We start from the raw sequence: 56,255 nt of genomic DNA, 5'->3' as shown, positions 1-56,255 counted from the left end.
CCGCATATTACGTAAACGTAATTCAAGCCACACGGGAGTTTAGGTCTATGGATGAACTTATCGCACGCATTACCGCCAATGTTGGCACTGATCCAGAGACGGCAAAAAAGGCCGTTGGCCTGATTCTGGCATTCCTGGAAAAGGAAGGTCCTGCCAAGGCATCCGAGCTGATCGCCAGCATTCCGGGCGCGGAAGCAGCCATTGCCGAAGCCAAGTCCGGCGGCGGTTTTTTGTCCGGCCTGATGCCCGGCGTCATGGGCCTCGGTTCCAAGCTGATGGGCGCTGGTCTCGGCATGAGCGAAATCTCTGGCATTTCCAAGGAAACGATTGCATTTGCTCGTGAAAAGGCTGGTAGCGAAGCGGTTGACGAAGTCGTCAACTCCATTCCAGGCCTCAGCCAGTTCGTCTAAGCCCATGGCTTATTCAGGCCAAAACCTGACAACAAGCGCGCGCCCTTTGGCGCGCGTTTTTGTTTGTGCCCTCAGTATAAGTTTGCTGATCGCTGGTCCGGCGCTGGCGGAAGTGCGTCTGGGCAAGAACGTCCGCATTTTTGGCCATGACTTTTCCCACCGCACCTACAAGCGCATGGAAATCGAGACAACCCACGAACGCCCGCCCTGGTATGGCTGCCGGATATTCAAGCGGGGTTCGGTGTATCAGGGACAAAAAATCCGCGAGCGCACGGAAATTTGTAATTTGAAGCCGGTGGCAAAGGGGAAGCGCAGTTAAGACAATAGTGTCGCAAGCCCATGGTGCGTGGTTCGACAAGCTCACCATGAGGGTGAGTGAGGATTGCAGGGAGTCATATTTTGCACCCTTGGTGAGTAGCTTTGCAGCCAACTTCTCTCCCTCATGGTGAGCTTGTCGAACCACGCACAATCGAAATGCAGGATAGATAACATTACCCTCAAGCCGGGCTCGAGGGTAATATTTCAGAGCTTTCAAGCTGCCTTTCTTGCCGGTACAGTCACAACATTCACCAGCGTCGCCACGATAATATTCGCAGCCAGTGCCAGCAGCCCGATATAGACCGTGAACGGTGCCCCGCCGAGGCTGATTGCCTGCAACGGTTTAAGACCATTGCTCCACACGAGATAGGTCCCGCCAAAGAAACCGACCAGCCAACCGGCAAGCAGGCCCGGCGCGCGGAACCACTGCGAATAGAGTCCGAACACCAGTGCCGGAAGCGTCTGCAAAATCCAGATACCGCCAAGCAATTGCAGGTCGAGCGCGAACTGCGTCGGCAGGAATGCTATGACCAACAGAGCGCCGATTTTGATGATCAGCGATGTGACCTTGGCGACCTTGGCCTCCCCCCGCATCCGTCACCGCTGGATTGACATAGGCCTTCCAGAAATTGCGGGTGAAAAGGTTGGACGCGCCAATGCTCATCACGGCCGCAGGCACCAGCGCGCCAATAGCAATGGCGGCAAACGCAAACCCGGCAAACCAGCTCGGGAACAATGTCTGGAACAGCGCAGGCACCACCTGATTGGGGCTGGAGACATTGAGATGCGCCGCATGGCCCATATAACCGAGCAGCGCCAAAAGCCCGAGCAGCAACGTATAGGCGGGCAGCATCACCGCATTCTTGCGGATGGTGTTGCCGCTATTGGAAGCAAAAATACCGGTTAGCGTATGCGGATACATGAAAGCAGCCAATGCTGAACCCAGCGCCAGCGTGGCATAGGCCACATACTGGTTGCCACCCAGCAGCAGATCACCGGAACCTTTCGCCTTGAACGCCGCATCGGCCGAAGCGAAGACATTGGCATAGCCACCAAGCTTTGACGGGATCAATGCCACCGCAGCGATCACCGCGATGTAGATCATGATGTCTTTCACGAACGCGATCAGCGCTGGCGCGCGCAAACCCGCCGAATAGGTATAGAGCGCAAGGATGATGAAAGCGACGGCCAGTGGCAGCTCGCCAGTCAATCCCAGTGCCTGCAGAACGGCAGCCATACCCACCAGCTGCAGCGCGATATAGGGCATGGTGGCAATCACGCCAGTTAGCGCCACCGCAAGCTCCAGCCCGCGCGAACCATATTGTCCGAACACCACGTCACCAGCCGTCACGTAGCCATTGTCCTTGGCGCGCTTCCACAGAAGCGGCATCACCATGAAGACAAAGGGATAGACAATGATCGTATAGGGCAATGCGAAGAAACCGTAGGCACCGACCGCATAGACCAGCGCCGGAACCGCGATCACCGTGTAGGCCGTGTAAAAATCTCCGCCGACAAGAAACCAGGTGATCCACGTGCCGAAATTGCGGCCGCCAAGACCCCACTCATCAATATGTTCCATATTTTTTGGCGCACGCCAGCGCGAGGCGACAAAACCAAGAACTGTGACGAGAGCGAAGAAGAAAATGAAGACTGACAGTGCGACCGGATCAATATTAGTCGTCATAGCGCGTGCTCCGGTAAACAATCCACGTAATCAAGGCAGTCAATGGCACGAAAGCCAGCTGATACCAGTAAAAGAAGGGAAAGCCGAACAGTTCAGGTTCGCGGAAATTGTAGAAAGGAACCCAGAGCAGTCCGATGTAAGGAATCGCAAGCAGCCACAATATGGCCTTTCTTGAACCTTTTTCCATGGATATGTCCTCATGAAATTTGCTTGGAGGCAAGATGAAACCAAAGAGTTTCATTAGTATGCTGCATTCTCATTTGCGCAAGCCGGGATTGATCCCGGCAGCAGGTGAGGATAGGTTCAGCGGCATATTATCAACAACGTTCTTTTCCGGTCTGTGGCAATTTGTGATCGGAAAGAGCACGATCCATAAAGAAATTAGTAACCAAGATTCTTCATGCTTCAAACCAGCCGGCAATTGACGCCAGACACGCGAGTTCCGTGCTTGATGGTTGAGTATTGACCGTGACGATCCCCATGAGGGTAAGTCGCAGGTTTGAGTAAGCGTTTGGAAAAAGAGTACGATGGCGTTCGCGACCGATACATTCAGTCAGTCCCGTCCCTTTGGTGGATTTGATTTTCGTCTGGCCAAGCCGCGCGGCACGCTTGTCAGCGCCTTGGCGATTGGCGTCGGCATTGCTGCAACCGTGTGGATGCTGACCACCATCAGCACGACGCAGAAAATGGTCGTGTCCCTTGCATCGGGTCCGGGCGTGGTGCGACAAGGCACCCATGCGTTTGAGAACATCGCGCTTGTCAATCCGCGCGATCCTGTGGTTCGCAGATCGAACACCGCTTCGTTGGCACTGTCCAATCCCGATCTGAAGGCCCGCATTGCAGGCCGGGCCAGACTGGTGCCCAAAGATCCTGATTTAATGGCCTCCGCCAACACATCGGGTCGTGTTGTTGTGTCACACGATGATGCGTTTGCTGAACCGGCTTCCGCCCTTGTGCTGATAGAACGTTCACCGCTGTCGGAATCTGCAGTCACGGCGCTTCTCAACACACCATCAGCGCCCATGGATGCGGAGTCGCGGCAGTCAATCCAGTCGGCTTTGGCCAATCGCGCATCGGCACTCGCCGCTACCACGGATGGAGTCGCCGCTCCCGATAGCAAACCGGCTGGCGCTATTCCCTTGCCTGAAGATGCGCCCGTGCGCAAAAGCCTTGAGGTTGCCGCGGCGGATGCTGCGATGAATTCCGCGTCGAGCAACCCGTTCAGCGCCCAGCCTGATCTGGTGGACGTGCGGCGGCACGAACCTGTCATCCCGATCCTTGCCAGTTATGCGCCTTCCGCCACCGAGAGCAATCCAATGATCGGGCCGCTCGCACCGGATCTCGAAACCGTGGAAACGGTGCCGGGCCCGGAAAATGCGCCCGACAGAAAGAACGCCAGTGTCGAGCCGGATGATGCGGACGATGCGCCGGATGCAATCGAAATTCCCCTGCCCCTGCGACGGCCGAAACTGGCTGCGGAGAGTTTCCCGCCAGCACCGTCCGCACCGGAGAGCCAGCGCCCGCAGGTGCGGCTTGCCTCCGTACGTCCGAATAACCCCGCCGTCGAAAGCATGCCGGGCAACAGAAGCTCCGCACCGTTGCCCAATGCCAAGACCCGCGTCGCGATCTACGATATTTCGGCGGGCACCGTATATCTGCCCAACGGTGAAAAGCTTGAAGCGCATTCGGGGATGGGCCACATGCTGGACAATCCCCGCTATACCAAGGTGTCCAATCGGGGCCCTACACCGCCGCATACCTATGATCTGACCATGCGCGAGGCTTTGTTCCACGGCGTCGCCGCGATCCGTCTGACGCCGATTGACGGCCGCAACGCCTTTGGCCGCAATGGCCTGCTAGCCCACACCTATATGCTTGGACCACGTGGCGATTCAAATGGCTGTGTGGTTTTCAAGGATTACCGCCGGTTCCTGAAAGCCTATCAGCGCGGCGAAGTCACACGCCTCGTTGTGGTGGAACATATGCCGTCCACCTCGTTCTGGAATTTTGCATCGCGCTGAGACGTTGACGGGCTTATAGGCCGGTAATCAGCTTTTTGAGCAAACCGTCGAGCATCTGCTGCTCGGCGGTTGTGAGCACTGCCAGCAGCTTTTCTTCGTTCGCCACGTGACGCGTCAGCGTTTCATCAGTGAGACGCCTCCCCTCGTCCGTCAGTGCGATGAGCTTGCCGCGCCGGTCACTCGGGTCGGGGCGCCGCTCAATCAAACCGGCACGCTCAAGCCGGTCGAGGCGATTGGTCATGCCGCCGGATGATATCATCACAGCTTCATAAAGTTTTGTTGGCGACAGCATATAAGGTTCGCCTGAACGCCGCAGCGTCGCCAGCACATCGAACTCGCCCGGTTGCAGTCCTGCATCCGCGAACAATGGATTGAGATGATCACGCATGATACGTTCGGCGGCATCCGACAGGCGGCCAAGCACAGCCATCGGCAGGGAGGGTAAATCCGGGCGCTCGCGGGCCCATTGTTGTACGGCAACCTCTGCACGATCCATCGCAAATTTCTCTCGACACAATGTATCTTGACATTAAGATACATTTCATTTACTTACATTGCAGCGAGATAATAACGCAGCTCGCAGCTTTTGAAAAGGAGGATCAAATGCCCAAGATGATTTTTGTGAATCTGCCCGTCCGCAATTTGGCGGCTTCCGGTGATTTTTACGTTGCCCTCGGCGGTACAGTAAACCCGCAATTTTCCGACGAACAGGCGACTTCGGTCATGCTATCGGACGCGATCGGGATTATGCTGTTGACCCACGGACGCTACAGCGATTTCACCAAACGCCCCATCGGTGATGCACGGCGTGAAAGCCAGACGCTGATCGCCCTCAGCGTCGATACCAAGGACGCCGTAGACGCCACCCTCACCCGCGCGGTGGCTGCAGGCGGCATCGCCGACCCGAACCCGCCGCAGGACCATGGCTTCATGTTCAGCCGCAGCGTCGAGGACCCAGATGGTTATGTCTGGGAAATCATGTGGATGGATATGAGCGCGTTTCCCGGAAATTGAACCGCGTAACATTGTCATAATAAACAGAGCGTCCCGATCTCGTCAGGATGCTCTGTTTATCTGCATAACAAATAGTACAATTATTACAGTTACATCCGCAAACCGCTCACTCTTCTCACAGGCAAGGACATATTTATCTTTGTTTCCAGGTTTTTCTCTCATACTCTTGTTGCATAGCGCCGATAATCTTCACAGCGACATGATCTGAAGGAGAGAATATGAGCCCCAGCGATTTCGGATTTTCCTCGGCTGCCAGAGCCGGAATGATGCAGGAAGCCTACCGGCAGCAGGACGAATATAATCGCCAGCGGGCCGAGGTTCAGAACTATGCCTCCTCGATTGACAAGAAACGGACAGACTGGAATCTGATTGATGCCAAGGAGCTCGGCGTCTCAATCAGTACCCCGGTGGCCAAACTCGGCATCAGCCTTGGGCACATCACGATTCCCATGCGCAACCGGAAAACCGGCGAGCAGATAACGTTCACGGGCGGCGGTCTCGGTGGCACGCTTGGCATTACCTTTGGCTTGAGTGTCCTGACGGTGAAGGTCAAGGATTTCAAAGTTAAAGGGTTGAACGAGGCCGCGAAATTGGCTTCGACAGGCGAAGATATCGGCCCGGCGCCGGGAACGCCGGTTATTGACGGTGAAATCGGCGTACCGATTTTCAAGGGCCCGTACTGGAAAGAGTCAGAAGGCTCGGATCAGTTCAGAGGCGCCGTCGGCATTTCAACCGGAACACTCAATCTGGTTTCCAACCTGTTCAAGGATCCGAAAACGCTTATCCCAAAGACGCACAATCTGACGGCCCTGACCTTCTACAACTGGAAGGCCGTGCCGTTCCTGCTCAATCCGACCATGTCGACCATGGCACTGCCCTATATCGAGGCGATTGCGTTGTGTACCAAGGAAGGCCATGGCGGCAACCTTGCGGGCATCCAGGGCAAGCAGGCCTATTTCATGGTCTCACGCGCTTAGGTCGTAAACTGATAATCTGACTGGATTGGTGGGTGGAATGGCTCGGCCGATTCGGATCAGTTTCTCTTTGCGTTACCCGAGCAGCACTACCCCTTGTCTCGCTCATACCGCGCCTTGGTTTCCGCATTCATCGGATAAAGCCCCGGCAATGGAACACCGGACTCGACCTCGTCCATAATCCAGGCCTCCATGCGTTCCTGCTCGGGCGCTTCCTTGAGCACGTCGTCAAGATAAGCAGCAGGAATAAGCACCGCGCCATCATCATCCACCACGACAATATCATTGGGAAACACCGCTACACCGCCACAAGCTATCGGTTGCTGCCATGCAACGAAGGTCAGGCCAGCCACGGATGGCGGCGCGGCGATGCCATTGCACCAGACGGAGAACCCCGTTCCAAGTACGCCAGCCGCATCGCGCATCACGCCATCGGTAACAAGTCCCGCAACCCCGCGTTTAACCATGCGCGCGCAGAGAATATCACCAAAAATGCCCGCATCGGTGACACCCATCGCGTCCGCTACCACCACGACGCCTTCCGGCATGGCTTCGATGGCCGCACGGGTGGAGATTGGCGAAGCCCAACTTGCCGGGGTGGCCAAGTCCTCGCGTGCCGGGACGAAACGCAGCGTGAATGCAGGCCCGACAGTGCGGGGCTGACCCGATTTGATCGGCTTTGTTCCGCGCATCCAGACATTGCGCAGCCCCTTCTTCAGCAAAATCGTCGTCAACGTTGCGGTCGAGACGCTTTTGAGAAGCTCGATTGTCTTCTTATCGAGCGCAACAGGAATGGTATCCTCGGATATGGGCAATTGGCTCTCCATCGCTATGGTTTCACGGACCATGAATGTGTGCACCCGCCTGCCTGTCTGGCAAGACTTCTCAACGTTCTGCAGGATCATTTTAAGTTGCGCGGCGCTCTACCGGCTTTGCATCCACCGGAATATTGCAACCGGCCGCAGGCAATGATATTGGAGCTTTAGCTCAATTCAGGAAAGGAGGGCTGCGCATGAATACGTTCTTTCGGCACCATCGCCAGCGTGGCCCCGTCAACGCCCTGCAAATCCGTTTGCAGGGCTGACCGGAAACACACTTTTCCAAACCCCTTCCAGGTCTGCCCTTCGTGGTAATGCAACGTCAATCTTGACCGTCTGCATAGCGTTACAACACACCGAGCATCGTGACCCAAGCAACCCGCCCATGAGGCATCTTGGTCACCCGCATCAGCCCGATGAATCAATCCACATCGCGCTCATGCCTGCCCGGCAGACCAGAGAATAATCATGACTTTGATCAATATAAGAAATCTCGGCGTCACTCTCGGTGCATCGCTGTTTTCCAGCCTCAACCTTGTCGTCAGCGCTGGCGACCGTCTCGGTATCATCGCCGCCAATGGCCGTGGCAAATCCACATTGCTGCGTTGCCTGACGGGTGAATTCGACCCGACCATCGGCGACATCACCCGTACGCGCGGCCTGCGCATCGGTTATGTCGAGCAGATCGTGCCCGATAGACTGATGAACACATCGTTTTACGATGTGGTGCGCCAGGCGCTGCCTGCGGACCAGATCGACAGCGAGAGTTGGCGGGCCGATATCGTGCTCGACTCGCTCGATGTGCCGGAAGAGTTGCGCCAGCGTTTCCTTGCCCAGCTCAGTGGCGGCTGGCAAAGGCTTGCCCTGCTTGCGCGCGTCTGGGTGACCGATCCGGATGTGTTGCTGCTGGATGAACCGACCAACCATCTCGATCTTGCCAAAATCGCACAGCTGGAAGACTGGCTCAACAATCTGCCGCGCGATGTGCCTGTTATCATCTGCAGCCACGACCGGGCATTTCTCGATACCACCACCAACCGGACATTGTTTCTGCGGCCGGAAAATTCGCAGATGTTCTCCTTGCCCTATTCGCGGGCACGGGTGGCACTCGATGAGATCGATGCCTCCGAAGCGCGCCGCTATCAGCGGGATATGAAGGTGGCGCAACAGTTGCGCCAGCAGGCGGCAAAGCTCAACAATCTCGGCATCAATTCCGGCAGTGACCTTCTGACCGTGAAGACCAAACAGCTCAAGCAAAGGGCAGAACGTCTGGAGGATGCGGCAAAACCTGCCCATATGGAGAGGTCATCCGGCGCAATAAGGCTGACCAATAGCGGCACCCATGCCAAAGTTCTGGTGACACTCGACAATGCGTCAGTGGAAACACCGGATGGAACATTGCTGTTCAAGACAGGCCAGCGCTGGATTTGTCAGGGTGACCGCATTGTTCTGCTCGGGCTGAATGGTACGGGCAAAACCCGCCTCGTCAACATGATCCGGAAGGCAATCATTGATCCGGCGAATTCACCCGAAACAGTCAAGGCAACGCCGTCACTGGTGCTCGGTTACGGCGATCAGGCGCTGTCGGAACTGCCGGAAAGCGATACACCTTTCAACACGATCAGCCGGCGTTTCGATATTGGCGATCAGCGTGTCCGCACACTGCTGGCAGGGGCCGGTCTTGGCATTGATATCCAGAGCAAACCGAACAGCGTTTTGTCCGGCGGGCAGAAGGCCCGTCTCGGGATGCTGGTGCTGCGCCTGATAAATCCGAACTTCTATCTGCTGGATGAGCCGACCAACCATCTAGACATCGATGGGCAGGAAGCGCTGGAAACCGAACTGATGGCGCATGAAGCAAGCTGCCTGCTCGTCTCGCATGACCGCAGTTTCGTGCGCGCCGTCGGCAATCGCTTCTGGCTCATCGACAATAGGCGTCTGGTCGAAGTCGAAGGCCCGGAAGAGTTTTTTGCTGCGATTGCCGGAAGATAGGGGCCTAAAGCGTCGGACGCACACGAGCCTCAGACATACCTTTTGCCGCTTATCACAAAGCTTCTCTCTCCGTCATCCTCGGGTCATCCTCGGGTTTAACCCGAGGATGACGGAGTTATATGAAGCGGCCCGTCACCCCGCATGAGCCGCTTGTGCGTGGGCATTGATGATCGCGTCGGCTTCCTTGCCGTAAAGTTCCTCGAAATGATCAAACGCCTTGGAAAAGTGGCCAATGCCCTGCGTTGCCGCCCTCAGTGACCGCGCCAGATCATCCAGCGCAGCGCCCGGTATAATCGCCCGGAAAATATCCCAGCCCTTAGCGGTTTCATCCCGGTCAAAGCCCAGCACCTGCCCCTTGAACGACGAAACAATCGGCACAAGGCTGCCCGAGAACATCGAGGGTATGTGGATTTCTACCCTGAACACCGGCTGCATCAGCACAGCAGCAGCTTCCGCCAGCGCCTGCCGCACGCCCATCTTCGCCGCCGCCCGGAATGCGAATTCCGAACTATCAACCGAATGATGCTGACCGTCGGTCAGGGTCACGCCAACATCGATCACATGCAGGCCAAGCGGACCCTTTTCCATGGCTTCACGCGCGCCTGCCTCAACAGCAGGGATAAAATTGCGCGGCACTGCACCGCCTTTCACCACTTCACCAAAGGAAAAGCCATCGCCGCGCCCATTTGGGTGCACGCTGAGCTTCACGTCGGCAAACTGCCCGGCACCGCCAGTCTGCTTGCGGTGACGGTAATGCACATCGGCGGATTTCGAGATCGTCTCGCGGTAAACCGGGCTCGGAGGCCTGTCAGTGACATTGACATGGAAGACCTCGGCCAGCGTCTTACACAGGTCGCGCAAATGCACCGGTCCTTGCGCGCGGACCAGTTGTGCGCCCGTCCCCTCCTCCTGCATGACGGTCAACCCGCGATCCGTCTCCACAAGCTTGGTCAGCGTTTCCGACAATTTTGTTTCGTCGCGCTCGCTTTCCGGCACCAGAATACGTTCCAGCATCGGCGTCGGTGGCGCAGTCCATTCCGGCGCCGCCTTGGCAGCATCGGCAGTGAGCAGCGAAGGCACCGGAAGATGGTCGGATTTAACTGTGCTGAAAACATCGCCGGGCACCGGTATGCCTGACGCGGTCGGCTTGCCGGTTCCTGGTTCCTGCACCGGTCCCAGCCGCCCGCCGCCCAGCAGTGCGCCCTGTTTCAGCCCATCTTTCAGCGCTCGGACAAGCACTGTCTTGCCAATATTCTGGCGGTGATAGGCGTGAAAACTGACTGCAGCCAAGGCATTTTCCGGCACCTTTGCGCTGGCAGCAAGGCGCTTCAGAAGCACGTCCACCGGTGGCGCCTCATGGCGTAGCGCCTTCATCAACCGCAATATACCGTTGCTGTGGCTCGCCGCACCGAGCAGCACCGGGATCACCTTGTTCTCCCGCAACACCCGCGAAGAAATGGCAAAGACCGCATCACTCGGCGGGTCACGATCCTCGATCAGTTCTTCCAGCAGCCAGTCATCAAATTCGGAAAGCTGCTCCAAAAGTTCGGCGCGTGCCTCGTGTTCGCGCTCCAGCTCACTTTCAGGTATCGCAATCAACGCTGATGTCTGACCTTCGCGGTAACGCCATGCCCGCTCCGAAATCAGGTCGCATGTCCCGACAACCTTGTCGCCCTCGCGGATCGGCACTTGCCGCAGCACCAGCGAATGGCTCGAATATCCCTGCAACGCGGAAATCACGTCGCGCACCCGCCCTCGCGGTTCATCGATGCGGTTGACGAACAAAATGCACGGCGTGCCCGACGCCTCGATCACTTTGAGATAGGGTGCCGCAAGCACCGCATCTTCCGGCGCTGGTGAGACGCACAGGATGCAGGCATCGCTGGCAAGAAGTGCGTCCTGCGCATGCGCCAGCGATTCATTGGCGCCGGGTGCATCCAGTGCACACCACACCTCTTTACCGAAAGTGAATTCGGTGACGCCAAGTCCATAGGGTGAAACAGATTTTTTTGGCGCGCCTTCCAGCGCGCCCAGTTTTTCCACGAGTGTGGATTTTCCGGTCTGCGAAGGTCCAAGTACCGTAAAGCAGCGCATACGCGTCCTCCCCTGCTACGACAAAAGTCTCCGCTTACAAGATGCCTTAACGCGGCCCGAAGCGCCAGAGTGAGGATGTTTTTCTTGTATCTGCCCTATTCTCACGTCGAGGCCGCTTGCAAACACGTCTAGACAAAAAACAGGCCAGACTTTCGTCTGGCCTGCAAAAATAGTTTATTCAGCGGCTATCGCCACCTGAAACTAATCTGATGAGGCTTAAGCAGCGCTCAGCTGGTCAGCGGACATCTTGCCCGACTTCTTGTCGCGCACGAGTTCGTAGTTGATCTTCTGACCGTCATTGAGATCGCGCAAACCTGCGCGTTCAACTGCAGAGATGTGTACGAATACATCCGCACCGCCGTCTTCAGGCTGAATGAAGCCGAAACCCTTTGTAGAATTGAACCATTTAACTGTGCCTGTGGCCATAATGAACCTCCGTCTGGCAGATGTATCGAGTGTCGCGCGAACCGCACAACGGTCCCTTGTAGCGAATTTTGGTGGGAGGCGTAAAGCCTATATGCAAGAAAGTGTTAACGCGTCTTAGAATTGTCTTAAATCGCGCGTCGGGAATGGACCATTGGACCTTGCGCTTGCTGGCCGCACGGGCCAAGAGTGGACCGGAATGGTTCAGGCAATAATCAGGCATATGCAGAGCAAACAGATCGCAATCATCGGTGGCGGACCGGCGGGTCTCATGGCGGCAGAAGTGCTTTCCCTCTCGGGTCATGCAGTGACGGTTTACGACGCCATGCCCACCGTCAGCCGCAAATTCCTGCTCGCCGGAAAATCTGGCCTGAACATCACCCATTCCGAAGAATATACCAGCTTCTCCAGCCGTTTCGGTGCATCGTCGGATCGCTTGCGCCCCGCGCTTGATGCCTTTACGCCAAACGATGTCAGGATCTGGGCGGCTGAACTCGGGACGGAAACTTTTACCGGTTCGTCGGGCCGGGTCTTTCCAAATGTCATGAAAGCCTCGCCCCTGCTGCGCGCGTGGCTGCGGCGGTTGGAGTCACAGGGCGTTGTGCTCAAGACCCGCCACCGCTGGATTGGTTTTGCGGGTAGCGGCCTTGTCTTTCAGACACCCGATGGCGAAAAAATCATCCAATGCGATGCCGCTGTTCTGGCGCTCGGCGGTGCCAGTTGGCCAAAGCTCGGCTCTGATGCGACCTGGGTTGCAGGACTTAAAGACAAAGGTGTCGCGATCAGTCCATTGCGCCCTGCCAATTGCGGCTTTGACGTGGATTGGGACGACCTATTCAAACAGCGTTTCGCTGGCGAGCCGGTCAAATCTGTCACCGCAACATCGGATGCGGGCACATTTCCCGGCGAATTCGTGATTTCACAGAACGGCATCGAAGGCAGCCTTGTCTATGCACACGCCGCCAGTTTGCGCGACCAGCTGGAGCATGACGGCACCGCAATCATGACGGTTGATCTCGCGCCGGGGCGAACGATTGACCGGCTGGCAAAGGACCTCGCACGGCAGGATAGCAAAACGAGCTTTTCCAATCGCCTGCGAAAAGCAGCGGGGCTGGAAGGTGTCAAGGCGGCGTTGGTTCGCCGGTTCGGAACCGCCCGTGATCTTTCCAATGCTGAAGGGCTCGCCAGACTGATCAAGGCACTGCCGCTCGCCGTCTTGCGGCCCCGTCCGATTGAGGAAGCCATTTCATCCGCCGGCGGCGTCAGTTGGAATGCGATCGATGCGAATTATATGCTGAAAGCAATCCCCGGCACGTTCGTTGCCGGTGAAATGCTCGATTGGGAAGCGCCAACGGGAGGCTACTTGCTCACCGCCTGCTTTGCCACAGGCCGCGCAGCTGCGCGCGGCTTTGAAGCGTGGCTGAACCGATAGTCAGCCTCTCACATCTCTAACAGTAACCGGCAGAACCCGGTTCAGATGGTCGCGCCAGACCGCAAGCGCCAGTTCGGCCAGCCCGCAAACGAGCACCAGAAGCAGCAGGCCGTTCTTGCCGGTATGAACCAGCATCCACCCGCCGAGGACCGGGAAGCCGAAGACGCCGATAAAATATGACAAGGCAAACCACGTCATCGCCGCTTGGCGGTGTTCCATCGCCGCATCATTGACTGCCTGCGTCTGAATGATGGAATAAACCAGCCCATAGCCGATACCCAGGAGCACGGCACCAAGCGCCTGAAAGACCACGCTGACCGGCACCCCGAACATGGACACAATGCCAAGCGTCATGATCACCAGCAGAATTTGCGCGCTGGTTTCCCTGCGTACCCGGTTCAGCAAAGGTGCTAGAAGCCAGCGAGACGTCACCACCGTGACCGCATAGATGGCAAAAAACGTGCTGGCGTTTGCCGATGTACCCGCCACTAGCGATGTCTGGAACGTCAACAGACCGGAGAACACACAGGCACCCAATGCGACCATGACAATCGGATAAATAGCTGCTGTGCGGCTGATCGCCGGAAAATGGCGCAGCCATTGGCGTGTATCGCTGACCGGCCGTTGAACAACGGCCGCCCGCTCGAATGTCCACAACAGAAGCGCGGCAATAACGGAGATGCCACCAACATACAGAAATACCGTTGCGGTCGGCAGCCGCAGTGAATGGACGGCCAAATCGGCAAGGATAGGACTTCCGCCGATACCTGCCATCTGGAAAGCACCGAAGCGGGTGAACCACAAACCGCGATCAGCGTCGCTGGTGCGCTCGACCACAGCCATCGGTGCAGCAAGGTAAAATGCGCCCCATCCGAGACCGATGAGGAAGCCGCCTATGGCGAAAAACGGCGTAATGGCGGTCAGCGACGCAAACAGCGAGAACCCGGCAGCGATGCTCAGCGCACCGGCGGCCGCCATATTTGCCGCCCCTATCCGGCCCGAAAACCAGCCAACCAGTGGTACTCCGACGAATGTGCCGACCATCGCGGCTGCCAGTGTAAAGCCGGTATCCAGCTCATTACCGCCAAGCGACAGGAAATACGCGTTGAGCAGGAAGGTGGCGCCATATCCGGCAGAGGTGAGCAAAGTGCCCAAGAAGAGAAACATCGCAGTGGTGATTCGCATTGTGCAAACTCGCAAAAGGTGAGATAAGTGGCTTTATAAAACTCCTTATTTTACAAAAAACCAGATCCACTTTATCGCCCTCGCATGAGCCACTTTGGAGGCATAATGCCAATTCACCGACAGCCGCGCCGCCGCGAAAGCCCCGTGCATTCATTTCAGCCCGTGCTGGATCGCACCTCGCCGTCCCCGGCTGCCCGCCAGATTTATTTGTCCATCCGCACAGCGATTCTCAGCGGACAGATCCGTCCGTCAGCGCGGCTGCCATCTACGCGCCTGGCCACGCGGGAGTGGCAAATGTCACGTGGTGTCATCACTGAGGCCTATGAAACCCTCATCGCGGAAGGCTATGCCCATAGCGTCCACGGCTCCGGCACGTTCGTCGTCAGCAATATCCCGCAGGCACAACAAAAAACGGCACAGTCTTTGCCCGATCACACTGAGCGCACCATTTCCAAAGCGGCGCGCAAAGCCCTTCTGGCGGGGCCATCCTTTGGTTCCTCCGTACAGGTGCCATTTGCGACTGGCCGGGTGGTGCATGACGTACGCACAACGGAAGTGCTGCGCAGGATTGCCGGACGCCATCTGAATTTTGGCGAAGATCACTACCGGAACGTGCAGGGCGAACAGAGCTTGCGGGAAGCCATCGCAGCTTATCTCACGGCGTCGCGCAGCGTTCGCTGCGATGCCAGTCAGATATTCATTACATCAGGCACACAGCAGGCCATTGATCTGGTCGCACGGACGTTGATCACGCCGGGCGACCGCGTTCTGGTCGAAGATCCCTGCTATCCCGGCGCCCGCCATGCTTTCGAACTGCATGGGGCCGAACTGACCGGTATTCCCGTGGATGAAAACGGCATGCAAACCGCGCTGCTTCAATCCTTTACAGGCACGGCCAGCGCCGTTTACGTCACGCCATCGCATCAATATCCCGCTGGTGCAGCCCTCTCCCTCTCCCGACGTCTGGAATTGCTCAACTGGGCCAAGGCAAACCGGAGCTGGATCATCGAGGACGATTACGACAGCGAATTCCGCTATGATGGACGGCCTCTCGCCTCGCTGCAGGGGCTGGATGACAATGAACGCGTGATCTATCTCGGGACTTTCAGCAAGGCGCTGCTGCCCAGCTTCCGTGTGGGCTATGCGATCGTGCCGCGCGATCTGGTGGCGGCTTTTGCCGCCATGCGTCCGTTTCTCGACCGCTTCCCGCCGCCATTCCAGCAGCAGGTTTTGGCGGATTTTCTCAGCGAAGGCTATTTTTCCAGCCATCTGCGGCGGTTGCGGGAAAGCTACCGCAAATCCCGCGATCTGCTCGTCGCAGCGCTGCAGGAACGCCTTGCCGGTCATTTGACGTTTAGCGTACCCAGTCAGGGCATTCACCTGATCGGGCGCAGCACGGGCTCATGGCATGATGACCGCGCTGCCGCAGCTGCGGCAGCCGAAGGGGGCGTAAAGGTAACGCCGGTCTCCCCCATGCACGTATCAGCCGCTCCGCGTGACGGATTGCTGCTGGGGTTCTCCGCCCTCACCTCCAGCGAAGCAGATCAAGCCAGCGCACTCTTGTTGGCAACTCTTGATAATATGGCTGCAAGACAGCGCTGATCAGCGTTGGCTGACAAGCATTTTCAGGCGCATGCGGCGGCGGACACGGCGCATGGCCGACTGCAAGCGTGCCTGTGCAGCGTGGCTGCGTTCTTGCGCCTGAATGACAATTTTGTTCTTGTAGTTTTGCGGACCGACGAAAGTTATCTTTGCTCGCACAATCATTGCCTCGCCACAGTGTCGTTTAAAACTCTTACGAGAGGCGGGATTTATGCGCTGTTTTTGTACAACTTAGAATAGTATTGTTGCAAGTAACCTTAACGGAATAGTTGCATCAGCAATGATCAGCATTGACGCCGGAAAGGATTTGAGGCTCGGCAGCGACAATTTTCGAAGGAAGGCGACAGCCGAGCCCCATGCTGGCCCCACGACAAACCAGCGGCCCCATCGTGCTGCGCCGGAGAGTGCAGGTCAAATTACAAATCAGCAATGATGGATTGGGTTGAGCGGGACGTCTTCGCGCACGCACCAGCCACTTTTTTATAGAAACGTCTTCACCGCCACCGGGATCGCGACGCCAATGATAAAGATCGCGAGGGCGCAGGTGCGGCAGGCAAAATCAGTCCAGATGCTGTCATTGTCGTTATCGCTAATCATGGCACCAGCCTTCTCCGTCAGTTGAGGGTTGTACCCTCCAAGGCCTCAAGGGTAGGCCGACATACTTAACGACATGTAAACGCGTAATTCGGCCAGCAGCGGCACTTCTCGGCCGGGCACTCCAACATGTTGAGATTATTGAGTAATGCCGATGCAATGTCCGCACTGCTGAATGCGGATATGGATTTTGCAATGAGAGCTTAAAGCGTTTCCGTCAGGCCTGCCCGCGAGATGGCGGTCTTTGCAAGCTGGTCAAGACGGCCACGAAGAACCTTGTTGGGCGTGCTTCCGATATCTTGAACGATACAATCGGCGACCGGGGATCCTAGGGATGTCACACAGACAGGAAGGGGTCCCGCATGGCCTTGATCAATCTCAACCTTATCAACAACACCACCACGACCATCAATTCCAGTAATTTTCACTCCGGCGATACTGTTGCTCTCGGGCTTGTTTCCAATGCAACGCTCATTGTCGATGGCGTCAATGCTGACATCACCTCGTTTGCCGGCGTCAGCGGTCTTTCCAGCACGACATTTCAGGTCATCAATGGCAGCACTTTGACTGTCGAAGCGCAGCTCGCATCCATCGGGGCCGGATCGTCCTTCCACTATATTATCGGCGCGGGCAGCACCCTGAACATCAACTCGGCGCTTCTCGGGATTGATGTTCTGCAAACCACGACTGTGGATTTTGCCGGATCGACCGGCACCGGACATTTCGTTTACACGCCCCCGGCCATCGGCCTTTCGCTGCTCAGCCCTTCTCCAACGATTGTCAATGCCAGCGCCGGGGATCGCGTTACCGTCAATGGCTCTTCCAGCGTCACCCAATCCGGCAATGTCATAACATTTCACGGCGGCCTGCTCGGCCTCGGCACTCTTGCAACTTATGTCATTCCGGCCGGTGCAACCTATAGTTTCAACGATGTCACCGACACCTTGACTTTCATTACCCCCTGTTTTGTCCGCGGCACACTGATCGCAACACCTGATGGAGACGTGCCCGTTGAAAAACTGAAGGCGGGAGACCTTGTTCTCAGCCTGAACAAGGGCACTGCCACGATTATCTGGGTTGGCAGCCGGACCATCGACCCAAGGATACTCGACAAGCCGCGCAATGACCTGCCGGTCCGCATTCATGCGGGAGCCATCGCGGACGGTGTGCCCCAGCGCGACCTGCTCGTCTCGCCCGATCATTGCCTGTTCATCGGGGGTACATTGGTGCCTGCAAAACTTCTGATCAATGACACCACCGTTACCCAGAAAGTGACGCTTTATCTCATCGACTATTTCCATATCGAACTGGAAAAACACGATGTGATCTGGGCGGAAGGGGCGATGACGGAAACCTATCTTGACCTTGGCAACAGGAACGTCTTCCTTGAGCAGGGTGTGCTGCAATTCACCTCGGTGAAAGCGAAGGAGGCCAAGGCCTGCTACCCTTTTGCTTATATGGGACCAGCTGTGGACAAGGCACGCGATATTATTGCGGCGCGTGAAAACACCTTTGGTTATACGACCGAAAGCGCGAAAGCCTCATAGAGATAACGGGCACAGGCTTAGGCTTGTGCCCGTCTTCAATTCGATCAGGCTTTGCGCCCGGAATCCAGGCTCCACGCACCACCACCGGCCGCAGCCAGATAAAGAAAGATGAAGCAGAACAGCACAGCGCCCTCGCCGTGATTGAGGATCGGGTAAAAACCTTGCGGCGCATGGGCCATGAAATAGGCTACTGCCATCTCACCCGCCAGCACAAAAGCAACCGGACGCGTAAACAGCCCCAGCGCCAGCAGAATACCACCGGCGAATTCAAGGACGGCGGCGACGCCGATCAGCGACATCAGATTGGGTGCCGGGTCCATGGCCATGGGAAACCCGAACAGTTTCGAGCTGCCATGCGCGATGAACAGCAATGCAGTGATAATCCGCAGCACAGAAAGCAGCCGCGGCGCCCATACAGTTTCAAGTTCAATCCGGGAGATCATGTTGCCTCGCTAAACACTGTTGGAGGCTGGAGAATGTCTGGCTTTGCGCAGAATTGCAATGCGCACCGGCACGACTAAGGGGGTTACTTACACGCCGCCCCTACTCCTGCGCGGCGCGCAGGAGTTGTGAGGCTCGACACCGGACCATTGCATGTCACTACCATGGAGAGCACCGAGCCTCGGTTGATAGACCTGCAACGTACGCCTGAGGCACTTGCGTCTTTGGGGGACTGGGCATCGACAGATCGTACAGTTCAATCATCAACACCTCCACGTTTAAGGAATAGGAAGATGTGTCAATGAAATACCGGGATACACCCAGAAATGTCCCAAGACGACGAAAAATCAACTAGGACGTGTTGACAAAGAGGGTTTTCAAATCACGTAGGTTTTGATTCAAGGTAGCTTTCACGGAGGTTATCTTGATCCGAGGTTTGATGAGCGATGAGGAATGGGCCTGCCTGGAACCATTTGTGATTGAACGAGGCGCTCGCAGTGGGCGACGACCAAGAGATCACCGGCTTGTTCTGGATGGGGTATTTTGGATCGCACGGACAGGTGTCGCTTGGCGCGACTTGCATGAACACTTTGGCAAATGGTCATCAGTTTACCGCCAGTTCCGGCGCTGGACACTGTCGGGCTTGTGGGATGTGCTGCTTGAGGCCTTTAACGAAAGTGGTGACGGTAATCCCAGCCTGCAAATGATCGACAGCACAATCATCCGGGCACATCATTGTTCAGCCGGCGCTAAAGGGGGACTCCGCGTCAGGGTCTTGGCCGCTCAAAAGGTGGCTTTACGACCAAAATCCATCTCCGTATCAATGCGATGGGCCTGCCCATAGCCTTCACACTGACTAGCGGAGAAGTCTCGGACTTCAAGGGATACATGCCCGTTATGGACGCCGACGGACCCGCGCCAAAGGTGCTACTGGCTGACAAGGGTTACGATGCCGATTTTATTCGTCAGGACATGGAAAAGCGCGGTGGTATCGCCTTGGTGCCGACCAAACGCAACAGGCTCGTCCAGCTTCCCATCGATACCGCTATCTATGCCCTGCGCAACATGGTCGAACGTTGCTTCAACAAGTTGAAAAACGCTCGAAGGCTTGCAACCCGATACGACAAAACCGCCGACAGTTATCTCGGCTTCGTCCACATCGTCTCAATCCGCCTGTGGATGCGCCACTTTGTCAACGCCTCCTAAAAGTTGCTCGACACTTTTGTCTGCCAAAAAAAACTGTCGAACACTGCAAAATGCAAGTTTCTCTTGAAATTTACGAAAAAAATCCTATCATATATTTGTGGGCAAGCGCTAGGCAACTCCGAGTTACCTTCGAGGTGGTAGCACTCTTTGCAGTGTCATTCAGGAGTCTGGGGGCCCACGTTTTTCCTTCAACAGCCTGATCCATTCGATGAACTCCTTCTGTTCGTCGTTTAACGGGGATTTGCCGAAGGGTGGCACCAGCGTCAGACCGTAATTTAATCGCTGACCATTCGTTTTTATAAGTCGAACCGCCAGACTTCGGGCATAACGGGACTCACAAAAACCATATCTATTAGGTTCGATTGCATGCCATAGCGCACTTGTAAAAACGTCGGCTATTTGGAGCCCCGCCCTTTTACTATGATTTTCGACGGCTATATCTGATGGCGATAAAACATCCCAATTTATTGTCCGTACCGGTGTCATAACCTCACGTCCATCACGCAGGAATTCAAGATACTCGCGCATTGCATGGTAGTCCGTCCCCCGTCTCCGTGAAAAAACGACCTTCAAACTCGCGCTGCCATCATCCTCAATTTCTGACTTTCTCTTGCAGGCGTGTGTAAGTCGCTCAAGCAAAAAGCGTGTCAGATAATTGTACAAATGTTGTTTCTGCTTAAATATTTCTCGCTTCGGATGAGTCAGCAGCGTGATTTTGTTTGACGCAACAACGCACGCGCCAATTGGCTTTTGGGCAAGCATTAGGCAGGTTTGCACCCTTTGATCATGTTTTAAATCGCGAAAATGTAAATCAAGGGTGCGTTTTTGCGGAAACTGCCGAAGTATTTCGTCGCGCCAAGACGGCAACAATTTATCGTTATCGTTGCGGACAATACAGGCACCAATAGCGAACCATGATGATTGGGCGGTAGAAACTTGGTCGGCGAGTTTGCCTCATCCACGTAGGCAACAAATCTCATCGCCAATTTCAACACTCCAAACGCATTTATCATTGAGTAAGCGACGGATACGTTTGAAGCGTACTCAGGAACGCATTGGAAAATTAGCCACCAAAAAGTCTAATAGACTTTCACCTACCGTTAAGGACTGTTCCATCCCGCCACAGTCTTGTCCAAAGCACCTCCCAATAAAACCGCAATCCGGATCGAAGCATAGGCCCTGTTCATTTCTTTGGGGGAAATCATGCATCGTCATCCGCGTCTTTTGCTAACCAGTTTTGCTGCCGGTCTTGCTATGACCGCACTGGCCTCGCCTGTCCTGGCCGAAGGTAATCCCAACGGTGAGCGTATCGAGGTTGCCTTTGTGCTCGACACGACAGGTTCCATGGCAGACCTTATTGACGGCGCAAAACGCAAGATCTGGTCGATTGCCAATACCATCATCGACGTCAATCCCAATGCGGATATCCGCATGGCGCTGGTCGCCTACCGCGACAAGGGTGATGAATATGTGGTCAAAACCTTTGATATGAGTTCTGACGTACAGGGCCTCTACGGCAACCTGATCAAGCTGAAGGCCGATGGCGGCGGCGATACGCCGGAATCCGTCAACGAGGCGCTGGATACTTCAGTGCGCAAACTGAAATGGAGCAAGGACGAGAAGACCAAACGGATCGTGTTTCTCGTTGGTGACGCCCCGCCGCATATGGATTACGCCAACGCCCCGAAATATTCTGAAGTGCTGAAACGGGCCAAGGAGGACGCGATCACCGTCAACGCGGTGCAGGCGGGTGATGATCCTGATACCACAAAAATCTGGCGTGAGATCGCCCAGCTTGGTCACGGGCGTTATATCGCCATACCGCAGGATGGCGGGCGTATCACCATTATCGAAACGCCGTTCGACGGCGACATCATCATTCTGCAGCAGAAAATCGACAAAACAGTCATTCCTTACGGCAGCGGTGCGAAACAAACCGACCTGCGCACCAAGATGGAAACCAAGGCTATGGCCCCCGCTTCCGTGCAGGTGGATAATTCACGCTACTATTCCAAGAAGGGCGGAGCGAAGGAAGTTGTCACGGGTGGCGGCGATCTGGTGACCGATGTCAAAAACGGCACGCAAAAGCTTGATGCCGTCAAAGACGCCGAGCTGCCGGAAAACCTGCGCGGCAAGTCCAGGGAAGAAAAACAGGCGCTTCTCGACCAGCAGACGCAGGAACGCGGCAAGCTGGAGGACACGATGGTCGAACTGGTCAAAAAGCGCGATGCGTATATTGCCGATCAGGCAACGAAAAAGACGGCATCCGGCGGTACTGACTCCTTCGATATGGTGGTGAAGGAAACGCTGCGCGACCAGCTGAAATAGCAGGCATGCATTCAGCCGGTCAGCGCCAGCCGATAGTCATGATGCCGGTACGGGCGTCCGCCGCCTCAGGGTCAGCAGGTGCCCAAGCTTGTTCGACGGCATCTCGACAAGATGGTACGAAATTTTCGCGCCGATAACACATGCAATGACAATTCCGGCCATCCCGGCAATCTGCAAAGCACCGGACAAACCAAGCCGGTTGATCACGAACCAGCCAAAGCCCACAACGAACATGTGGGTCAAGTAGAGCGAATAGGATATTTCGCCAAGCTGGACGAAGAAATTGTTCTGCAGGTTTCTGGTCCAGCGCTCGCAGGCAAGTGCGAGGATCACCAGCAGCGCGGCCGCAGCCAGTGAGACGAGATAGAGGGAGAAATAGCGGTAGTCTGCAAGGCTGATCGAGAACGTGGCAATGAGCAGCGGTACGGCAAGCACAGCCAGCAGCGCAACGCTTCCAGCGGACAGCCTATCCCACACGCCATATTTCTCAGCTTCGGCCAGCCACATGCCTGCGATGAATGTCAGCAGATTGGTGTGCATATAGACGGAATACCAGCTGCCATCGCGTTCGATGAAGAAACTTCCGGCGACGAAAAGCCCCAGAACACCTGACATCATGACGGTCCGCGTCAGCGAGGCTTTGCACCACCAGAACAACGCGAAGAAGATGTAGAAGAACATTTCATAGTTCAATGACCAGCCAAGCTTATAGATCGGACGCCAGTCATGCGGATCACCCGGCACAGATGCCGGAATGAAAAACAGCGATTGAAGAAAATAGGCCGTATCAGCAACAGTCGTCTTGAACAGCGATGGCAAATACAGCGCACAGAAGAAAACCAGAATGGTGCACAGCCAATAAAGCGGCACGATACGAAAGACGCGGCGCACGAGGAACGTCAACGGATTGAAAAGCCCGTCCTGATTGACATAGGCGATGATAAATCCGCTGATGACGAAGAACACCTGAACACCGAAAGCACCCAGTATGACGAGGCCATTGGGGGACTCTGAAAGAGGATGTTCGATCGTGTGGGCAATGACAACAGCACCTGCAGCCAGCCCCCGCAAAATCTGAATTGAAGAAAGTTTCTTGCGAGACGAATAGGCTGGAGCGCTTTGCATCGATAGTGTTCTTTCCGTTTACCTCGTTGCACATATATACGTTAATCAACGCTCGCATAAGTTGCATAAATGCCAGATATCACTGTGAATATTTTCGCAGGGATTGAGCTGCCTCCGCAAAGCAACAGAACGGTGCGGCTGCGCGGCCACCTCAGGCAACCGCGCAGCGTCTGATCCGTTTAAGTGCGGTTGATTGATACGCCGCCATCCACCAGCATGGCGGTGCCGGTGGTAAAGCTGGACGCATCGGAGGCGAGATAGAGCGCCGAACGGGCAATCTCTTCGGGCTGCGCCCGCCGCTTCAGCGCATGCAGCCCTTCGACAAAGGCAAGCTTTTCCGGCGTATCGACCCAGGCTTCGGCCAAAGCGGTTGCAGTACCCCCGGGCAAAAGCGCGTTGACCCGAATACCTTGCGGGCCAAACTCCGCAGCCAATGTGCGCATTAGCCCGATCAGCCCCTGCTTGCTGGCGGCATAGGCCGCTGTGCCAGGCATCCCGACCGTATGGCCGACGAAAGTCGAGGTGAAGATCAGCGAGCCGCTGCCACGCCGTTGCATCGCGGGTATCTGATATTTAGCCGCCAGAAACGCCGAGGTCAGGTTGACATCCATGGTCTCCTGCCAGCCTTCCAGGGAAACACCCGGCGTCGGTCCCATTTCGCCATTGATACCGGCATTGTTGAAGGCGATATCCAGTCCGCCAAATTCCTGCTCGGCCAGATCAACCAGCGCCTTGGCAAAGGCCTCGTCCTTGACATCACCGGCCAGCGCTATTGCCTTGCCGCCGTCAAAGCTGATTGCCGCAACGAGCTTGTCCAGCTCCGCTTGCCGCCGCGACGCAACGACGACATGCGCACCTTCGCGGGCAAACAGCTTTGCCGTTTCATAGCCTATGCCCGAACTTGCGCCGGTGATAAGTGCGATTTTTCCGTTCAAACTGTTCATTTTTGCCTCTCATATGGTCATGCTGCAGTTCGCCGAAAAGCACCTGCGCGATCACATATGGTCCAGCGCGAACAGGTCCGGCCACCCGAAACCTGCACTCCGCCGCCTTGACGGCGTTTGGCTTCGCTCGCATAATCACGCCATGCAACCAGAGAGTTCCCGGCTTCGACTGCGTCCATGGCGCCCTGAAGATCGCGCGCCATTCTTTGCAATCAACAGTGAACCTGCCGTCCAGCGTTATCTGATGCCTCTGACGCGCGAGCGCTCCGATGCCATGCTCGATCGCATTGATGCGCATTTCGCACAAAATGGCTGGGGTTTTTGGGCGCTCGAGGAACGCGAAAGCAGGACACTGATCGGAATGTGCGGCCTTCTACATATTCCATGGCAGGCATTCTTCACTCCTGCCGTGGAAATCGGCTGGCGGCTGTCCACATCCTGGCAAGGCAAAGGCCTCGCCCGCGAAGCCGCCGAGGCCGCTCTCACATATGGTTTCCAGACCCTCAAATTGGATCGGATCGTCAGCTTTACCACCCCTGCCAATACCCCGTCCTGGGGGCTGATGGAGCGGCTGGGAATGCGCAAGATAGGTGAATTCAACCACCCTGATCTGCAGGATGGGCACCCGCTGCGCGCCCATGTAGTCTACGAAATCACCGCGTCGCAACTGGAGAAACACCTTGGGCAATGAACTGGCCTGCCATGTGACCGTCCGCCAGAAGAGCGATGCAAGCTGGTACTATGTGCTGGTGGTTGACGGCGAAACGGGCTCGCAGAGCGGCCCGTACAAGACCGAAGAAGAAGCCCAGACTGCCGGTGAAAAAGAACTCGCCGATCTTGATCTTGACACCGACGAATAGCCCTCAACCTTGCTCTCTCCGGCCCAACATTCCCCCATTAAATTTTGACATTCAGCCCACTTTGGGCAAATTTGCCGTGATTCCCTGCTTCGAACTCCCGGTTTGATTCCAGAACAAAAAGCTGCCGGCATAGCCCGACCGCAGCGAGAGAAGGTCAGTCTCACCCATGAAAACATTCCTCCTTTCCTGCGCTCTGCTTGCCGTGTCCCTGCCATCGGCGTCGGCGATGGATACGCGCATGGAAGCTGGCCTTGAAAAGCTTGATCTGCAGACGCGACTGGAACAGCGCTGCGACGTCGAGGCCATGGAGCGCATTCGCAAAGACGAGCATGCATACAACCCCGACAAGGTGCTGGCCTATGCCTTTGCCGATCCAAAAACCGATACGCATTCGATCAAATCGCGCGGCGCGGCCTTTCGCAGCCACGGCGAATGGTACCATCTGGCGTTCAAATGCATGACCAATGACGACAATATGGAAATTGTCACCTTCAAGTACCGGATTGGCGAGCGCGTTCCCAAAAATGAATGGGGCCAGCATTATCTGGTCCCCTGAGGTGCAACGCATGGCCGATATTCCCGTTCTCGGAATACCCGGCCAAATCAATCATGTCAGACTGCCGTAACGGTAGCAGCCGATTGTTGTCTCTGCCCGATGTTTTGTTCCTTGCCTGGACAATCGGTACCGGAGAACCAACATGCATATTCTTTACCGAATCCTGCTGCCCGCATTCTGCCTCGCAAGCATTGGCCCAGCTATAGCTGGAAGCCCGCCCGCATTCGCGGGCAGCAGCAGCCAGACTTTGATTCATCCCGTCCAATATGACAACAATCCATGCACAGATGGCCGTTACAATGATGGCAGACCACGCAGCTGCCGTGAGATTTTGCGCATGCTTGAGCGGCGCGACCGCTACCGCGAGCGGCAGGAACGCTATGATCCCTGCACCGACGGCCGGATCAGCGATGGGCGTCCGCGCAGTTGCCGTGAAATACGGCACTGGTTGCGGGAACGTGATGACGAGGAAGCGGATGACTGGCAACCACGCAGACGCTGGAAATAGCTCCGCAGGTGCGGAACAAACAGCCGCATCCGCCGTTTCAGTCGTCGTGAATGTTCACAACGGAGGAAACTGACATGGAAAATGCAGGTGTTGGCTGGATTGCGGCCATTATCATTGGTGGCCTTGCCGGCTGGTTCGCCGAAATGTTCATGAAGAGCGATAGCGGCATCATCATGAATATTATTCTCGGCATCGTCGGCGCAGTGCTGGCGAACGCCATTCTGTCAGTGTTCGGCGTTGTTCTGACAGGCTGGATCGGCTATCTCATCGCCGGTTTCATCGGCGCCTGTATTTTGATCGCGGTCGGGCGAGCCATCCGCCGCTAAATTTCAGCTAAAAACTCAAACTGCCCGCTAACGCGCTTACCGGGCAGTTTTCTGTGCGCAAACCAAGCAGTGCTAGCCGTTGGCAGAATCGATTACGCGGCAAATCCCGCTGCGCGTTGTGCTTTCCGGTGACACCCATCCCGGGTTAACGATAAATATCGCATCAACCCGGCTGCCCTTGCCCGACTTGCGGACAACGACGCGCAATTTCGGCGGGACGGTGGCACCGGATCCTTCCTGAACGGCAGTAACTGCCCCCAGCGACTTGTCGACTTGCACATCGGAAAAGCCCTCGACAGCGACACCTTGGGCCACATTTGCCAGTGCCTTTTTCGGATCGAGCTTCGGAAAAATCTGCCAGCTTTTATAGTTGACCGACGTGACCAGCGGAACGCCGTCCGACTTGAAATTGCTCGCGCATGACTGTGCCTGAGCGGCTGAACCTGCAACCAGTGACAATGCCAGACCTGCAAGAAGTCTCTTGATCATGATATCCCCCGTGATGGCAGGGCCGCCACGACAATCAGCGAGGCCCTTCTCGATACGCTAGAGACTCCCCGGCAATTGCTCCGAAGCCAGCGCTATCAATTGCTTGCCACACTCGCGGGATACAAACAACGCACTAGTGAACCTTCACTAGTTGGCAGAAGTGCTGTGAGCGATCATCCCGCTTGCTTTCACATCCGTGACACGGTTGATTGGTCCGGTAATGGAAAGCAGGGGAAAATCATGAGTTTGTTGGCATGGACCGATGAACGCTGGTTTACGCTTCGCAGCGGATATCGCGATCTCTACAACCCGGCAGATGCGCTTCAGGCGCTCGAACAGGGAGACTTTTCGCTGGCCTGGGAGGAGCTATGGGAAAATCTGCTGCATCACAACGATGTCGATACAGCCGCCTATGCTTCGGTGCCCGAGATTGTCCGGATCGCCTGGCAATTGAAACTGGCCGACTGGAACGCCTTTGCCCTTATCGCCGTCATCGAGGAAGCGCGTCTTAACAATGACCGCAACCCGCCAATCCCCGAATGGCTGATGGATTCCTATGAGCGCGCATGGATCGATATGGCCACCCTCGCCCTGCAGATTTATCCGAAAGCCGAAGATCCGTTTTTGGTAAACGCCCTCCTGTCGGTGCTCGCCTTCGCCAAGGGTAAACGCGCCATTGGTACCTTTGCCATTGGCCTGACCGAAGAGCAGCAGGATGAAATGCTGGGGTTAAAGGATGCACGGCCTATAGAAATTGATGGCGCGCAAAGTTGAATTGGAAAACCATATACAAGCTATCTGAACAGAACTTTCTTGCAGGTCACGAGAATCGAAAACTAAATCGGCATTAACGCAGATGTGGCAGACTCCCGCGTGCAAAACACTCATTGAGGGACGTCCCATGCTGATTACCCGCCTGAGCAAAACCGCCTTTGTTGCGGCCATTGCTTTCTTTGCTACGCTTGTCGCCTTCGGCAACATCACGGACTACGGCTCAAATTTCGCCTTTGTCCAGCACGTGCTGTTAATGGATACCATCTTCCCCGACGCAACAATCAAATATCGTGCCATCACCAGCCCGGGCCTGCACAATGCCTTTTACATTCTGATTATCGCCGCCGAGACGTTGACGGCCGTGCTCTGCTGGATTGGGGCGTTCACTATGCTTGGCCATAGCGGCGATAGTGCCCGCGGCTTCAACCGTTCGAAGAAATGGGCGATTGGCGGGCTGGCGCTGGGCTTTCTGGTCTGGCAGGTGGCATTTCTGTCCATCGGCGGCGAATGGTTCGGCATGTGGATGTCATCGACATGGAATGGCATTGAATCCGCCTTCCGCTTCTTCATCACCATCATTGCCGTGCTGATCTTTGTCAGTATGCCGGATGGCGAGACCACGGATTAAATCTAAAATTTCTGTAATGTAGGAACACAACCTGCGATAAGTGTATTGTTGTAATTGTGAAACGCTCAGAGGTTCAAAATGAAAAATCTGATAATCGCTACAGCAATCGCCCTTACGTCACTGGTGGCTTTCAACGCGCCATCGCAAGCAGCGCCCCTCACCGGAACGCTGGCGCAGACCGTCGACACGCAGACACAGGTTGTCAAAGTTGATCACCGCCGTGGCTGGCGGCATCACAGGCATTGGAACCGCCGTTGTTTCGTGCGGACCGAACGCCACCGTCATCATGGCCGTGTGATCATTCGCAGAGTGCGTGTCTGCCGTTGATCTGATGCGGTAACATGAAAACCGGCGGGCATTTCCGCCGGTTTTTTTATAGCCTGTTCAGGTTTTCTCAACCAAAATCCAAAGTTTTGCGCAGGTGACCCGATTGCTGCCCAAAAAGGCTGTCACGGTGTTCTCACGTCACAACGGAGATGCCTGATGAGACACCAATGCCTTGTGATCGGCGTGCTAGTCGTTCTCTTTGCCCTGCTGGGCACCCTCACATTGTTTTCCAAGAAAGAGCCCGGATTGGGCACCGCTCCTCCCCACAATATTCAGCAACCCCTACCTACACCTTGATTGCAAGCGCACAACAGCCGCGTTACGTCATGGGTGCTCGCCCGGAATTTCTCCATACCCGCGATAAATTCCGGGCTCATTACCCACGAACCGTGCAATGCTCTTTGAATCATGTGTCATAACTGGACCAAATGGCTGGGATATTGCGTTCTGCTTGCAGCTTTGCCATTGGCGGTTGCAGGGGCGATATTTCCTGTCAACGAATATACGGCGCAAGGGTTCGACGCTATCGATTGCGATGGCCCTATTCAGGCTCTGATGGTTGCCGGACCAGCCCTACTGATTTACGGTATTGGTGCAATCCTAAATGGCGTCCGCTATCAAAAACGCCTGAATCTTGTCATTGCAACCTTCTGCATCTTGATATGCTTACCCGTCGGCTTCAACATCGTGAATGCCGTGAAAGAAGTCCGGCACAACGCAGCGTCGGAAACATGCAACTGATACCACCCGCCAGGAGAATTCGCTTTGGCATTCCAGTGTGATCTGCCCGCCGTCCCTACCATTCAGCAGGATGACGCCGCAGTGCGCATTACCCGCTGGGACTTTCAGCCAGGTGCTATCACGGGCTGGCACGAACATGGCTGGCCCTATTTTGTCGTGATGCTGATGGACGGCATACTGCGCATTCACAACGGCACGGATATTACCGACGTGCCGCTCGTTGCCGGGCAATCCTACCAGCGGCCCTCAGGCATCAAGCACGACGTGATGAACGGTTCGCCGCATCCGATCTCTTTTGTCGAAATTGAAATCAAGCGCCCAGAAGCGTTTTCAGCATAAAACTCTGCTCATCCTGCCATCCGTCAGGAACCTTCCCTGCTCGAAACCTGTTACAGAAAAAAGCAATCCTCACGGGAGATGCGAGATGAAAGTGGACGGCTCGTGCCACTGCGGCAAAATTACGTTCGAGGCTGAAATTGATCCGGATACGGTGACGATCTGCCATTGCACCGATTGCCAGAAATTGACTGGAACGGCTTTTCGCGTCTCGGTTCCCGCAATATCAGGAACGTTGCAATTCCTTGCCAGCACACCCAAAACTTATGTGAAGATGGCAGATAGCGGCAACGAACGTGTACAGGGCTTTTGTGCCGATTGCGGCTCCCCAATTTATTCGACCAGCCCCGGTCCAAATCCATCTCGTTATGGCCTGCGGGTAGGCTGTCTGGCGCAGCGTGATCAACTCGTACCAAATCAGCAGGTCTGGCTTCGCTCCGCCCTGTCCTGGCTGCCGGACATGCAGTGTGGCACCTCGTTTGATCGGGAGAGCCATTAGCGAGTTATCCACAGTGTCGATAAATCCGGCCTTGGCACCCCTACGAATTGGGGTAAAATCTGTCCATCCTTTTTAACAGTATCAGGAGACATCCGTGATCGATCCATCTGATGTCAATCGGGATGCACGCACCATTGTGCTGACTCTCGATGACAATCTGGCCTCGACCGAACACAAATATCAGAGTGTCGATGAGGCATGCATGGCGATTCCCCAGTTGCGGGATGTGTCGAGAGTCTACATCAATGGCGACCAGCCGGTGGAAGCCACGGAGTTCGTGCAATTATGCGCACGTTTGGGCAGCGCAGCCTCGGATAGAAACTGAGGGTTGCCGCCTCAGTTTTTCTTAGCGGTAGACTGCAATCCTGCAGATCGTCCAATGCCTCGGTTAAGAAAGCCGGCGAAGAAACGGATGGGCCGGACGGTATCAGGACACGATTGATAACGGACCGGGTGCAATTGTGACCGGCCTTTTACCCTCAAGAGTTGAATTCTACTGGCGTAAAACCTTGTTTTAAGGAACCATTCGACATCGAACTTGTTTGTGTAAAACAAAGAGACGTTCGTCTGGAGTAAATACGATGTCTATCAAATCTTTCGTTGTTGCTGCGCTCGTTGGGGTTTCGGCCCTGACCCTTTCAGGTTGTGTCGAAACGAGCGGCTCATATTATGAAGGGTATAGTGGCTACGGTGGGTATGGTGGTGGCTACTACGGTGGCTATTCCGATTCTTACTATGGCGGTCCGCGCTACTACGGACGGGATTATTATCGCCGTGACTATCGCAGATATGACCGTGATTGGGATCGTCGCGGCCGCCGCGATTGGGATCGCCGACACGATCGCCCCGACAATCCACGTCCCGGCCGGCCGGACAATCCACGTCCAATCGGCAATCCTGGACCACGCCCCGCACTACCAGTGTTTCCCGAGGGTGGACGGATGCAACCGCGTCAAAATCAAAACGGTGGTCAATCAGCGCCCAGCCGTGCAGAAAATCCACCACCGGTCAACAATCCCGGATCGCGATCGGATTCTGCACCGCCCCCATTATTTCCCGAAGGTGGGCGGATGCAACCACGTCAGGGGCAGAATGGGAATTAGTCCGGTGCGTCCGCCGGTACTACGCCACACGACGACTGAAACGGGTGAATGAAAGAAAGTAACCAGTCCTGCGTCGTCCGGCGGGGCTGGTCGCTTTGGATGATGTCTCAGCTACACTCGTGCGAGGGCAAAACACGAGAGGGACTGATGATCGAAGCCTCATGCCATTGCGGTGCCATCCGCCTCGAACTTGCCGAGCGTCCTGACGTGCTTAAATCCTGCAATTGCTCGATTTGTCGGCGTATTGGCGGGCCATGGGTCTACTATCATCCCAAACAGGTAAAATTCACCAAAGGCGCTGGCGAAACAGTCGCTTATATCCAAGGTGACCGCACACTTGCGATGCATCATTGTCCAACCTGCGGCTGTGTTACTCATTGGGAAAGCACAGATCCTCACAACGCCGATCGCATGGGAATCAATTCCGGACTGATCGACCCTGTGGAACTCAAAGGGCTGCCGCTTCGTCACTTCGACGGTGCCGATACATGGACCTATCTGGATTAGACCCGGAAATATGCCGGAGCGGTCAATATCTCGGCACGACATGTTTTGTTTTATTGCGAAGCAGCATAACACCTCTTAAAGTCGCTGCAAAAGCACGAGCCGCGCGCAAATTGGGCGATTTTGGCTCGTAAACCAACCATTGCGCCGGTTTTCCGCCCAAGTGATTCCATCTGGTGGAAGAACGGTGCAATTCGACCGGGAGCGAGTATGGACGCGTCTATTCTCAAGGACACCGCGTTTGCCGAAGCCAATCGTGATGGCTGGATCAAGCTGGCGCAAAAGGCCCTTAAGGGTGCGGATTTTGATGAGACGCTGATCTCGAGGACCGATGATAATATTGCGGTTCAGCCGCTATACGAACGGCAAAAGAAAGCAAAACTGACACCACGCCGCAATCCGGCGCAGCCTTGGCATATTGTGCAGCGCATTGACGACCCCGATCCGGTGCGGGCCAACAAGCAGTTGCTAGAAGATCTCGAAAACGGTGCAACGGGCATTTCACTGGTGTTCGAAGGTGCGCCCAACGCGTTCGGATATGGCCTGCCGTCAACCCGCGAGGCCGTCGATCAGGTGTTGCGCGGCGTGCATCTCGAAATGATCCACCTGCGCATGGATGTGCACCCGAAAAGCCGTGCCTGCGCCGACTGGTTTGTCGACTATATGCGTCCGCGCAATATCAACCCGAAAACCATGAGTTTTTCGCTCGGTATCGATCCAGCTGCCACTCTGGCAGGCACCGGGCGGCTGCGCATGACGCTGGCCGCGCTCAAGGCTTCGCTGCCGCAATCGCTGGCCGGGTTCTTCTCCACCGATCTTCCCGGTATCGTGCTGGAAGCGGATGGCCGTGTCTACCACAATGCCGGTGCTACCGAAGCACAGGAACTCGGTGCAATGCTTTCCATCGCGGCTGGTCACTTCCGTCTGTTCGAAGAAGCCCGCCAGCCCATCGTTTATGCTGCGCCGCATATCGGTTTCTCCTTGGCTGTCGATCAGGACCAGTTCCTCTCCATTGCCAAGTTGCGGGCGCTGCGCCGCCTCTGGGCCCGGTTGCAGGAAGCCTGCGGCATTGCCCCATCCACGGCCACTATCCATGCGGAAACATCCATGCGGATGATGACCCGGAAGGATTGCGAGACCAATACCCTGCGCACCACCATCGCTGCCTTTGCAGCCGCAGTGGGTGGAGCCGATTCGCTCGCCATCCTGCCCCATACCATCACCCACGGCCTACCTGACCCGTTTGCCCGTCGTCTTGCCCGCAACACGCAGCTTGTTCTGGCCGATGAAAGCAATCTTGCCTTTGTTGCCGATCCTGGCTGTGGTTCTGGTGCCATTGAAGCGCTGACGGATGCGCTGTGTGCAGCAGCCTGGAAGGAGTTTCAGCAACTGGAAAAAGAAGGCGGCATTCTGCAAAGCCTTGTTGAAGACCATTTCCAGAAGCGGATCATCGCGGCGCGCGAAGCACGGACCGAGGAATATCGCTCCGGCAAGCGATCGATCATTGGAACGACACTTTTTCCGGCCAAGCAAGAGCGTGCGGTGACGGTGCTTGATGCGCCGCATATGCCCTTGCCGACGGACGGCGTGGTGCATTGCGAACCGCTGACCTTCCCGCGTATCGACCAAACATTGCAGGTTTCTGAATAAATGAGAGTTCCTGATTTCACCCGGATCGACTGGCAAGAACCCAAAACCGCTGCACCCAAGCCGGAAACTGCGGTTTGGAAGACGCCTGAAGGCATCCGCGTCAAACGTGCCTATGGCGAAAGCGCGCTGAAGGGCCTGCATCACCTCGAAACCTACCCGGGTTCCGCACCCTTCATTCGCGGTCCCTACCCGACCATGTATGTGCAGCAGCCATGGACGATCCGCCAATACGCCGGTTTCTCTACGGCGGAGGAATCCAACGCCTTTTACCGGCGCAATCTGGGTGCCGGGCAAAAAGGCCTCTCTGTCGCGTTCGATCTTGCAACCCATCGTGGTTATGACAGTGATCATCCGCGCGTTGCTGGTGATGTCGGCATGGCGGGCGTTGCCATCGATTCCATTCTCGACATGCAGCAATTGTTCGATGGCATTCCGCTTGGCGAGATGACCGTTTCGATGACCATGAACGGCGCTGTCCTGCCAATTCTGGCGCTCTATATTGTTGCAGCGGAAGAACAGGGTGTGGACCAGAAGCTGCTCGCCGGAACCATTCAGAATGATATTCTGAAAGAATTCATGGTGCGCAACACCTATATCTATCCGCCGCAACCGTCGATGCGGATCATCTCGGACATCTTCTCCTATACGTCGCAGAATATGCCGAAATTCAACTCGATCTCGATTTCCGGCTATCACATGCAGGAAGCGGGTGCGACCGCCGATCTGGAACTCGCCTATACCATCGCCGACGGTATCGAATATGTCCGCGCCGGTGTTGCTGCCGGTCTCGATATCGATACGTTCGCACCGCGCCTGTCGTTCTTCTGGGCCATTGGCATGAACTTCTTCATGGAAGTTGCCAAGATGCGTGCTGCGCGCCTGCTCTGGGCGGTGCTCTTAAAGAAGAACTTCAACCCAAAAGACGAGCGCTCGCTGTCACTACGCACCCATTCGCAAACGTCAGGCTGGTCACTCACGGCGCAGGACCCCTACAACAACATTATGCGCACCATGATTGAGGCTATGGCTTCAACACAGGGTCATACGCAATCCCTGCATACCAATTCCTTCGACGAGGCACTGGCCCTGCCGACGGATCATTCGGCACGCATCGCCCGCAACACCCAGCTGGTGCTGCAAAAAGAATCCGGCACGACGCGGATCATCGATCCGTGGGGCGGCTCGGCCTATGTGGAACGGTTGACCCACGATCTCGCCACGCGGGCGCTCGCCCATATCGAGGAAATCGAGACACTGGGCGGCATGGCCAAGGCCATCGAACAGGGTATTCCAAAATTGCGCATCGAGGCTGCCGCCGCCGGAACGCAGGCGCGCATCGATAGCGGCCAGCAACCCGTTGTCGGCGTCAACTCGTATCGCCCGACCGAGGACGTCAAGATCGACGTGCTCAAGATCGACAATGCTGAAGTCCGCGCCCGTCAGCTCTCCAAGCTGCAGCAGCTCAAGGGTACACGTGACGTCACTGCTGTAGACAGCGCACTTTCTGTCCTCACGGATGCCGCCAAATCCGGCAAGGGCAATCTGCTCGACTTCGCCATCAAGGCGGCGCGGGCACGGGCAACCGTTGGTGAGATTTCGCTGGCGCTGGAAAAAGCCTATGGCCGCCACGTCGCCGACATCCGTACCATTTCCGGTGTGTATCGCAAGGAAGTCGGCAAAAGCCCGGTTATGGACCGGGTGCAGGCCAAGGCATCGGCCTTTGAAAAACGTACAGGCGAAAAACCCCGCATTCTTGTCGCCAAGATGGGACAGGATGGTCATGATCGCGGCCAGAAAGTGATATCGACTGCTTTCGGTGACCTGGGATTTGAGGTTATTGTCGGCGCCATGTTCCAGACACCTGATGAGGTGGCGGAGCTCGCTGTTGAAAGCAATGTGGATATTGTTGGTGTGTCCTCCCTTGCTGCAGGACATCTGACCCTTGTGCCGGAACTGAAAGAGGCCCTGAAACGCCGCGAACGCGAAGATATCCTCATCATCGTCGGTGGTGTTATCCCGCCTCAGGATTTTGACGCTGTGCTGAAAGCTGGCGCCACCGCCATCTTCCCGCCCGGCACTGTCATCGGTGAAGCGGCAGAAAAACTGATCGATACATTGCTGGATTTATTTTGAAATGATTGTTTTTTATACACTTGAAGACGACCATCTGGTTCCGCAAAAGGCCGGTGTTGGCGACGTTTTGCCGGAAAACACGGTATGGATCGATCTGCTCAATCCAACTCATGACGAGGATATCCAGACCGAAGCCTGGACCAAGACGTCGATCCCGACTCGCGAAGACATGGTCGAGATCGAGGAATCCAGCCGGTTCTATGCCGAAAACGGCGGTCAGTATCTGACCGCGCCTATCCTTTATTTCACCGAACACAAACACCACGCCATCAGCCCGATTTCATTCATTCTCACCGGCCCTTATCTGGTAACCGTGCGCTATGCGGAGCCGAGAGCTTTCAGTCTGTATGTCAGCCGCGCCTCCAAACCGGGCAATGGCCTGATCAACAGCAAATGCAGCGGCGTGACCATTCTTCTTGGAATTGTTGAAGCGGTCACGGACCGGATTGCTGATATCCTTGAAGGCGTCGCAGCGGATATCGACCAGAATTCGCACACGATTTTCCGCCGTTCCGACAATGACAAGCCGATGACCACCAAGAATTTTCGCGATAGTCTCACCCGCATCGGCGGTCAGGGCGCGTTTCTCTCAAAGGTACGTGAAAGCATCGCCGGCGTAAACCGCCTGCTTGTTTACCTCGCTGCCATTACCGAGCAGAACAGCTACAAGAAAGAAACCCGCGCATGGATCAAGTCGCTGGAGCGCGACACCCAATCGCTCAGCACCTATGTCGACTTTCTGTCCAACAAGATTACCTTCCTGCTTGATACCGTTGTTGGCCTCATCTCCATCGAGCAGAACGCCATCATCAAGATTTTCTCGGTGGCAGCCGTAGCCTTCATGCCGCCAACTCTCGTCGCCTCCATTTACGGCATGAATTTCAAATTCATGCCGGAGCTGGAAAAGGTCTGGGGTTATCCCATGGCTATCGGCCTGATGATAGCTTCGGCTGTTATCCCGCTTCTGATCTTCCGCAAAAAGGGCTGGCTGTAACGCATATGCCGGGTCTTGATTAGCTTCAGATGCCAAGTTATAATCATTGTTATAACATTGGAGTTGAAGCCATGAATGTAATGTTGCGAAAGATCGGAAATTCGGAAGGTGTGATCTTCCCGAAGGAACTCCTTGATCTTCATAATCTCAAGGCTGGCGATGAATTGGAAGTCATTGCCACTGCAAAGGGATTTGCGTTGCAGCCTACAGATGATGCTTTTGAACGTCAGATGGAAGCGGCGCGCAAGGTCATGGACAAATATAAGGTTGCGCTTCAGAAGCTTGCAGAATGAGCTGGGAGTTTCTTTCCCGGCGGGTCGTGGAAGCCATGCATGCGGAGCAATTGCGCAGGCATGGTGGCGCGCAAGGTTTGAGAGATGAAAACGCCCTCGAATCCGCTTTGGCGCGCGCCGAGAACAAATCGCTTTATGAAGAAGCTAATATTGCTGATCTCGCCGGTGCCTATATGTTTGGTATTGCCCGTAATCATGCATTCGTAGACGGCAATAAGCGAACAGCAGCCGTTGCCGCCGGTACTTTCCTGATCCTCAATGGTTATATCCTGATAGCTGACAACGGCACACTGTACACTTTCGTCATGGGTGTCACTTCGGGAGAAATCGATGAACGTGGCGCTTCAGACTTTTTCCGTGACCATATCGCAAAACTCTAAAAACCTTTTATATTCAATATACTGATATTGCTGCCTGCTATTCCGATTCAACCTGCGGCAATCCGATCTCGACAATTTCCCATTCGCGGCCGTTCAGTTCGAAAATATCGCCCAGCGACTTCCCAAACATCAACTGTGCCATCGGCGAGACGTGCGAGATTTTGCCATGGCTGGCATCCGCTTCGTCTTCGCCCACAATCGCCCAACTGTGGCGGGCCTCGTGTTCATCAGCAATCGTCACCGTCATGCCGAACCGCACCACATTGCTGGCCGGATCGGGATGCGAGAGCTCGGCGGTTTCCCGGCGCGCGGTCCAGTAGCGCAAATCGCGTGATGCGCGCGCGATCACGTCGCGGTCCGCTTCGGCATTACCCTTGGCCAGCTCTTCATGCAGCACTGCGATTTCGGCATCGATCATCGCCAGCCCCCTCTCCGTCACCAGATTGCGGTGCGGACTGATCGGGCGCTCGCCGAGATCGATCGAAGCGTTGCTGTCATCTTCCTTGGTAAAGGCTCTGCTCATTAAAGGAAGGTATGCCTTGCCTGACCAAGCTGCAAGTGCCATCAATCGAAACATAAGCCGCCGGGCCGTGGATAGATTGTAACAGCAATCCTGCTCAACATGAGGATAAGTCCGTGATCAGCAGACGTCTTGTTCTTGGCGGCATGGCAAGTCTTGGCGCTGGCGCATTATTGCCTGCAACTGCATTTGCCAAGACACCCGCTGCAACCGTCAGCGGGCTGCATGCAGGCTCACCGGATGATCAGGGCCGTGCCCTGAATGCGCTGTTGCAAAGAGCAAGTTCCACCGGCGAACAGATATTTCTCCCACCCGGAACTTATATTGTTTCAGGCGTCGAGTTTCCTGACCGGGTCAATATTGCTGGCATTCCCGGTACAACCCGCCTTCTCAATGGCGGCAATGGCCGATTTTTCAATGGGAGCAATGCCAGCCAGATAAGGCTCAGCGGGCTTGTGTTCGATGGTGCCAATCAGTTTTTGAACACCAAGGCGCTCGTCGATGTCAGCAATGTCGGCCAGATCATCGTCGATGATTGTGATTTCACCGGCTCCAGCGCACATGGCATCGCGCTTTACAACAGCGGCGGTTGCATAGAACGCAGCCGGATCGCCGATGCCAGGGATGCAGGCATTTTCGCCTCCCAGTCCACCGGTCTGCAGATTACCGGCAATCATGTGCATGGTTGTGGTAATGGCGGCATTCTGATCTTTCGCGACACACAAGGTCCGGACGGCACCATTGTCAGCGGTAACCGCGTCGAAGATATCGCGGCCCGCAGCGGCGGCACCGGGCAGAACGGCAACGGCATCAATGTGTTTCGCGACGGCAATGTGCTTGTCACCAACAATGTGCTCAATAATTGCGCTTTCTCTGCCATTCGCGCCAATGCCGGAAACAATGTCCAGATCATCGGCAACAATTGCACCAACAGTGGCGAGATGGCGCTTTATTCGGAGTTTTCCTTTGAAGGCGCGATCATTGCCAACAATGTTGTCGATGGCGCTGCCAGCGGCATTTCCATGGTCAATATGGACAGCGGCGGCCGCATGGGGACCTGCAGCGGCAATGTCGTGCGCAACCTCACGGCGGCTGGCCCTTATCCGGCTGACGCGCCGGGTTTTGGCATCGGCATCAGCGTCGAGGCGGATATCGCGGTCAACGGCAATGTGGTCGAAAATGCGCCGCTCTACGGGATCAAGCTCGGCTGGGGGCCTTACATGCGCAATGTGACTGCCACGGGAAATATCATCCGCCAGTCCGGCACAGGCATCTATGTCAGTGTTGTTGACGGCGTTGGTCCGGCCATTATCACCGGCAACATTATTGAAAACGCCGTCAAAGGCGGCATTATCGGGCATCGCTGGATGAATGTCGCGACCGGGGATCTGGCCAAGCAAAGCACCAGCGGCTTCGACAAGCTGATCGTCGAGCGCAATATCCTGTCCTAGGTTCTAGTTGATATTGGCTTCCGTCAGGACATCCGCAGGGCTGACAACGCCATAGGTGATGCCATTCCAGTTGCGCATTTCCCGATCGGCAAACCGGTCGAGCTTTGATTCCAGTTCTGCTTCATTGCGGAAAATGCGCGCCAGAACCGTGGCAATCATGGCCTCCGAAGCCCGCGTCGTCCCGTCGTCGCACTTCAATGCAATTCCCAGTCCAAATTCCGGCAATGCACCGACAAACACGCCCTCGGCACCGGTTTTGACAAAAATTCGGCCGGGCGCCATTTCCATCAGACGCGTGCAAGCGCGGTTGGTGCCAGCGACGTAGAATGGTACGGCCATGGTGGCATCGAGCAGGCGCCTGGCAGCCTTGGCGCGCACCGGCGGCAGTCCGGTTCCTGTCACCATCCGGGCGAAGCCGTGCGCCAAATTCTTCAACGGAATGGCATAGGTCGGAATGGAGCAGCCATCGGTGCCGCAACGGTCCAGCGAATGCACCGCGCCGGTCACACTCTCCATCGCCTCACACACCATGTTCTGCGATTGCGACCCGAGCGATGAATAGCCCGAAGTGGGAATGCCCAGATGCACGCAGGTGCAGAGAAACCCGGAATGCTTGCCGGAACAATTGTTATGCAGCGCTGTCGGCTCCTGCCCGCTCTTGGCCAGTGCGATAAGCACAGCCTGATCGGATGACCAGTGCGCACCGCATTCAAGCGCCGAACCGTCAAGTCCGGCGCGACCCAGCATATCGGAAGCCTTGCGCACATGCTCCGGCTCGCCGGAATGTGAAGCGCAGGCCATGGCCAGTTCCTCGGCGCCAAAGCCGTAAGCATCCGCCGCGCCGCTTTCTACCAGTGGCAACGCCTGGATCGCCTTGATCGCCGAGCGTGGAAAAGTCGGGCGCTCAATATCGCCAACGGAATAGACGACCTTGCCATCGCCATCAGTAACGACCACCGCGCCGCGATGGCGGCTTTCAACGGTTTCGCCGCGAAAAACTTCAACAAGAACAGGATTGCTCATGACGCCCTACATTGCACAGGAAATTGACCGAAATCAGCCGGAATTGATGGTCTTATAGGATGCTCCGGCCCCCTTTCCAATGGAGAAAGCTGCTTGCTCAAATTATTCGCCTATACAGGCAGGCAAGCGGCTATACCCGGCTTTTCCCATTCCATAATGAGAAAATATGGCACGCGGCGATAGCGCTCGGCCTTGTCAGGATCGCCGCCATAGGGTGCCGGTTCGGCAAAATGACGCAGCGTCAGGCCATGGCTGAGAAGAAGCGACATATAGGTGCTCAACGGGCGGTGCCAATTCTGGATGCGAATGCCACGCCACTCCATCCAGTCCACGCGCTCTTCAAGATAATGGTCGATATAGAAACGCGGATCGCCATTGATATCGGGCTGCCAGCCCGCTGGTAGCCCCGCCGTGTTGAAGCTGTTGAGATTGGCGATGAGCAGGGTTCCACCGGGCTGGAGGACACGGGTCATCTCGGCAATGGCCTTGCGCAGGTAAGGGATGTCGATGAGCGAGAGATAGCTCACCACCAGATCGAACGATGCATCGGCAAATTCCAGCGCTTCCGCATAGCCGAAGCGATAGTCGCCCTCGGGGTCCCTGCCTTGGGCCTGCTCCAGCAATTCCTCGGTCGGATCAATACCGACGGGCTTGATCCCGAGATCCCTGAGGATGCGGCAGAAGCGGCCTTCGCCGCAGCCGACATCGAGTGCGTTTTTAAAGCCACGGCCGCTGATGCGCTCCAGCATTGGCCGGTCGAGTACATGCATGCGGCCATAATCGCCGTCATCCGCCTGTTCGGCGATCCAGGCGGAGGCCGACTCTTTCCATCCGTTCGACATGACGTTTCCCTCTGCCGTAGAAAGATGATTCAATTCATGGATTTATAAGGTGCTTTTAAAACACAGAATCCGGGTCTTAAAGTCCCGGATTCGCAAAATACGCTGTGGGATATTTATTTGATGCGTTCGAGGATCGACACATAGTTGGCGACAGCAGCGCCGCCCATGTTGAAGATTCCCGCGAGCTTGGCATCCGGCACCTGAATCCCACCCGCTTCGCCTGTCAGCTGCATGGACGACAAGACGTGCATGGAAACGCCGCTGGCGCCAATCGGATGTCCCTTGGCCTTTAGCCCGCCCGATGGATTGACCGGCAGGCGTCCGCCCATGGCGGTCTGACCTTCAAGGGCAACCTTGGCGCCTTCGCCCGGTTTGGCAAGACCCATGGCTTCATATTCGATGAGTTCGGCAATGGTGAAGCAATCATGTGTCTCGACAAAGGAGAGATCGCCCAGCGTTACACCGGCCTGATCCAGTGCACGCTTCCAGCCCTCGGAGCAACCTTCGAACAGCAGGATATCGCGTTTCGAAATCGGCAGGAAATCCTGCACGTGTTGAGCAGCACGGAACGCCACGGCGCGCCGCATCTTCAGCGCGGTCTGCGTATCGGTAAGCACCAGCGCCGCAGCACCATCGGATACAAGCGAACAATCGGTGCGCTTCAAAGGACCGGCGACGAAGGGGTTCTTCTCGCTTTCGTGACGGCAGAATTCATAGCCCAGATCCTTGCGCATCTGTGCGTAGGGATTGTTGACGCCGTTCTTGTGGTTCTTGGCGGCAATGGTCGCCAGCGCATCGGACTGATCACCATATTTCTGGAAATAGGCAGCGGCGATCTGGCCGAACACTCCGGAAAACCCGGCAGGGATATCGCCTTCTTCGGGAAGATAAGAGGCTTTGAGAAGGTTCTTGCCGATTTCCGGTCCCGGTGTCGATGTCATCTTCTCGACACCCACCACCAGGACGACCTTTGCAGCACCGGCGCGGATGGTCTTGATGCCCTGATGCACCGCTGCCGAACCGGTTGCACAGGCATTTTCCACCCGCGTGGCGGGTTTGAAGCGGAACGCATCGCTGGCCTGCAAGACAAGGCTTGCGGTGAAATCCTGTGGCGAAAAGCCAGCGTTGAAGTGGCCAAGAACGATTTCATCCACATCCTGTGGACCAATACCCGCATGATCCAGCGCAGCGAGTGCAGCTTTGACGATCAGGCTTTCGACGGTTTCGCCTTCCAGCTTGCCGAAAGGCAAATGCGACCATCCAACGATACAGGCTGTCATGTTATTCCTCCAAAATAGCATTCTTGTTGAGGTAACCATGAACCTGCCGCGCTTCAAGGTAAAGCGGTTTGTTGCAGTGCAATACCGGGGTCTGTGGTTTGGCAATTATCGTGCTGAAGTGGGCTTTCGGCTGATTCATTTATTGCTTTGAGATGATGTAAGGCGAAATTCGGTCGCGGGACCACTTGGCAAAACGCACAAGCAGCATCGCTGCTTACCCTCCCCCAACGTGGGGAGGGTCGGACCGCAGGTCCGGGGTGGGGGGACTAAATGCAGTCGTGCAAGAGGACAAATTGTTTCCCGGTTTTAACGGATCAATCATTACCCCCCACCCCGCTGCTTTGCAGCTACCCTCCCCCACAAGTGGGAGGGTTGGAGCCCGGCCTGCAAGGGATGTTGGGTGACAGTTTAGATACATGTCATCGCGCAGTCACTCATCGCTGGTTTGATGGTGATATATTGTTGTGCTGCACATCCATTGTGCGTGGTTCGACAAGCTCACCATGAGGGAATTGGTTTGGCTGCAATGCCACCGGAAGTGTTGCAGAACATAGCTCCCTGCAATCCTCACTCTCCCTCATGGTGAGCTTGTCGAACCACGCACAATGGACGTGCAACAGAAAGCGGCTCTCCCGTCTTTCAATATCAAATAAATCCTCTCAAAGTTTTTATTGATTGATCAGTCAATCAAGAATAATAATTCCTCCAAACGAGGTTTCTCAACATGCCCAAAGTCGGAATGGAACCACTGCGCAAGCGGGAGTTGATTGATGCGGCTATACGCACGATCGGCCAGCGCGGCTCGCTGGATGTAACTGTCGCGGAGATCGCCCATGAAGCGGGTGTTTCGCCGGCGCTGGCACATCACTATTTCGGCGGCAAGGAACAGCTGATCCTCGCCACCATGCGACACCTCCTGAAAGAGCTCGGGCGGGACCTTCTGACGGCTCTGGAAACGGCGCGTACACCAACCGCGCGCGTCGCCGCGATCATTGCCGTCAACTTTTCCGCCTCGCAATTTGCGCCGCAGACCGTAGCCGCGTGGCTCGCCTTCTATGTGCATGCACAGCAATCGGATGAAACGCGCCGCTTGTTGCGGGTCTATGCCCGCCGCATGCATTCCAACCTCGCCTATGCGCTCAGCCGTATGACTAGCCGCGCCATCGCCCTGCAGATCGCAGAGGGCGCTGCAGCCATGATCGACGGGCTCTATATCCGCCATGCGCTGCGCAATGGCGCGCCTGAGGCAGCCTCGGCAATCGCGCTTGTGGAAGATTACGTGACGACGAAATTAACCGCCGCCGGAGCATCCCTATGACCAGGCCAAACATTCTCATCCTGATGGTCGACCAGTTGAACGGAACGCTGTTTCCCGATGGCCCGGCAGAGTTTATTCATGCGCCGCATCTGCGCGCACTGGCCGATCGTTCTGCTCGCTTTGCCAACACCTATACGGCGTCGCCGCTCTGTGCCCCTGCCCGTGCATCCTTCATGTCCGGCCAATTGCCGTCACGCACCCGCGTTTACGACAATGCAGCGGAATTTGCCTCCGATATTCCGACCTATGCGCATCATCTGCGCCGTGCCGGTTATTACACCGGCTTGTCCGGCAAGATGCACTTCGTCGGGCCTGATCAGCTTCACGGTTTTGAGGAACGTCTGACCACGGATATCTATCCGGCGGATTTTGGCTGGACGCCGGACTATCGCAAACCGGGAGAACGCATTGACTGGTGGTATCATAACCTTGGTTCTGTCACCGGAGCTGGCATAGCCGAAACCAGCAACCAGATGGAATATGACGACGAGGTCGCGTTCCACGCAACGCAGAAACTGTATCAGCTGTCGCGGACATCAGACAACACAGCGAGCCGTCCGTGGTGCCTCACGGTCTCGTTCACCCACCCGCACGACCCCTACGTGGCGCGGCGCAAATATTGGGACCTTTATGAGAACTCCCCCGCTTTGGAACCGGCAGTCGGCGATATCCCGTTTGCCGAACAGGACCCGCATTCACAGCGCCTGATGCAAGCGTGTGACTATACAAACTTTGACATCACGCCGGACAATGTCCGCAGTGCCCGTCAGGGCTATCTCGCCAACATTTCCTATGTGGATGACAAGATCGGCGAAATTCTTGACGTGCTGCGCGCCACCCGCATGCTCGACAATACGATCATCGTCTTCACTTCAGACCATGGCGATATGCTGGGCGAGCGCGGCCTGTGGTTCAAGATGAACTTCTTCGAAGGCTCGGCGCGCGTCCCCCTGATGATTGCCGGCCAAGGCATCGCACCGCAACTGATCACCCAGCCGGTATCGACGCTTGATATCAACCCGACGCTGGCGGCCCTCGCAGGCATTGACATTGCGGCGGTCAAACCATGGACCGATGGCGAGGATCTGACCGGCGCGATCAAGGGCGGCAAGCGGCAGGGGCCGGTGCTGATGGAATATGCGGCCGAGGGTTCCAATGCCCCGCTCGTCTGCATTCGCGACGGCCGCTACAAGTTCGTGCACTGCGAGATCGATCCGCCGCAACTGTTTGATCTTGAATCGGATCCGCACGAGCGCGTGAACCTCGCAGCTGATCCTGCCCATGGCGAACTGCTGGCCCGGTTCACGGTCGCCGCCAGGGCTCGCTGGGATCTGGCAGCCTATGATGCGGCGGTGCGCGAAAGTCAGGCACGGCGCTGGGTTGTCTACGAAGCGCTGCGCAATGGCTCCTATTATCCCTGGGATTATCAGCCGCTGCAAAAGGCATCGGAACGCTACATGCGCAATCACATGGATCTGAATGTTCTGGAAGAGAACGCGCGTTTTCCGCGCGGCGAGTGAGGCAAAATGGAAGCAGATTTCGTTATCATCGGTTCGGGTTCTGCCGGATCTGCCATGGCCTACCGCCTGTCGGAGGACGGCAAATATTCTGTTATCGTCATCGAGTTCGGCGGCACCGATATTGGACCGTTTATCCAGATGCCAGCGGCTCTGTCCTTCCCGATGAACATGAGCACGTATGACTGGGGTTTCACCTCCGAGCCGGAGCCGCATCTCGCCGGGCGCACGCTGGTAACGCCGCGCGGCAAGGTCATCGGCGGATCGTCCTCGATCAATGGAATGGTCTATGTGCGCGGTCATGCCCATGATTTCGATCATTGGGCGGAGAGCGGCGCGGCAGGCTGGTCCTATGCGGATGTGCTGCCTTACTTCAAGCGCATGGAACATTCCCATGGCGGCGAAGCCGGATGGCGCGGCACCGATGGGCCTATGCATGTCCAGCGCGGACGCCGTGACAATCCGCTGTTCCATGCTTTTGTCGATGCGGGCAAACAGGCCGGGTTCGAAGTTACCGACGACTATAATGGCACCAAGCAGGAAGGCTTCGGTGCGATGGAACAGACCATCCACAATGGTCGCCGCTGGTCCACGGCCAATGCCTATCTGCGCCCAGCGTTAAAGCGCCGAAACGTCAATCTCGTCAATGGTTTTGCCCGGCGGGTGATTATCGAGAATCAGCGGGCAACCGGCGTGGAAATCACGCGGCGCGGCAAGGTGGAAACGATCCGTGCGCGGCGCGAAGTCATCATTGCCGCATCGTCGATCAATTCGCCAAAGCTGCTGATGCTGTCCGGTATCGGCCCTGCTAAGCATTTAAAGGAGCATGGCATCGCTGTCGTTGCGGACCGGGCCGGGGTCGGGCAGAATCTGCAGGATCATATGGAAGTCTATATCCAGCAGGAGAGCCTGAAGCCGATCACGCTCAACTCCAAGCTCGGGCTTTTCTCCAAGGCGATGATCGGCGCACAATGGCTGTTTTTCAAGACTGGCGATGGCGCGACCAACCATTTTGAATCCGCCGCCTTTGTGCGCTCCAAGCCCGGCATCGACTACCCCGATATTCAATACCATTTCCTGCCTGCCGCCATTCGCTATGATGGCAAAGCTGCCGCTGCTGGCCATGGTTTTCAGGCGCATGTGGGTCCGATGCGTTCAAAGTCACGCGGCAGCGTAACGCTGCGCTCGGCTGATCCATTCGAAAAACCCAAGATTCTGTTCAACTACATGTCGCACCCGGATGACTGGACCGACTTCCGCCATGCCGTACGCCTTACCCGCGAGATTTTCGGTCAGGCGGCGCTTGATCCCTATCGCGGACGGGAAATTTCACCGGGAGCTGGCGTACAGTCGGATGACGAGATCGATGACTTCCTGCGCGAACATGCGGAAAGCGCTTTCCATCCCTGCGGCACCTGCAAAATGGGCGCGGCCAGCGACCCCATGGCCGTGGTTGATCCGCACTGCCGGGTGATTGGTGTCGAGGGCCTGCGCGTTGCCGATTCCTCCATCTTCCCGCGTGTGACCAACGGCAATCTGAACGGACCGTCGATCATGACCGGCGAGAAGGCATCGGACCATATTCTTGGCCGTGATCCCTTGCCGAGGTCCAATCAGGAACCGTGGATCAATCCGCGCTGGCAAGTGAGTGACCGGTGATGATTATGTGTTCACCCCCTCTGGGCTGTCGCCCATCTCCCCCACAAGGGGGAGATCACATCGACATCAATTATATCGCTCAGTTTTCAGTATCTCAGAATTAGGCAAGATGGTCATGAGAGCTGATCTCCCCCCTTGTGGGGGAGATGTCCGACAGGACAGAGGGGGTGAAATAAAGTACAGATGAACAAACTTCAGGAGAACACCATGCGCGCGCAGCCCAAGGCATCGCATTTCATCAATGGCCGCTTCGTCGACGACAAGGCAGGCAAGCCGCTGGATGTGATCTATCCGGCGACCGGCGAGATCATTGCCAAGCTGTTTGGCGCCACACCTGCGCTCGTCGAGCAGGCCGTACAGGCCGCTGCAGCCGCTCAGCCCGCATGGGCCGCACTGAAGCCGGTGGAGCGCGGCCGTATCCTGCGCCGCGCCGCAGATATTTTACGCGAACGCAACGCGGAAATAGCCGAGCTTGAAACGCTCGATACCGGCAAAGCCATTCAGGAAACACTGGTAGCCGATCCGGCTTCCGCCGCCGATGCACTGGAATTCTATGGCGGCATCATTGCCGGGTTCAATGGCGAGATGATCGAGCTGGGTGGCTCCTATGCCTACACGCGCCGTGAAGCGCTGGGTGTGTGCGTTGGTATCGGCGCATGGAATTATCCGATTCAGGGTGCAGGCTGGAAGTCCGCTCCAGCGCTGGCTGCCGGCAATGCCATGATCTTCAAGCCATCGGAAAACACGCCGCTGTCTGCCCTCGTTCTTGCCGAGATTTACAAAGAAGCTGGCCTGCCCGACGGTCTCTTTAACGTGCTGCAGGGTTTTGGCGATGTCGGCTCGCAGTTGGTCGATCATCCCCTGGTCGCCAAAGTGTCACTGACCGGCTCGGTGCCCACCGGCAGAAAGGTGCTGGCGCAGGCCGGTTCACACATGAAGCATGCCACGATGGAACTTGGCGGCAAGTCGCCCCTGATCATATTTGATGACGCAGATGTGGAAAATGCCGTCGGCGGTGCGCTGCTCGGCAATTTTTATTCGACCGGCCAGGTCTGCTCGAACGGCACTCGTGTCTTTGTGCAGAAGGGCATAAAAGATCAGTTCCTTGACCGTCTGGTTACCCGCACCAAGGCCATCCGGCTTGGCGATCCGCTCGATCCCGAAATCCATTTGGGACCATTGATCAATGCTTCGCAGCGCGACAAGGTTGTGTCCTATATCGAGAAGGGCAAAGCTGAAGGGGCAACGCTTGCCTTTGGCGGCGGTGTGCCCAAGATGCAGGGTTTTGAAAGCGGCTGCTATGTCGAGCCAACCATTTTTACCGGCGTCACCGACACAATGACCATCGCGCAGGAAGAAATCTTTGGTCCCGTCATGGCGGTTCTTGATTTTACCGACGAAGAGGAAGTGGTTGCCCGCGCCAATGATACGGAATTCGGGCTTTCCGCCGGTGTCTTCACCAAGGACCTGTCCCGCGCCCACCGCGTCATCAGCCAGTTGAAGGCCGGCACCTGCTGGATCAACACCTATAATCTGGCACCGGTTGAGATGCCGTTTGGCGGTTTCAAACAGTCGGGCGTTGGCCGTGAAAACGGTCTGGCCGCACTTTATCACTATAGCCAGATCAAGTCTGTTTATGTTGAGACCGGCAAGGTCGAAAGCCCGTACTAAAATAGATCAAGGCGGGACATTTGCATGTCCCGCCTTTTCGATCACTTGCCGTAGATGGCGTCGCGCACGCCATCGGGAAACACACCCACCATGCCCGCAAGGGCTGTATTGGTCAGCGCCACGACGGTCAGCTTGCGCTTGGGATCGACAAACCATGACTGGCCATAGGCACCGCCCCATTTCCATGTTCCAGCTGATTGCGGCGAGCCTGCTGCCGCCGGGTCCTTCACGATGGAAAATCCGAGGCTGAAACCCGTGCCGGGCGGCGCGACATCCACGACAAGATCACCGATCTGGCTGTTTTCCAGCAGTTTGAGACTGCCAGCCGTGAGCAGCGGCGAACCACCCTCACGCAACGCTTCAAGGAAGCGGATATAGTCATCGGCAGTTCCCGCCATGCCCGCGCCGCCTGAAGCATAAGAAGCAGGATCAAATATCCGGTCTGGCGCAAAACTCACATCTCCATCGAAGAAAGGCACAATGTGGGTCTTGTCCATGCGCACCGGCGGTTCAGCGTCGCCGTAGGCCACAGCCAGTCTTGCCCGGTCACTGACAGTAAAGCCGGTGTCTTTCATGCCAAGTTTGCCGGTGACATTTTCCTTCACCAATTCGGGCAGAGATTTGCCCGTTGCCCTGGCCAGCACAGCGCCAAGCACATCGATGCCGACCGAGTATCCCCATGCGGTGCCGGGTTCAGACGACAGGGGTACGGTGGCGATACGGCGAAGGTTCTCTTCAACGGAAAGACCAGGCTGATCGAGGCCATCGGAAACATTGGCCTTGTGGTAAGGGCCATCGGCGGGTTGGAGAAAGCCATAGGTCAGGCCCGACGTATGGCTCATGAGCTGGCGGATTGTGATCACCGGTTCGCGGCCATCGGCAAGTTTCGGGTGGAAATCCGGCAGATATTTTGTGACCGGATCATCCAGTTTCAGCTTGCCCTCTTCCACCAGTCGCAGCGTCGTGACCGCTACAACCGGCTTGGTCATTGAGGCAAAGCGGAAAATCGCGTCTTCCCTGACCGGGGTTTTTGCCTCGCGATCAGCAAACCCTGCGGCGCGGCGATAGACAATCTTGCCATTCTCGGCCACCAGAATAACCGTACCTACTATGGTCTGGTCGGCAATAGCCTCGTTGATCACCTTGTCGAGGCGGCCTTTGAATTCAGCCTGTCCGCCAACCGCCGGTGCGGTCAAGGCAAGTGTTGTCAGCGTAGCGGCAACTGGTATGTTCATAGACCTGTTCCTTTTTCATAGTGGTCACTATATAAAAGAACTAACACGCGTTTCTTTCCTGTCAACTAATTTATTAGTGGTCACTATGAAAATAAATGAAGTCTCCGTCAATTCCACTGAAGAGCCCGCCCGCAAGCGCGGCCGTCCGCGCAGCTTTGACCGCGAGGCAGCGCGCGACAAGGCAATGATGCTGTTCTGGCAGCGCGGCTATGAGGGCACGTCGATCAATGACCTCACCGAGGCCATGGGCATAACGCCGCCAAGCCTCTACACCGCATTCGGCTCGAAGGAAGAGCTCTATATGGAGGTGCTATCGCTCTACAAACTCGGCCCCGGCAGCTATTTCACCGCAGCGCTTGAAGAGGAAAAGACGGCGAAAGGCACCATATCGCGCCTGCTCCACGGTGCCGCCTCCAGTTTCGCCCTTGGCCCCGGTGGCTGCATGATCTCCACAGCCGCACTTTCCTGTGCGCCTGAGGTAAAGGGCGTTGCGGATAAGGTCGCGGCCATGCGCAGCCGAACGTTGGGTGTTCTCACCACCCTCGTGGAGCAGGCCATATCAGATGGTGAAGTGCCCGCCTCTACCAACCCCAAACTGCTGGCGCGGTTTTACGGCGCCATCATTCAGGGCATGTCGGTGCAGGCGCATGACGGCGCGACGGTTGACGACCTAACGGCGATTGCTGAAACCGCCATGAGTGCTTGGCCAGGAAAGATTCCGGACTAAGCCTTGCCGATATAATCCACATATTGGGTCAGGGCGCAGACCAGATGATAGAAGATCGAGGCGGGAACATCTTCAGCCTTGGCTCTGCCCTTCTCGTCGATCAGGTCGATCCACAGGCCTTTTGGCGCCTGTTCGATGTGCCAGCGGAACAGCCGCCCGACCCGCGCTTCCACTTCCGGTTTCAAATCCGGCCCGCCATTGCCATCCAGCGCAATCGCCGCCTTCACCGCTTCGGTCTGCGGCCAGCTGCGTGAATTGGTATCGAGCGGCAGCCCATGCCGCGATACTGCGCCATAGGCGAGTTCAGTGGTGCGGTTCAGGCCATTGGCAATCGCCGAGGCATAGAGCTTGCGGGCGTGGCGGATAATGTCCTTCTGACCGGATGCCTTGGCAAAATTGGACAGGAGATAAGCCCATTCGAAATGATGGCCCGGCTCCGTCCACTCGCCCTGCTCGCCCGGCGCACGCTCCCAGTCATCGGTGAAATATTCGCCCAGCGTCCAGGTTTCCGCGTCGAACAGATGATGCCGGAAGAGATCAACAATGCGTGCGGCCCGCTGCAGATAATCCCGGTTGCCGGTCACGTCGTACCAGGCCAGAAACGATTCCAGCAGATGCATGTGGGGATTGGAGCGGCGCAGGCCTTTATCACCCGGCATTTCAAGGAAACCCCGAAGTCGGGAGTCGGCGAGATATTCATCGATAAAGGCAAAAGTTTCCGTGGCAAGACCAAGCGCCAGCGGATGACCGGCCCGGTGTGCATGCGCCAGCGCCAGCAGCACGAAGGACTGATCGTAAGCGTCTTCAGACCCGTCCAGAACCGTACCGTCAGGATTGAAGGTCTTGACCCAGCCGCCCCGCTCGGTCCGCCCATTGGCGGTAATGAAGCGTATGCCGTGATCAATCAGGTCATTGGCCGGTCCGTCCCAGCCCATTTCATGTGCGACCGCGAAGGCATAAATCTGCCGGGCCGTGGTGCGCATGCGTTTCGTGCGCATGATCGGGGTCGCATCGAAGGTCAGGGCCTCGTGAAAGCCGCCATAGCGCCGGTCGACACCGATGGTTGACCACAGGGGGAGCGTTTCCTCAAACAGCCAATGGCGCACGCGCTTTTCATAGGCGCCCACCTGCGGCAGCCGGTCCTGTGCCGGTGTGAACTTGGTTTCGAGACGTCCAGTCTTCTCCAACTGCTCGACGATCTTGCGCACATTCTGGCTTTCGGTTACCGGTGCCACAAAGGTGGCGTCGGACGTCGAGACGACCGCCAGATCACGCAGGCCGATGGCGGAAAGCAGGCGGCCATTGCTGCGCAGATAACTGTTTTCGCAATCGATGGCGACCACATCGCCGACAATCACATTGCCATTGCCATCGGTCGAGCTGACCTCCAGCAGGGATTGCCATGAACCCAGATCGTTCCAGCGGAAGCGTGCGGGGACCAGTGCAATATCAGTGGCGTGCTCCATGATCGCATAGTCAACCGATATGGATGGCACTTCGGCGTAAAGTTCGTAGGGAAGATAGGTGCCGGAGACGTTGCTGGTCGCCTGATCAAGGGCTGCAACAGCGCCGTCCCAGATCGTCGGCGCATGGGCTTTGAAGGCATCGCGCATGGCACTGGCGCGGAACAGGAAAATGCCGGAATTCCAGAGAAAATTCTTCGATTCGAGATACTGGATCGCGGTCGGTTCATCCGGCTTTTCAACAAACCGGATCACATCACGGATGCTGTCGTGTTGCGGCCCCACTTCGATATAACCGTAACCCGTCTCCGGACGATCTGGCTGAATGCCGAAGACGACGATCCGCCCGGCCAAAGCCGCATTGGTACCGGCTTCCACCGTGCTCCAGAAATCGCGATCGGTGGTGATTTCATGATCGGATGGCACGACGAGAACGAGATCATCGCCATGCTCGCGCAGCGTGATCTCTGTCGCCAGAACAACGGCCGCCGCGGTGTTGCGGCCCATCGGTTCAAGGATCGAACGGCCGCCGGCCAGATCAACCCCGGCAAGGTCCTGACTGATGCGATCCGCATGACGTTCCGAGGCCAAAAGATACACCGGCACGGCTGTCTCGCCGCCACGGGCACTCATGCGCTTGACAGTGCGCAACAGCATCGAGCCTTGACCGGAAAGATTATGAAACTGCTTGGGAAAGTCCTCGCGTGACAAAGGCCACAACCGCGAACCGACACCACCACTCATTACAAAGCTGATAATACGCGTCTTGCCCGATGTCATGTCATGCAACCTCAAGGTTCAGTCGGTATGGCGTCCGATATACAGTTCGCAACTTTCACCAGACTTTGCGATACATCGCATTGTCAGTCTTTCATCGATACAAGACTTTCGTTGATGATCACAAGGCCGGTTCAAGCATTTCCAGAACATGGTTTATGTTTGCACTGTTTAATTGATTATGCCTGAATGAAACGGCTTGCGAGCATAAAAACACGGCGGTATAAACCGCGCATCGCTGGTCACGGAGTGTAGCGCAGCCTGGTAGCGCACGTCGTTCGGGACGACGGGGTCGGAGGTTCGAGATCCTCTCACTCCGACCAGTGTTTCAACAACTGTGCAGATAACAAATAGTTTATTATGAAATTGAACTAACGTTCAATTGCGATCCATATCCTTACTTCATAACGTAGATTCCTCGAGCTAATTTCACGGGGAATGTGGTGCGCAAAAATAATTTTAATATACTCCGATTGTTAGCCGCTTTTCTTGTTTTATTTTCTCATAGCTTCCCATTGACGGGGACCACCGAACCCATTGGAGCTTTTCTCGGTTATACATCCGGGGGAGGCATAGCTGTTGACGTGTTTTTCGTCATAAGCGGATATCTTGTGACCATTTCGGGTACTCAGAATAATTTATTCTCTTTTTTATTGTCACGGCTACTACGCGTCATTCCCCCACTTGTCGTCGTTGTCTTATTCGACATATTTGTCGTTGGGTTGAATTTTACCAGACTGCCGCTGACAGAATATTTTGCGAATAATGGCACATTGAAACATCTGGGAAATCTCTCCCTTTTTGCGTTTTACCCCTGGCTTCCTGGAGTTTTTGACGGGCTTCCAAATGATAGTGTAAACGGCTCTTTGTGGACTTTACCTCTTGAAGCGACAATGTATGCAATCAGTGCATTTTTCGTGATCATTCGAGTTCGCAATTTTGGGATACTCGTATCAATAGCGGGAGCCTTTGGGATTGGTTATTACTTCTCGGTACATTTTTTTGGGCTCTCGTGGTTGAACAGAGGCCCCGATCTTCTCCCATCTGTTTCAACTTTCAATTTTCTTAATATGGGTTACTTCTTTTTTGCCGGGGCAGCGTTATCCAAGCTCCCAGCGGTACCAAGCCGATACATCCATGGAGCTGTTGCAGTTTTGGTTCTTCTTGGATCGTCGTACCTGCCAAACATGTATGGGTATGGTGTCTATTTTGTTGTGCTACCATATCTCGTGTACTTCTTTGCCTTTACCCCTATAAACCTTCACCACGAGGTATCGATAGATATTAGTTATGGGGCTTATCTGTACGCATTCCCTATCCAGCAGAGTATCGTAAAGGTGCTATCTCCAACAATTGGTCCTATTTATTTGACGTTGCTGGCAATCCCGATAACTTTTTTCTTTGCTTGCCTCTCGTGGAAATTGATCGAGAAGCCCTCACTTAAGTGGAAACAAAAAATTCGAAAATCCAAACAATTTGTCGAAAATGCACGCGTGACGCAGTGATTAGGCCCGCCCTCTGAACAGATCCGAAATATATTGTTTGATCACTGCGTATATTATCGCACAGACTTGTCGCATCAAGTTTAATGCAGCGTCTCTCCGCCTTCCGGGTCGATCAATGCGGCGAGGCCTTCCTCTTCCACGGCCTTGAGAAACTCATCATAGGCCGCTTGATCGGTCTCGAACGGGTCATCCCAGATGACCGAATCCTTGTCCGCAGTGACCACTTCCAGCGTCCATTCGCTTTGCTCGGCCAGACGGTAAATTTCGACGCTTACGGTGATGCCGTCGCGGGTGAATTCTTTCGATAAACGCGACACAACCAACTCTGGTTCTTCGTCCATCACGGCCTCTCGGAAATTCAGTTGCTGTTGTTTTCGATAATCTTACGACGAGGCCTGAAATAGCAAGTCAGAAAATCAAAATAGCCCCGGGGCCGCGATCTTCCCATCCGCCCCATATCCACGCACAATTCATCTAATTAAAGCCGCGCACAGAAACAGGGGGCGCGAAATGCAATTAAAACTTCGGTCTGCCGCATGGGCTGCAGCGCTCACAGCCACACTTGTTCCGGCAACGGCTCACGCGGGTAACACCAGTGTCTATACGCTGATCGGCATTGAACAATGCCGCGAACAAAGTCATGCAACTGATAATCCGCTGATCACCGGCGTGTGGCTTTGCGAGGGATTCGGCGACATGCAGGTGCAGCTCATTGAGGATGATCTGCGCTTCTATGTGGCTTATGCGAAAAAGCCGGCCAAGAAATTCTCATTCGGATCAATGATTCCGCGCTTCAACACCTTGGGCGCCGACAAGCTTGAATGGCGGCTGGGCCCGGATAAAAAACCGGTTGCCACCATCTTGCGCTACAAGACTGACGACGATTCGATCCTCGCAATAATGCGGGTGGGTGAAGCGAAGCAGACATGTTCCGTGGGCTACGTCTCGGTCAAGCAGACGGCCGCAAAAGCCAACGATATCGCCCGCAAGATAGCGGACAGGATAGCTCCGGGGTTCCGTTGCGGCAAACAGGAGGCTTCCTATTACATCGCCGCAGATTTTAATGATAAGCCCGATTGAGATGAATGCCCCTAGGCGGCCGTCTTTTTCTGCACATCCATGATCAGGCAAGTTTCTGAACCGTGGGCCACCAGTCGGCCGTTTCCATCGAATATCTTGCCTTCAGAACTTGCGGTCCTGCTGCCGGAATGCAGAAGAAGGCCCTCACAGCGCAATTTGCCGGTCGATTCAAACACGGGCCGGACAAAGGTCGTCTTCATTTCAATGGTCGTATAGGCCTGCCCTGCTTTCAGCGATGAATGCACGGCACATCCCATCACCGTATCAATCAACAGTGAAATCCAACCGCCGTGGACCGCGCCCATCGGATTGTAGAAGCGTTTTGACGGCATTGCCTCAAATACAATCTTTCCCGCTTCCACGGAAACTGGCCACAGACCCGTCGTTTCGGCAAAAGGCGGCGCAGGATAGGTCCCGGCAAGCAAACCTTGCATGAATTCAACACCGGAAAGCGTCGCGGCAACCTCGGGCGGCACAAGACCATAAGTTGGTTGAAAAGTATCAGACATCGGCTGCTCCCGCGACTGCATCATTCCCGTAAAATCGCCTTCATATTATGTCCATCATATGATATGTCAATTGACATATAAACAAACCGTCGCAGGCATTACCAATGCGCTATTCCAAGGGACACAAGGCAGAAACGCGGCAGCGGCTTATCGATGTTGCCTCAAAACGTTTTCGCAAAGACGGGATCGAAGCCACCGGCCTTGCCGGTGTGATGGCGGAGGCTGGGCTGACCCACGGTGGATTTTACGCACATTTTTCCTCGAAGGAAGACCTGGTTCAGGAGTCGCTTACAGCGGCCCTTGCCTCCACCAGCAGCTATCTCGCGTATAAGATCGGGGCTGCCCGTAAGCGCGGCGAAAACACGCTTGAAACCATCGTACGGACGTATCTGCAACCGGCACATCTCGGCCATCCCGAACTT

The 56,255-nt window shown here is 55.9% G+C and carries 57 protein-coding genes, 1 tRNA gene and 2 pseudogenes (1 of these 60 running past the window's edge); 38 read left to right on the top strand and 22 right to left on the bottom strand.

All coding sequences use genetic code 11. The annotated features are described in order from the left end of the window. The first annotated feature begins 47 nt into the window (after positions 1-47). Positions 48-410 carry a DUF2267 domain-containing protein gene (locus HB779_RS10865; protein ID WP_188345701.1) on the top strand — a complete coding sequence of 121 codons (363 nt, stop codon included), beginning with the start codon at positions 48-50 and terminating at the stop codon, positions 408-410. Between the two features lie 46 nt (positions 411-456). Further along, entirely contained in the window at positions 457-729 is a 273-nt protein-coding gene (locus tag HB779_RS10860; RefSeq protein ID WP_188345700.1) for a hypothetical protein, read from the top strand. A 212-nt stretch (positions 730-941) separates the two neighbouring features. Here the strand turns inward: HB779_RS10860 and mctP are convergent. Then, positions 942-2,415, bottom strand: a pseudogene (gene mctP, locus HB779_RS10855) (monocarboxylate uptake permease MctP). Then, positions 2,405-2,602, bottom strand: a complete 198-nt coding sequence (locus HB779_RS10850) for a DUF3311 domain-containing protein (RefSeq protein ID WP_188345699.1) — start codon at positions 2,600-2,602, stop codon at positions 2,405-2,407. Before HB779_RS10850 ends, mctP begins: the two are co-directional and overlap by 11 nt. 340 nt (positions 2,603-2,942) lie before the next feature. Here HB779_RS10850 and HB779_RS10845 point away from each other — a divergent pair, with 340 nt between their 5' ends. Then, the gene (locus HB779_RS10845; RefSeq protein ID WP_244642526.1) at positions 2,943-4,436 is read left to right on the top strand and encodes a DUF2778 domain-containing protein; all 1,494 of its coding nucleotides are present in this window, start codon (positions 2,943-2,945) and stop codon (positions 4,434-4,436) included. Positions 4,437-4,449: 13 nt separating this feature from the next. Here the strand turns inward: HB779_RS10845 and HB779_RS10840 are convergent, their stop codons facing one another. Next, positions 4,450-4,932 (bottom strand): MarR family winged helix-turn-helix transcriptional regulator, encoded by a 483-nt coding sequence (locus HB779_RS10840; RefSeq protein ID WP_188345698.1) that lies wholly within the window; start codon positions 4,930-4,932, stop codon positions 4,450-4,452. A 107-nt stretch (positions 4,933-5,039) separates the two neighbouring features. On the opposite strand from HB779_RS10840, the gene HB779_RS10835 reads away from it, so the two are divergent. Together HB779_RS10835 and HB779_RS10830 are read left to right on the top strand one after the other, a co-directional pair. Further along, complete coding sequence (locus HB779_RS10835) at positions 5,040-5,450, top strand: VOC family protein (RefSeq protein WP_188345697.1); 411 nt, start codon at positions 5,040-5,042, stop codon at positions 5,448-5,450. A 218-nt stretch (positions 5,451-5,668) separates the two neighbouring features. Continuing rightward, positions 5,669-6,427 carry a hypothetical protein gene (locus HB779_RS10830; RefSeq protein ID WP_188345696.1) on the top strand — a complete coding sequence of 253 codons (759 nt, stop codon included), beginning with the start codon at positions 5,669-5,671 and terminating at the stop codon, positions 6,425-6,427. An 86-nt stretch (positions 6,428-6,513) separates the two neighbouring features. On the opposite strand, the gene HB779_RS10825 is transcribed toward HB779_RS10830, so the two are convergent. Then, the gene (locus HB779_RS10825; RefSeq protein WP_188345877.1) at positions 6,514-7,251 is read right to left on the bottom strand and encodes a ribonuclease activity regulator RraA; all 738 of its coding nucleotides are present in this window, start codon (positions 7,249-7,251) and stop codon (positions 6,514-6,516) included. 459 nt (positions 7,252-7,710) lie between these two features. Between HB779_RS10825 and HB779_RS10820 the strand changes: the two genes are divergently transcribed. After that, positions 7,711-9,234 (top strand): ABC-F family ATP-binding cassette domain-containing protein, encoded by a 1,524-nt coding sequence (locus tag HB779_RS10820; protein WP_188345695.1) that lies wholly within the window; start codon positions 7,711-7,713, stop codon positions 9,232-9,234. A gap of 132 nt (positions 9,235-9,366) precedes the next feature. On the opposite strand, the gene HB779_RS10815 is transcribed toward HB779_RS10820, so the two are convergent. Both HB779_RS10815 and HB779_RS10810 read right to left on the bottom strand, forming a co-directional pair. Then, positions 9,367-11,328: an elongation factor G gene (locus HB779_RS10815; RefSeq protein ID WP_188345694.1), complete on the bottom strand. Its 1,962-nt coding sequence runs from the start codon at positions 11,326-11,328 to the stop codon at positions 9,367-9,369. A gap of 216 nt (positions 11,329-11,544) precedes the next feature. Next, on the bottom strand, positions 11,545-11,754 hold the full coding sequence (locus tag HB779_RS10810) for a cold-shock protein (protein WP_162700345.1): 210 nt from the start codon (positions 11,752-11,754) through the stop codon (positions 11,545-11,547). 220 nt (positions 11,755-11,974) lie between these two features. On the opposite strand from HB779_RS10810, the gene HB779_RS10805 reads away from it, so the two are divergent. Next, positions 11,975-13,183: a TIGR03862 family flavoprotein gene (locus HB779_RS10805; protein ID WP_188345876.1), complete on the top strand. Its 1,209-nt coding sequence runs from the start codon at positions 11,975-11,977 to the stop codon at positions 13,181-13,183. On the opposite strand, the gene HB779_RS10800 is transcribed toward HB779_RS10805, so the two are convergent. Next, complete coding sequence (locus tag HB779_RS10800) at positions 13,184-14,368, bottom strand: MFS transporter (RefSeq protein ID WP_188345693.1); 1,185 nt, start codon at positions 14,366-14,368, stop codon at positions 13,184-13,186. 105 nt (positions 14,369-14,473) lie between these two features. Here HB779_RS10800 and HB779_RS10795 point away from each other — a divergent pair, with 105 nt between their 5' ends. Next, positions 14,474-15,970, top strand: coding sequence for a PLP-dependent aminotransferase family protein (locus HB779_RS10795; RefSeq protein ID WP_188345692.1), 1,497 nt, complete (start codon positions 14,474-14,476; stop codon positions 15,968-15,970). Here the strand turns inward: HB779_RS10795 and HB779_RS10790 are convergent, their stop codons facing one another. Further along, positions 15,971-16,135, bottom strand: a complete 165-nt coding sequence (locus HB779_RS10790) for a hypothetical protein (RefSeq protein WP_188345691.1) — start codon at positions 16,133-16,135, stop codon at positions 15,971-15,973. 791 nt (positions 16,136-16,926) lie between these two features. Between HB779_RS10790 and HB779_RS10785 the strand changes: the two genes are divergently transcribed. Beyond that, positions 16,927-18,111: a Hint domain-containing protein gene (locus tag HB779_RS10785; RefSeq protein WP_188345690.1), complete on the top strand. Its 1,185-nt coding sequence runs from the start codon at positions 16,927-16,929 to the stop codon at positions 18,109-18,111. Positions 18,112-18,155: 44 nt separating this feature from the next. Here HB779_RS10785 and HB779_RS10780 read toward each other — a convergent pair whose 3' ends face one another. Further along, on the bottom strand, positions 18,156-18,554 hold the full coding sequence (locus HB779_RS10780) for a DoxX family protein (RefSeq protein WP_188345689.1): 399 nt from the start codon (positions 18,552-18,554) through the stop codon (positions 18,156-18,158). A 437-nt stretch (positions 18,555-18,991) separates the two neighbouring features. Here HB779_RS10780 and HB779_RS10775 point away from each other — a divergent pair. Then, a protein-coding gene (locus HB779_RS10775) for an IS5 family transposase (RefSeq protein WP_371823908.1) occupies positions 18,992-19,758 on the top strand; the annotation gives its coding sequence in 2 pieces (ribosomal slippage) (positions 18,992-19,313 and positions 19,313-19,758; 768 coding nt in all). Positions 19,759-19,917: 159 nt separating this feature from the next. Here HB779_RS10775 and HB779_RS10770 read toward each other — a convergent pair. Then, positions 19,918-20,670, bottom strand: a pseudogene (locus tag HB779_RS10770) (DUF3800 domain-containing protein); the annotation flags it as partial. Positions 20,671-20,961: 291 nt separating this feature from the next. Here HB779_RS10770 and HB779_RS10765 point away from each other — a divergent pair. Continuing rightward, positions 20,962-22,086, top strand: a complete 1,125-nt coding sequence (locus tag HB779_RS10765) for a VWA domain-containing protein (protein ID WP_188345688.1) — start codon at positions 20,962-20,964, stop codon at positions 22,084-22,086. Positions 22,087-22,122: 36 nt separating this feature from the next. Here HB779_RS10765 and HB779_RS10760 read toward each other — a convergent pair whose 3' ends face one another. The 3 genes from HB779_RS10760 to HB779_RS10750 all read right to left on the bottom strand — a co-directional run bounded on the left by HB779_RS10760 (position 22,123) and on the right by HB779_RS10750 (position 24,358). Then, positions 22,123-23,211 carry an acyltransferase gene (locus HB779_RS10760; protein WP_188345687.1) on the bottom strand — a complete coding sequence of 363 codons (1,089 nt, stop codon included), beginning with the start codon at positions 23,209-23,211 and terminating at the stop codon, positions 22,123-22,125. 179 nt (positions 23,212-23,390) lie between these two features. After that, a complete protein-coding gene (locus HB779_RS10755; protein WP_188345686.1) occupies positions 23,391-24,155 on the bottom strand; it encodes an SDR family oxidoreductase in 765 nt (254 codons plus the stop codon). Between the two features lie 17 nt (positions 24,156-24,172). After that, positions 24,173-24,358 carry a hypothetical protein gene (locus HB779_RS10750; protein WP_188346040.1) on the bottom strand — a complete coding sequence of 62 codons (186 nt, stop codon included), beginning with the start codon at positions 24,356-24,358 and terminating at the stop codon, positions 24,173-24,175. Here HB779_RS10750 and HB779_RS10745 point away from each other — a divergent pair. The 5 genes from HB779_RS10745 (at position 24,298) to HB779_RS10725 (ending at position 26,405) form a co-directional block, all read left to right on the top strand. Then, positions 24,298-24,846 (top strand): GNAT family N-acetyltransferase, encoded by a 549-nt coding sequence (locus HB779_RS10745; RefSeq protein WP_188345685.1) that lies wholly within the window; start codon positions 24,298-24,300, stop codon positions 24,844-24,846. The genes HB779_RS10750 and HB779_RS10745 overlap by 61 nt on opposite strands. Further along, a complete protein-coding gene (locus tag HB779_RS10740; protein WP_188345684.1) occupies positions 24,836-25,015 on the top strand; it encodes a hypothetical protein in 180 nt (59 codons plus the stop codon). Before HB779_RS10745 ends, HB779_RS10740 begins: the two co-directional genes overlap by 11 nt. A 166-nt stretch (positions 25,016-25,181) precedes the next feature. Next, complete coding sequence (locus HB779_RS10735) at positions 25,182-25,571, top strand: DUF930 domain-containing protein (RefSeq protein ID WP_188345683.1); 390 nt, start codon at positions 25,182-25,184, stop codon at positions 25,569-25,571. A gap of 142 nt (positions 25,572-25,713) precedes the next feature. Next, positions 25,714-26,079: a hypothetical protein gene (locus HB779_RS10730; protein WP_188345682.1), complete on the top strand. Its 366-nt coding sequence runs from the start codon at positions 25,714-25,716 to the stop codon at positions 26,077-26,079. 74 nt (positions 26,080-26,153) lie between these two features. Continuing rightward, entirely contained in the window at positions 26,154-26,405 is a 252-nt protein-coding gene (locus HB779_RS10725) for a GlsB/YeaQ/YmgE family stress response membrane protein (protein ID WP_188345681.1), read from the top strand. A 72-nt stretch (positions 26,406-26,477) separates the two neighbouring features. On the opposite strand, the gene HB779_RS10720 is transcribed toward HB779_RS10725, so the two are convergent. Further along, positions 26,478-26,894 carry a hypothetical protein gene (locus tag HB779_RS10720; RefSeq protein WP_188345680.1) on the bottom strand — a complete coding sequence of 139 codons (417 nt, stop codon included), beginning with the start codon at positions 26,892-26,894 and terminating at the stop codon, positions 26,478-26,480. 240 nt (positions 26,895-27,134) lie between these two features. Between HB779_RS10720 and HB779_RS10715 the strand changes: the two genes are divergently transcribed. From HB779_RS10715 to HB779_RS10660, 12 genes are all read left to right on the top strand, one after another. Beyond that, positions 27,135-27,668 carry a hypothetical protein gene (locus HB779_RS10715; RefSeq protein ID WP_188345679.1) on the top strand — a complete coding sequence of 178 codons (534 nt, stop codon included), beginning with the start codon at positions 27,135-27,137 and terminating at the stop codon, positions 27,666-27,668. 127 nt (positions 27,669-27,795) lie between these two features. After that, the gene (locus HB779_RS10710; protein ID WP_188345678.1) at positions 27,796-28,296 is read left to right on the top strand and encodes a DUF2165 family protein; all 501 of its coding nucleotides are present in this window, start codon (positions 27,796-27,798) and stop codon (positions 28,294-28,296) included. Positions 28,297-28,374: 78 nt separating this feature from the next. Beyond that, positions 28,375-28,623, top strand: a complete 249-nt coding sequence (locus HB779_RS10705) for a hypothetical protein (RefSeq protein ID WP_188345677.1) — start codon at positions 28,375-28,377, stop codon at positions 28,621-28,623. Between the two features lie 765 nt (positions 28,624-29,388). Continuing rightward, the gene (locus tag HB779_RS10700; protein WP_188345676.1) at positions 29,389-29,703 is read left to right on the top strand and encodes a cupin domain-containing protein; all 315 of its coding nucleotides are present in this window, start codon (positions 29,389-29,391) and stop codon (positions 29,701-29,703) included. An 85-nt stretch (positions 29,704-29,788) separates the two neighbouring features. Beyond that, the gene (locus tag HB779_RS10695) at positions 29,789-30,199 is read left to right on the top strand and encodes a GFA family protein (RefSeq protein WP_188345675.1); all 411 of its coding nucleotides are present in this window, start codon (positions 29,789-29,791) and stop codon (positions 30,197-30,199) included. A 94-nt stretch (positions 30,200-30,293) separates the two neighbouring features. Continuing rightward, a complete protein-coding gene (locus tag HB779_RS10690) occupies positions 30,294-30,524 on the top strand; it encodes a hypothetical protein (RefSeq protein WP_188345674.1) in 231 nt (76 codons plus the stop codon). A 925-nt stretch (positions 30,525-31,449) separates the two neighbouring features. Then, on the top strand, positions 31,450-31,809 hold the full coding sequence (locus HB779_RS10685; RefSeq protein ID WP_188345673.1) for a GFA family protein: 360 nt from the start codon (positions 31,450-31,452) through the stop codon (positions 31,807-31,809). A 207-nt stretch (positions 31,810-32,016) separates the two neighbouring features. Further along, positions 32,017-33,456, top strand: a complete 1,440-nt coding sequence (locus tag HB779_RS10680; protein WP_188345672.1) for a methylmalonyl-CoA mutase subunit beta — start codon at positions 32,017-32,019, stop codon at positions 33,454-33,456. Then, a complete protein-coding gene (scpA, locus tag HB779_RS10675) occupies positions 33,457-35,589 on the top strand; it encodes a methylmalonyl-CoA mutase (RefSeq protein ID WP_188345671.1) in 2,133 nt (710 codons plus the stop codon). 1 nt (position 35,590) lies between these two features. Then, a complete protein-coding gene (gene corA, locus HB779_RS10670) occupies positions 35,591-36,583 on the top strand; it encodes a magnesium/cobalt transporter CorA (RefSeq protein ID WP_188345670.1) in 993 nt (330 codons plus the stop codon). A 71-nt stretch (positions 36,584-36,654) separates the two neighbouring features. Further along, positions 36,655-36,876: an AbrB/MazE/SpoVT family DNA-binding domain-containing protein gene (locus HB779_RS10665; RefSeq protein ID WP_188345874.1), complete on the top strand. Its 222-nt coding sequence runs from the start codon at positions 36,655-36,657 to the stop codon at positions 36,874-36,876. After that, complete coding sequence (locus HB779_RS10660; protein WP_188345669.1) at positions 36,873-37,256, top strand: type II toxin-antitoxin system death-on-curing family toxin; 384 nt, start codon at positions 36,873-36,875, stop codon at positions 37,254-37,256. Before HB779_RS10665 ends, HB779_RS10660 begins: the two co-directional genes overlap by 4 nt. A gap of 37 nt (positions 37,257-37,293) precedes the next feature. On the opposite strand, the gene HB779_RS10655 is transcribed toward HB779_RS10660, so the two are convergent. Then, positions 37,294-37,779, bottom strand: coding sequence for a GreA/GreB family elongation factor (locus HB779_RS10655; protein WP_188345668.1), 486 nt, complete (start codon positions 37,777-37,779; stop codon positions 37,294-37,296). Positions 37,780-37,892: 113 nt separating this feature from the next. Between HB779_RS10655 and HB779_RS10650 the strand changes: the two genes are divergently transcribed. Next, positions 37,893-39,227, top strand: coding sequence for a TIGR03808 family TAT-translocated repetitive protein (locus HB779_RS10650; RefSeq protein WP_188345667.1), 1,335 nt, complete (start codon positions 37,893-37,895; stop codon positions 39,225-39,227). Positions 39,228-39,230: 3 nt separating this feature from the next. On the opposite strand, the gene HB779_RS10645 is transcribed toward HB779_RS10650, so the two are convergent. The 3 genes from HB779_RS10645 to HB779_RS10635 all read right to left on the bottom strand — a co-directional run bounded on the left by HB779_RS10645 (position 39,231) and on the right by HB779_RS10635 (position 42,372). Next, positions 39,231-40,250: an asparaginase gene (locus tag HB779_RS10645; protein WP_188345666.1), complete on the bottom strand. Its 1,020-nt coding sequence runs from the start codon at positions 40,248-40,250 to the stop codon at positions 39,231-39,233. A gap of 110 nt (positions 40,251-40,360) precedes the next feature. Then, on the bottom strand, positions 40,361-41,092 hold the full coding sequence (locus HB779_RS10640) for a class I SAM-dependent methyltransferase (RefSeq protein ID WP_188345665.1): 732 nt from the start codon (positions 41,090-41,092) through the stop codon (positions 40,361-40,363). Between the two features lie 113 nt (positions 41,093-41,205). Beyond that, positions 41,206-42,372 (bottom strand): acetyl-CoA acetyltransferase, encoded by a 1,167-nt coding sequence (locus tag HB779_RS10635; protein WP_188345664.1) that lies wholly within the window; start codon positions 42,370-42,372, stop codon positions 41,206-41,208. Between the two features lie 724 nt (positions 42,373-43,096). On the opposite strand from HB779_RS10635, the gene betI reads away from it, so the two are divergent. From betI to betB, 4 genes are all read left to right on the top strand, one after another. After that, entirely contained in the window at positions 43,097-43,690 is a 594-nt protein-coding gene (betI, locus tag HB779_RS10630) for a transcriptional regulator BetI (RefSeq protein ID WP_188345663.1), read from the top strand. Further along, complete coding sequence (betC, locus tag HB779_RS10625) at positions 43,687-45,210, top strand: choline-sulfatase (RefSeq protein WP_188345662.1); 1,524 nt, start codon at positions 43,687-43,689, stop codon at positions 45,208-45,210. The genes betI and betC overlap by 4 nt, the downstream gene beginning before the upstream one ends. Before the next feature lie 6 nt (positions 45,211-45,216). After that, positions 45,217-46,866, top strand: a complete 1,650-nt coding sequence (gene betA / locus HB779_RS10620) for a choline dehydrogenase (RefSeq protein ID WP_188345661.1) — start codon at positions 45,217-45,219, stop codon at positions 46,864-46,866. Positions 46,867-47,073: 207 nt separating this feature from the next. Next, positions 47,074-48,537, top strand: coding sequence for a betaine-aldehyde dehydrogenase (gene betB / locus HB779_RS10615; RefSeq protein WP_188345660.1), 1,464 nt, complete (start codon positions 47,074-47,076; stop codon positions 48,535-48,537). Between the two features lie 41 nt (positions 48,538-48,578). Here the strand turns inward: betB and HB779_RS10610 are convergent, their stop codons facing one another. After that, entirely contained in the window at positions 48,579-49,772 is a 1,194-nt protein-coding gene (locus HB779_RS10610) for a serine hydrolase (RefSeq protein WP_188345659.1), read from the bottom strand. Between the two features lie 85 nt (positions 49,773-49,857). On the opposite strand from HB779_RS10610, the gene HB779_RS10605 reads away from it, so the two are divergent. Next, positions 49,858-50,499: a TetR/AcrR family transcriptional regulator gene (locus tag HB779_RS10605; protein ID WP_188345658.1), complete on the top strand. Its 642-nt coding sequence runs from the start codon at positions 49,858-49,860 to the stop codon at positions 50,497-50,499. Here the strand turns inward: HB779_RS10605 and HB779_RS10600 are convergent. Continuing rightward, positions 50,496-52,742, bottom strand: coding sequence for an AGE family epimerase/isomerase (locus HB779_RS10600; protein ID WP_188345657.1), 2,247 nt, complete (start codon positions 52,740-52,742; stop codon positions 50,496-50,498). The two genes, HB779_RS10605 and HB779_RS10600, sit on opposite strands and share 4 nt — an antisense overlap. A 242-nt stretch (positions 52,743-52,984) precedes the next feature. Here HB779_RS10600 and HB779_RS10595 point away from each other — a divergent pair. Further along, a tRNA-Pro gene (locus tag HB779_RS10595) sits at positions 52,985-53,062 on the top strand. Positions 53,063-53,182: 120 nt separating this feature from the next. Beyond that, positions 53,183-54,244: an acyltransferase gene (locus HB779_RS10590; RefSeq protein ID WP_188345656.1), complete on the top strand. Its 1,062-nt coding sequence runs from the start codon at positions 53,183-53,185 to the stop codon at positions 54,242-54,244. Positions 54,245-54,324: 80 nt separating this feature from the next. Here the strand turns inward: HB779_RS10590 and HB779_RS10585 are convergent, their stop codons facing one another. Further along, complete coding sequence (locus tag HB779_RS10585) at positions 54,325-54,585, bottom strand: hypothetical protein (RefSeq protein ID WP_188345655.1); 261 nt, start codon at positions 54,583-54,585, stop codon at positions 54,325-54,327. A 169-nt stretch (positions 54,586-54,754) separates the two neighbouring features. Between HB779_RS10585 and HB779_RS10580 the strand changes: the two genes are divergently transcribed. Then, positions 54,755-55,324: a hypothetical protein gene (locus HB779_RS10580; protein WP_188345654.1), complete on the top strand. Its 570-nt coding sequence runs from the start codon at positions 54,755-54,757 to the stop codon at positions 55,322-55,324. A gap of 11 nt (positions 55,325-55,335) precedes the next feature. Here the strand turns inward: HB779_RS10580 and HB779_RS10575 are convergent, their stop codons facing one another. Continuing rightward, a complete protein-coding gene (locus HB779_RS10575; protein ID WP_244642524.1) occupies positions 55,336-55,833 on the bottom strand; it encodes a PaaI family thioesterase in 498 nt (165 codons plus the stop codon). A gap of 104 nt (positions 55,834-55,937) precedes the next feature. Here HB779_RS10575 and HB779_RS10570 point away from each other — a divergent pair, with 104 nt between their 5' ends. Beyond that, positions 55,938-56,255, top strand: the 5' portion of a protein-coding gene (locus tag HB779_RS10570) for a TetR/AcrR family transcriptional regulator (protein WP_188345652.1). 282 nt of this gene lie beyond the right edge of the window; the window shows 318 of its 600 coding nt (coding positions 1-318); the start codon lies at positions 55,938-55,940; its stop codon lies off the right edge, out of view.

The sequence above is a fragment of the Phyllobacterium sp. 628 genome (genome assembly GCF_014189505.1).
In the GTDB taxonomy this organism is placed as follows: Bacteria; Pseudomonadota; Alphaproteobacteria; order Rhizobiales; family Rhizobiaceae; genus Phyllobacterium.
Note: the sequence above shows the minus strand (reverse complement) of the source record. Positions and strands in the feature narration are given on the sequence as shown.

What these genes read in the sequence shown, in the direction of transcription:
- HB779_RS10665 (WP_188345874.1), top strand. Translation starts at nt 36,655, where the DNA reads ATGAATGTAATGTTGCGAAAGATCGGAAATTCGGAAGGTGTGATCTTC.
- HB779_RS10695 (WP_188345675.1), top strand. Translation starts at nt 29,789, where the DNA reads ATGAAAGTGGACGGCTCGTGCCACTGCGGCAAAATTACGTTCGAGGCT.
- HB779_RS10780 (WP_188345689.1), bottom strand. Translation starts at nt 18,554, where the DNA reads ATGATCTCCCGGATTGAACTTGAAACTGTATGGGCGCCGCGGCTGCTT.
- HB779_RS10795 (WP_188345692.1), top strand. Translation starts at nt 14,474, where the DNA reads ATGCCAATTCACCGACAGCCGCGCCGCCGCGAAAGCCCCGTGCATTCA.
- HB779_RS10865 (WP_188345701.1), top strand. Translation starts at nt 48, where the DNA reads ATGGATGAACTTATCGCACGCATTACCGCCAATGTTGGCACTGATCCA.
- HB779_RS10845 (WP_244642526.1), top strand. Translation starts at nt 2,943, where the DNA reads ATGGCGTTCGCGACCGATACATTCAGTCAGTCCCGTCCCTTTGGTGGA.
- HB779_RS10810 (WP_162700345.1), bottom strand. Translation starts at nt 11,754, where the DNA reads ATGGCCACAGGCACAGTTAAATGGTTCAATTCTACAAAGGGTTTCGGC.
- HB779_RS10580 (WP_188345654.1), top strand. Translation starts at nt 54,755, where the DNA reads ATGCAATTAAAACTTCGGTCTGCCGCATGGGCTGCAGCGCTCACAGCC.
- HB779_RS10605 (WP_188345658.1), top strand. Translation starts at nt 49,858, where the DNA reads ATGAAAATAAATGAAGTCTCCGTCAATTCCACTGAAGAGCCCGCCCGC.
- HB779_RS10610 (WP_188345659.1), bottom strand. Translation starts at nt 49,772, where the DNA reads ATGAACATACCAGTTGCCGCTACGCTGACAACACTTGCCTTGACCGCA.
- HB779_RS10720 (WP_188345680.1), bottom strand. Translation starts at nt 26,894, where the DNA reads ATGATCAAGAGACTTCTTGCAGGTCTGGCATTGTCACTGGTTGCAGGT.
- HB779_RS10705 (WP_188345677.1), top strand. Translation starts at nt 28,375, where the DNA reads ATGAAAAATCTGATAATCGCTACAGCAATCGCCCTTACGTCACTGGTG.
- HB779_RS10680 (WP_188345672.1), top strand. Translation starts at nt 32,017, where the DNA reads ATGGACGCGTCTATTCTCAAGGACACCGCGTTTGCCGAAGCCAATCGT.
- HB779_RS10735 (WP_188345683.1), top strand. Translation starts at nt 25,182, where the DNA reads ATGAAAACATTCCTCCTTTCCTGCGCTCTGCTTGCCGTGTCCCTGCCA.
- HB779_RS10710 (WP_188345678.1), top strand. Translation starts at nt 27,796, where the DNA reads ATGCTGATTACCCGCCTGAGCAAAACCGCCTTTGTTGCGGCCATTGCT.
- HB779_RS10660 (WP_188345669.1), top strand. Translation starts at nt 36,873, where the DNA reads ATGAGCTGGGAGTTTCTTTCCCGGCGGGTCGTGGAAGCCATGCATGCG.
- HB779_RS10790 (WP_188345691.1), bottom strand. Translation starts at nt 16,135, where the DNA reads ATGATTGTGCGAGCAAAGATAACTTTCGTCGGTCCGCAAAACTACAAG.
- corA (WP_188345670.1), top strand. Translation starts at nt 35,591, where the DNA reads ATGATTGTTTTTTATACACTTGAAGACGACCATCTGGTTCCGCAAAAG.
- HB779_RS10575 (WP_244642524.1), bottom strand. Translation starts at nt 55,833, where the DNA reads ATGTCTGATACTTTTCAACCAACTTATGGTCTTGTGCCGCCCGAGGTT.
- HB779_RS10835 (WP_188345697.1), top strand. Translation starts at nt 5,040, where the DNA reads ATGCCCAAGATGATTTTTGTGAATCTGCCCGTCCGCAATTTGGCGGCT.
- HB779_RS10655 (WP_188345668.1), bottom strand. Translation starts at nt 37,779, where the DNA reads ATGAGCAGAGCCTTTACCAAGGAAGATGACAGCAACGCTTCGATCGAT.
- HB779_RS10585 (WP_188345655.1), bottom strand. Translation starts at nt 54,585, where the DNA reads ATGGACGAAGAACCAGAGTTGGTTGTGTCGCGTTTATCGAAAGAATTC.
- betA (WP_188345661.1), top strand. Translation starts at nt 45,217, where the DNA reads ATGGAAGCAGATTTCGTTATCATCGGTTCGGGTTCTGCCGGATCTGCC.
- HB779_RS10755 (WP_188345686.1), bottom strand. Translation starts at nt 24,155, where the DNA reads ATGAACAGTTTGAACGGAAAAATCGCACTTATCACCGGCGCAAGTTCG.
- HB779_RS10750 (WP_188346040.1), bottom strand. Translation starts at nt 24,358, where the DNA reads ATGGCGCGCGATCTTCAGGGCGCCATGGACGCAGTCGAAGCCGGGAAC.
- HB779_RS10745 (WP_188345685.1), top strand. Translation starts at nt 24,298, where the DNA reads ATGCAACCAGAGAGTTCCCGGCTTCGACTGCGTCCATGGCGCCCTGAA.
- betB (WP_188345660.1), top strand. Translation starts at nt 47,074, where the DNA reads ATGCGCGCGCAGCCCAAGGCATCGCATTTCATCAATGGCCGCTTCGTC.
- betC (WP_188345662.1), top strand. Translation starts at nt 43,687, where the DNA reads ATGACCAGGCCAAACATTCTCATCCTGATGGTCGACCAGTTGAACGGA.
- HB779_RS10785 (WP_188345690.1), top strand. Translation starts at nt 16,927, where the DNA reads ATGGCCTTGATCAATCTCAACCTTATCAACAACACCACCACGACCATC.
- HB779_RS10645 (WP_188345666.1), bottom strand. Translation starts at nt 40,250, where the DNA reads ATGAGCAATCCTGTTCTTGTTGAAGTTTTTCGCGGCGAAACCGTTGAA.
- HB779_RS10600 (WP_188345657.1), bottom strand. Translation starts at nt 52,742, where the DNA reads ATGACATCGGGCAAGACGCGTATTATCAGCTTTGTAATGAGTGGTGGT.
- HB779_RS10765 (WP_188345688.1), top strand. Translation starts at nt 20,962, where the DNA reads ATGCATCGTCATCCGCGTCTTTTGCTAACCAGTTTTGCTGCCGGTCTT.
- HB779_RS10830 (WP_188345696.1), top strand. Translation starts at nt 5,669, where the DNA reads ATGAGCCCCAGCGATTTCGGATTTTCCTCGGCTGCCAGAGCCGGAATG.
- HB779_RS10800 (WP_188345693.1), bottom strand. Translation starts at nt 14,368, where the DNA reads ATGCGAATCACCACTGCGATGTTTCTCTTCTTGGGCACTTTGCTCACC.
- HB779_RS10850 (WP_188345699.1), bottom strand. Translation starts at nt 2,602, where the DNA reads ATGGAAAAAGGTTCAAGAAAGGCCATATTGTGGCTGCTTGCGATTCCT.
- HB779_RS10730 (WP_188345682.1), top strand. Translation starts at nt 25,714, where the DNA reads ATGCATATTCTTTACCGAATCCTGCTGCCCGCATTCTGCCTCGCAAGC.
- betI (WP_188345663.1), top strand. Translation starts at nt 43,097, where the DNA reads ATGCCCAAAGTCGGAATGGAACCACTGCGCAAGCGGGAGTTGATTGAT.
- HB779_RS10640 (WP_188345665.1), bottom strand. Translation starts at nt 41,092, where the DNA reads ATGTCGAACGGATGGAAAGAGTCGGCCTCCGCCTGGATCGCCGAACAG.
- HB779_RS10715 (WP_188345679.1), top strand. Translation starts at nt 27,135, where the DNA reads ATGAGTTTGTTGGCATGGACCGATGAACGCTGGTTTACGCTTCGCAGC.
- HB779_RS10685 (WP_188345673.1), top strand. Translation starts at nt 31,450, where the DNA reads ATGATCGAAGCCTCATGCCATTGCGGTGCCATCCGCCTCGAACTTGCC.
- HB779_RS10805 (WP_188345876.1), top strand. Translation starts at nt 11,975, where the DNA reads ATGCAGAGCAAACAGATCGCAATCATCGGTGGCGGACCGGCGGGTCTC.
- HB779_RS10840 (WP_188345698.1), bottom strand. Translation starts at nt 4,932, where the DNA reads ATGGATCGTGCAGAGGTTGCCGTACAACAATGGGCCCGCGAGCGCCCG.
- scpA (WP_188345671.1), top strand. Translation starts at nt 33,457, where the DNA reads ATGAGAGTTCCTGATTTCACCCGGATCGACTGGCAAGAACCCAAAACC.
- HB779_RS10635 (WP_188345664.1), bottom strand. Translation starts at nt 42,372, where the DNA reads ATGACAGCCTGTATCGTTGGATGGTCGCATTTGCCTTTCGGCAAGCTG.
- HB779_RS10725 (WP_188345681.1), top strand. Translation starts at nt 26,154, where the DNA reads ATGGAAAATGCAGGTGTTGGCTGGATTGCGGCCATTATCATTGGTGGC.
- HB779_RS10815 (WP_188345694.1), bottom strand. Translation starts at nt 11,328, where the DNA reads ATGCGCTGCTTTACGGTACTTGGACCTTCGCAGACCGGAAAATCCACA.
- HB779_RS10820 (WP_188345695.1), top strand. Translation starts at nt 7,711, where the DNA reads ATGACTTTGATCAATATAAGAAATCTCGGCGTCACTCTCGGTGCATCG.
- HB779_RS10825 (WP_188345877.1), bottom strand. Translation starts at nt 7,251, where the DNA reads ATGGAGAGCCAATTGCCCATATCCGAGGATACCATTCCTGTTGCGCTC.
- HB779_RS10760 (WP_188345687.1), bottom strand. Translation starts at nt 23,211, where the DNA reads ATGCAAAGCGCTCCAGCCTATTCGTCTCGCAAGAAACTTTCTTCAATT.